This is a genomic window from Rhizobium mulingense (genome assembly GCF_029194105.1).
Classification (GTDB): domain Bacteria; phylum Pseudomonadota; class Alphaproteobacteria; order Rhizobiales; family Rhizobiaceae; genus Rhizobium; species Rhizobium mulingense.
This window is the reverse complement of the sequence record NZ_JARFVE010000009.1, coordinates 54,473-112,143: the sequence shown is the minus strand read 5'-3', so window position 1 is coordinate 112,143 and position 57,671 is coordinate 54,473. Positions and strand designations below refer to the sequence as shown.

The following is a 57,671-nucleotide window of genomic DNA, read 5'->3' as shown; positions in this document are numbered from 1 at the left end:
GATCTCCGACAAGAGCCGCTTCATCTGGGACGGCCTGAAGACCCAGCGCCTCGACCGGCCCTATGTCCGCCGCGACGGCCGCCTGCAGCCGGCCAGCTGGGCCGAGGCTTTCGGCGCCATCAAGGCTGCCGTCGGCGCCACCTCGGGCGACAAGATAGGCGCGATCGCCGGCGATCTCGCTTCCGTCGAGGAAATGTATGCGCTTTCCGAACTGGTGAAGTCGCTCGGCTCCGCCAATCTCGACTGTCGCCAGGATGGGGCGGCACTCGATCCGGCGCTCGGCCGCGCCAGCTACCTCTTCAACCCGACCATCGCAGGCATCGACCAGGCCGATGCGCTGCTGATCATCGGCGCCAATCCGCGCTTCGAGGCGGCCATCCTCAACGCCCGCATCCGCAAGCGCTGGCGCCGCGGCAAGTTCCCGATCGGCGTCATCGGCGAGCCGGGCGAGCTGCGCTACAGCTATGACTATCTCGGCGCCGGTCCCGACACGCTGAAGGATCTGGTCGATGGCGGCCATGCCTTTGCCGACGTCCTGAAGAACGCTGCCAAGGCGATGATCATCATTGGCCAAGGCGCGCTGTCGCGCAGCGACGGCGCCGGCGTTCTCGCCAGTGCCGCCAAGCTCGCCGGTTCGGTCGGCGCGGTTGTCGAAGGCTGGAACGGCTTTGCCGTCCTTCATACCGCCGCCTCGCGCGTCGGCGGCCTCGACCTCGGCTTCGTGCCGGGTGCCAAGGGCGTCAATGCCGCCGAAATGCTGACGTCGATGGACGTGCTCTTCCTGCTCGGCGCCGACGAACTTGACTTCACCGCCAAGAAGGCGGGGCTGACTGTCTATATCGGCTCGCATGGCGATAACGGCGCGCATCATGCCGACGTCATCCTGCCGGCCGCAGCCTACACTGAAAAATCCGGCACCTGGGTCAACACCGAAGGCCGCGTCCAGATGGGCAGCCGCGCAGGCTTTGCACCGGGCGATGCCCGCGAGGACTGGGCAATTATCCGTGCCCTTTCCGACGTGCTCGGCAAGAAGCTTCCCTTCGATTCGCTGAGTGAACTGCGTGGCCGGCTCTATGCCGCTTTCCCGCATTTCGCCGCCATCGACGAGATCGCCGAAACCGATAGCGCCCAAATTGCCGCAGTTGCGAAAAAAGCCGGCAAGATGAACAAGTCAGGGTTTGCGTCGCCGGTCAAAGACTTCTATTTGACGAACCCGATTGCGCGTGCCTCGGCTGTCATGGCCGAGTGCTCGGCATTGGCCCGCAACAACTTCAAAGTCGCGGCAGAGTAAGGGCAGGGGACCATGGATTCTTTCTTTTCGACCTATGTCTTGCCGGCGATCATCATGATCGGGCAATCGCTGCTGCTTCTGGTCTGCCTGCTCGTCTTCATTGCTTACGTGCTGCTTGCCGACCGTAAGATCTGGGCGGCCGTGCAGCTGCGCCGCGGCCCGAACGTCGTCGGTCCCTTCGGCCTGTTCCAGTCCTTCGCCGACCTTCTGAAATTCGTCTTCAAGGAGCCGATCATTCCAGCCGGTGCCAACAAGGCGGTCTTCCTGCTTGCCCCGCTAGTGACGGTTCTTCTGGCGCTGTCCACCTGGGCGGTGGTGCCGCTCGCCGACGGATGGGTAATCGCCAACATCAATGTCGGCATCCTCTATATCTTCGCGATCTCTTCGCTCGAGGTTTACGGCATCATCATGGGCGGCTGGGCTTCGAACTCGAAGTATCCGTTCCTCGGTGCGCTGCGCTCGGCGGCGCAGATGGTGTCCTACGAAGTCTCGATCGGCTTCGTCATCGTCACCGTGCTGCTCTGCGTCGGTTCGCTGAACCTGACCGACATCGTCAATGCACAGCATACCGGCCTCGGCACCATGCTCGGTCTGCCTGCCTCGTTCCTCGACTGGCATTGGCTGTCGCTGTTCCCGATGTTCATCGTCTTCTTCATTTCGGCGCTCGCCGAGACCAACCGTCCGCCCTTCGACCTTCCGGAAGCCGAATCGGAACTGGTTGCCGGCTTCATGGTCGAATACGGCTCTTCGCCATACATGATGTTCATGCTCGGCGAATATGCGGCCGTCTGCCTGATGTGCGCGTTGACCACGATCCTCTTCCTCGGTGGCTGGCTGCCTCCGGTCGATATCTGGATCCTCAACTGGGTTCCCGGCATCATCTGGTTCACCCTCAAGGCATGCCTGGTGTTCTTCATGTTCGCGATGGTCAAGGCCTTCGTTCCGCGCTACCGCTACGACCAGCTCATGCGCCTCGGCTGGAAAGTTTTCCTGCCGCTGTCGCTCGCCATGGTCATCATCGTTGCATTCGTGCTGAAGCTGATGGGATGGGCTTGATGACGCCCGCTCTCGTTTCCGGCAAAATTGGAGGTTGAAGATGGGAAGCTTGTCCAGCTCCATCAACTCGCTGTTCCTCAAGGAATTCTTCGGCGCGTTCTTTCTGTCGATGCGCTATTTCTTCCGCCAGAAGGCGACGATCAACTATCCCTTCGAAAAGGGTCCGGTCTCCCCGCGTTTCCGCGGCGAACATGCGCTGCGCCGTTATCCGAACGGCGAAGAGCGCTGCATCGCCTGCAAGCTCTGCGAGGCGATCTGTCCTGCCCAGGCCATCACCATCGAGGCGGGTCCGCGCCGCAACGACGGCACGCGCCGCACCGTGCGCTACGACATCGACATGGTGAAGTGCATCTATTGCGGCTTCTGCCAGGAAGCCTGCCCTGTTGACGCGATCGTCGAGGGTCCGAATTTCGAATTTGCGACGGAAACCCGCGAAGAGCTCTATTTCGACAAGGCGCGCCTTCTCGATAACGGAGACCGGTGGGAGCGCGAAATCGCCCGCAATATCGCGATCGATTCGCCGTACCGCTGATTGGGTTTTGAAATGCCGCGATGGAGCTCTGCTGCTCCTCTAGCGGTCAATATGCACAGGAGCTTTGCCGGTCAGCCGCAATGCTCTATCGGGCAGAAAAACTCCCGGCTGCCCGGGGGAAGATGAAAAAGGCACCAACATGGGTCTGCAGGCTCTATTTTTCTATCTTTTCGCCTTTGTCGCGGTGGCGTCGGCGTTCATGGTCATCTGGGCGAAGAACCCGGTTCACTCGGTTCTGTTCCTGATCCTGGTGTTCTTCAACGCGGCCGGCCTCTTCCTGCTGCTCGGCGCCGAATTCCTGGCGATGATCCTGCTTGTCGTCTATGTCGGCGCCGTCGCCGTGCTCTTCCTCTTCGTGGTGATGATGCTCGATATCGACTTCACCGAGCTCAGGGCAGGGGTTCTCGAATATGCGCCGATCGGCGGGCTGATCGGGATCATTCTCGCAGCCGAGCTGATCGTCGTCATCGGCGGCAGCGTCATCTCGCCTGAGATCGCCAAGACTGTCGCCATGCCGATCCCGGCGCTGACGGAGCGCACTAATACGGCCGCCCTCGGCGACGTGCTCTACACCAATTATGTCTACTTCTTCCAGATCGCCGGCCTGGTGCTGCTGGTCGCCATGATCGGCGCCATCGTGCTGACGCTCCGGCACCGCACCAACATCAAGCGGCAGAATATCCCCAGGCAGGTTGCCCGCACGCCCGCCACCGCCGTCGAGGTGGTTTCGGTCAAGCCCGGGCAGGGCGTCTAAAGGCAGGTCAAGGAACAAAGAACATGGTCATCGGTCTTTCCCACTACCTGACGGTCAGCGCCATCCTCTTCACGCTCGGCGTCTTCGGCATCTTCCTGAACCGGAAGAACGTCATCGTCATCCTGATGTCGGTCGAACTGATCCTGCTTTCCGTCAACATCAACATGGTCGCCTTTTCCCACTTCCTGAACGACATCGTCGGACAGGTCTTTGCGCTGTTCATCCTGACGGTGGCGGCTGCCGAGGCGGCGATCGGTCTTGCAATTCTCGTTGTCTTCTACCGCAACCGCGGCTCGATCGCGGTCGAAGACGTCAATATGATGAAGGGCTGAGTGGCTCATGTTCCTCTATAAGGCTATCGTCTTTCTTCCCTTGATCGGTGCGATCGTCGCCGGCCTGTTCGGCCGCGCCATCGGCGCCAAGGCTTCGGAATATGTCACCAGCGGCCTGATGATCATCGCCGCCATCCTCTCCTGGTACGTCTTCTTCACCGTTGGCATGGGCCACGCCGAAGGCGGCCCGATCAAGGTCGAGGTGCTGCGCTGGATTCAGTCCGGCGGCATCGATGCCTCCTGGTCGCTGCGGGTGGATACGCTGACCTCGGTCATGCTGATCGTCGTCAACACGGTCTCGATGCTGGTGCACGTCTATTCGATCGGTTACATGCATACCGATCCGCATCGCCCGCGTTTCTTCGCCTATCTCTCGCTCTTCACCTTCGCCATGCTGATGCTGGTGACGGCCGACAACCTGGCGCAGATGTTCTTCGGCTGGGAAGGCGTCGGTCTTGCCTCCTATCTGCTGATCGGCTTCTGGTTCAAGAAGCCGTCGGCGACGGCCGCGGCGATGAAGGCCTTCATCGTCAACCGCGTCGGCGACTTCGGCTTCGTGCTCGGCATTGCCGGTGTCTTCGTGCTGTTCGGCGCGATCAATCTCGACACGATCTTCGCCAATGCCTCGAATTTCGCCCCGCATGAAGGCGGCGGCGAGGCGAGCGAAGTCATCCTCAACCTCTTCGGCATGCAGCTCGACAAGGCGCATGCGCTGACCGGCATCTGCCTGCTGCTCTTCATGGGCGCCATGGGCAAGTCGGCGCAGTTCCTGCTGCACACCTGGCTACCGGACGCCATGGAAGGCCCGACCCCGGTCTCGGCCCTCATCCACGCCGCCACCATGGTCACCGCCGGCGTCTTCCTTGTCGCCCGCATGTCGCCGCTTTTCGAACTGTCGCCGGATGCACTGACCGTCGTCACCGTGATCGGCGCGATCACCGCCTTCTTCGCGGCGACTGTCGGCCTCGTGCAGAACGACATCAAGCGCGTCATCGCCTATTCCACCTGCTCGCAGCTCGGCTACATGTTCGTGGCGCTCGGGGTAGGGGCCTATGGCGCGGCGATCTTCCATCTGTTCACGCATGCCTTCTTCAAGGCACTGCTCTTCCTCTGCGCCGGCTCGGTCATCCACGCCGTCGATGGCGAGCAGGACATGCGCTACATGGGCGGCCTGCGGCCGCACATCAAGGTGACCTTCTGGCTGATGATCATCGGCACCCTGGCGATCACCGGCGTCGGCATTCCCTTCACGCCGATCGGCTTTGCCGGCTTCTTCTCCAAGGATGTGATCATCGAGGCGACCTATGCTTCGCACTCGCCGGTCGCAGGCTTTGCCTTCTCGCTGCTGGTCATCGCCGCGCTCTTCACCAGCTTCTATTCCTGGCGCCTGATCTTCATGACCTTCTTCGGCAAGCCGCGCGCTTCGCACGAGGTCATGCACCACGTTCACGAATCGCCGCAGGTCATGCTGGTGCCGCTGTATCTGCTGGCGATCGGCGCGGTGCTGGCGGGTGTGCTCTTCGAAGGCCGGTTCTACGGCGAGGAGTATGCCGAGTTCTGGAAGGGTGCGCTTTTCACCGGCGCCGAGAACGAACTCGTCGAAGAGTTCCACCACGTGCCGGCGCTCGTGGCTCTGAGCCCCTTCATCGCCATGGTGCTCGGCTTTGTCACCGCCTGGTACATGTATATCCGCTCGCCGGAGACGCCGCGCGTCCTCGCCAAGCAGCACCGGGTTCTCTACCAGTTCCTCTTGAACAAGTGGTACTTCGACGAGCTCTACGATTTCCTCTTCGTCCGCACCGCCAGAGCGCTTGGCCGCTTCCTGTGGAAGAAGGGTGACGTTGGCGTCATCGACACCTACGGCCCGAACGGCGTGGCCGCCCGCGTCGTCGCCGTCACCGACCGCGTCGTCCGCCTGCAGACCGGTTACCTCTATCACTACGCCTTCGCCATGCTGATCGGCATTGCGGCGCTCGTTACCTGGATGATGCTCGGGAGTTCCTTCTGATGACCGATTGGCCTATTCTTTCAACGGTCACCTTCCTGCCGCTCGTCGGCGTGGTGCTCCTGCTGCTGATGAACGGCGAGAGCGAGAGCGGCCGCAAGAACGTGCTGTGGATCTCGCTGATCACCACCGTCTTCACCTTCCTCGTTTCCCTCGTCATCTGGGTCGGCTTCGACAACGCCAATCCGGGCTTCCAGATGCTCGAAAAGCACGACTGGCTCGGCACCGGCATCGGTTACCATGTCGGCGTCGACGGCATCTCGATGCTGTTCGTCATCCTGTCGACCTTCCTCATGCCCTTCTGCGTGCTGGCGAGCTGGCTCTCGATCGAGAAGCGCCTGAAGGAATACATGATCGCCTTCCTCATCCTGGAAACGATGATGGTCGGCGTCTTCGTCTCGCTCGATATCGTGCTGTTCTACGTCTTCTTCGAGGCGGGCCTCATTCCGATGTTCCTGATCATCGGCGTCTGGGGCGGCAAGGATCGCGTCTATGCGAGCTACAAGTTCTTCCTCTATACGTTGCTGGGCTCGGTGCTGATGCTGCTCGCCATCATGGCGATGTACTGGCAGGCCGGAACGACGGATATCACCGCGCTGCTCGCCTACAAGTTCCCGCCGGCGCTGCAGACCTGGCTATGGCTTGCCTTCTTCGCCTCCTTCGCGGTGAAGATGCCGATGTGGCCGGTCCATACCTGGCTTCCGGATGCCCACGTTCAGGCGCCGACGGCAGGCTCGGTGATCCTGGCCGGCGTCCTGCTGAAGCTCGGCGGCTACGGTCTCATCCGCTTCTCGCTCGGCATGTTCCCGGTGGCGTCCGATTATTTCGCGCCGCTTGTCTTCGCCATGTCCGTCATCGCCATCATCTACACCTCGCTGGTGGCGATGATGCAGGACGACATCAAGAAGCTGATCGCCTATTCCTCGGTGGCGCACATGGGCTACGTGACCATGGGCATCTTCGCCGCCAACACGCAGGGCGTTCAGGGTTCGATCTTCCAGATGCTGTCGCACGGGATCGTCTCGGGCGCGCTCTTCCTCTGCGTCGGCGTCGTCTACGACCGCACCCATACGCGCGAGATCAATGCCTATGGCGGTCTCGTCAACAACATGCCGAAATATGCCGTCGCCATGATGGTCTTCACCATGGCCAATGTCGGGCTTCCCGGCACCTCGGGCTTTGTCGGTGAGTTCCTGACGCTGATCGGCGTCTTCCGGGTCAATACCTGGGTCGCGCTCTTTGCCGCCACCGGCGTCATTCTCTCTGCCGCCTATGCGCTTTGGCTCTATCGCCGCGTGATCTTCGGCGCGCTGGAGAAGGAAAAGCTGAAGGCGCTGCTCGACCTTTCGCCCCGCGAACAGCTGATCCTCTACCCGCTGGTCGCACTGACCATCTTCTTCGGCGTTTACCCGGCTCCGGTCTTCGATGCCACGGCCGCCTCGGTGGATCTGCTGGTCAATAACTACACGGCCGCCGTGCACGCAGCGCAGAATGTTGCGCTGTCTATGAATTGATGACGGGACTTATCGGACATGACCGCTGAAACAATCCTCCTCAGTCTGCATCTTTCCGCGCCGGAACTGATCCTAGCGGTCGGCGCCCTGTTCCTGTTGATGGTCGGCGTCTTCTCAGGCGAACGGTCGGGCCTCGTCGTCACCGGCCTCGCCATCGTGCTGCTGCTGGCTTCCGGCGTCTGGCTGCTCTTCGTGCCGGCCGAAGGCCTTGCCTATGGCGGCGTCTACATGGCCGACGGCTTCTCCCGCTTCATGAAACTGGTGGCGCTCATCGGCTCGCTGGTCGCCCTGTTCATGACGATGGGCCACGCTAGGGAAAATCAGCTCGACAAGTTTGAGTTCCCGGTTCTGCTGGTGCTCGCGACCCTCGGCATCCTGCTGATGATCTCGGCCAACGACCTGATTTCGCTCTATCTGGCGCTGGAGCTGCAGTCGCTGGCGCTCTATGTCGTCGCCGCGATCAACCGCGACAGCCTGAAGTCGACGGAAGCCGGCCTGAAATATTTCGTCCTCGGCGCGCTTTCCTCCGGCATGCTGCTCTACGGCATGTCGCTGGTCTATGGCTTCACCGGCCACACCCACTTCTCCGAGATCGCCCAGGCCCTGTCCGTGGAGGGCGCGCGGTCGCTCGGCCTAGTCTTTGGCCTGGTCTTCATCCTCGCCGGCATCGCCTTCAAGATCTCGGCCGTTCCCTTCCATATGTGGACGCCGGATGTTTATGAGGGCGCGCCGACGCCGGTCACCGCCTTCCTGGCCGCGGCCCCGAAGGTTGCCGCGATGGCGATGATGACCCGCATCGTCATCACCGCCTTCCAGCCGGTTCTGGCGGACTGGCAGCAGGTCGTCGTGTTCATCTCGATCGCTTCGATGCTGCTCGGCTCGTTTGCGGCGATCGGCCAGAAGAACATCAAGCGGCTGATGGCCTATTCCTCGATCGGCCATATGGGCTATGCGCTGGTCGGCCTTGCCGCCGGCAACCAGACCGGCGTTTCCGGCGTCATGCTTTACATGGTCATCTACATGGTCATGACCCTCGGCAGCTTTGCAATCATCATGTCGATGCGCCGCAAGGACGGCACCGTCGTCGAAGACGTCAATGATCTCGCCGGCCTTTCCGCGACCAACCCGTTCATGGCCGTGGTGCTGACAGCGCTGATGTTCTCGCTCGCCGGCATTCCGCCGCTCGCCGGTTTCTTCGCCAAGTACTTCGTCTTCGTTGCGGCGATCGAAGCCAAGCTTTATGCGCTTGCCATCATCGGCGTTCTCGCCTCGGTCGTCGGCGCCTATTATTATTTGCGCGTCATCAAGCTGATGTGGTTCGATGAGGCGACCGGCGAATTCGCCCGGGTCTCCGGCGCCCTGCGTCTGGTCTTCGGTCTTTCCGGTCTCTTCGTCACCGCCTATGTGCTCATCGGCGGGCCGATCGGCGGTGCGGCAGAGCTTGCCGCCGCGACACTCTTCTAATGGTTTCCGACAGACGGCGCCGGATATCGCTCGGCGATTTCAGGCACGAGGCGCTGTCGGAAACATCGTCCACCAATAGCGAATGCCTCGCCCGGGCGCGGGCGGGCGATCCCGGAAATCTCTGGGTGACGGCCGAGAGGCAGACCGGCGGCCGCGGCCGCCGCGGCCGCCTCTGGGTGTCCGAACGCGGCAATCTTTACGCTTCCCTTCTATTGATCGACCCGGCGCCGATGGAGCGCCTCGGCTCGCTGCCGCTGGCGGTTGCCGTCGCCGTGCACCAGGCGATCCGCCAGGTGCTGCCGCCGGGCGCCGAACCGCTCGAGGTCAAATGGCCGAACGATATCCTCATCGGCCGGAAAAAGACCTGCGGCATCCTCGTCGAGGGCGAGCAGTTGCCGGACGGCCGCTACGCGCTGATCGTCGGCATCGGCATCAATGTCTCGGTCATGCCTGATAATCCGCTCTATCCCGTCACCTGTCTGCGTCAGCATGCAAGCGCGGCTTCGCCGGAGGAGCTCTTCGCCCATCTCTTCGCGGCGATGGCGGATGTGCTCGATCAATGGGACCAGGGTTGCGGCATTGCCGAGATCACGGCGCGCTGGCGCACCATCGCCTGTGGCATCGGCGAAAAGATCACGGTGAATTTACCGGACCGATCGATTTCCGGCCAATTCGCCGGAATTGATGATAATGGCTTGTTGATGCTCGATACCGGCGCTGGCAGGATTATGCCCATTGCCGCCGGTGATGTGTTTTTTGGATAGCGGAAAAAACGAAAATTATGGCGAAACAGGACGAGTTGGTATTCCTGCCTCTGGGCGGCGTTGGCGAGATCGGCATGAATCTCGCTCTCTATGGCTACGGCCCGCCCGAGCATCGCCAGTGGATCATGGTCGATTGCGGCGTCACCTTTCCCGGCCCGGATCTGCCGGGCGTCGACCTGGTCCTGCCCGACATCCGCTTCCTCGCCAGCGAACGCAAAAACCTCAAGGCGATCATCATCACCCATGCCCATGAAGATCATTATGGCGCGCTCGCCGATCTCTGGCCCGGGCTCAACGTGCCGGTCTATGCCTCGGGCTTTACCGCGGGTCTGCTCGAAGCCAAACGCAATTTCGAGAAGGCGAGGATCGGCGAGGTGCCGGTGACGCCGTTCAAGGCGGGCGACACGATCAATGTCGGCCCGTTCAGCATCGAAGGTGTGGCCGTCAATCACTCGATCCCCGAGCCGATGTCGCTGATGATCCGCACGCCCGCCGGCAATGTCATCCACACCGGCGACTGGAAGATCGACCACGAGCCCTCGCTCGGGCCGCTGACCGATGAGACGCGCTTTCGCCAGTTGGGCGACGAGGGCGTGCTGGCGCTGATGTGCGATTCCACCAATGCTTTGCGTGACGGTGTTTCGCCGTCCGAGAAGGATGTGTCCGAAAGCCTGCGCAAGATCATCGAGGATGCCGAAGGCCGGGTGGCGATCACCACCTTCTCATCGAATGTCGGGCGCATTCGCACCGTTGCCGAAGCTGCCGAGGCGGCGGGCCGCGAAGTGCTGTTGCTCGGCAGCTCGCTGAAGCGGGTCGTCGACGTCGCCCAGGATATCGGCCTGATGGAAGGCGTGAAGCCCTTCATCTCCGAGGAAGAATACGGCTACACCCCCCGCGACAAGGTCGTCGTCATCCTGACCGGCAGCCAGGGCGAGGCGCGGGCAGCGCTTGCCAAGCTTTCCCGCGACGAAATGCGCAATGTGGCCTTTGCGGCAGGCGATATCGTCGTCTTTTCCTCTCGCGCCATTCCCGGTAACGAGAAGGCGATCCAGGACATCAAGAACGGCCTCGTCGAGCAGGGCGTGCACATCATCACCGATACTGAAGCCCTGGTCCACGTGTCCGGCCATCCGCGCCGCAACGAGCTGCAGCGGATGTACGAGTGGACTCGGCCGAAGGTCGTTGTGCCGGTGCATGGCGAGGCGACGCATCTGACGGCGCACAAGGAGCTTGCCGAGCAATCCGGCATCGCGATCGTCCCGCGGGTGCGCAACGGCGATATCTTGCGGCTGGCGCCAGGTCCGGTCGAGGTGATCGGCGAAGCGCCGCACGGCCGCATCTACAAGGACGGCATGCTGATCGGCGATTTCGACGAGATGGGGATCGGCGAGCGCAAGAAGCTCTCCTATGTCGGCCATGTCGCGGTCAGCGTCGTGCTCGACGCCCGTTATGATATTGTCGGCGATCCCGATCTCGTCTCGATCGGCTTGCCGGTCTATGACGACGAGGGCGATGAGATGGAGGACACGCTCTTCGACGCGGCGATCAGCGCCATCGAAAGCATTCCGCGCGCCCGCCGCAAGGATATCGACATGCTGCAAGAGGCCGTGCGCCGCGCCATCCGCGCCGCTGCGAACCAGAGCTGGGGCAAGAAACCCGTCGTTACCGCCTTCGTCACCAAGGTTTGATCATGCTCGGCCGGGTGAACCATATTGCCATCGCCGTCCCCGACCTGAAGGCGGCGGCGGCTGCGTATCGCGACACGCTGGGCGCTGCCGTGTCGCAGCCGCAGGCGCTGCCGGAACACGGCGTCACCGTCGTCTTCGTCGAATTGCCGAACACCAAGGTCGAATTGCTTGAGCCGCTGGGGGAAGTCTCACCGGTTGCAGCCTTCCTCGACAAGAACCCGTCCGGCGGTATGCACCACATCTGTTATGAAGTGGACGATATCATCCTCGCCCGCGACCGGCTGGTCGAGGCGGGGGCGCGGGTGCTGGGCGACGGCCAGCCGAAGACCGGCGCGCACGGCAAGCCGGTGCTCTTTCTGCACCCCAAGGATTTCTTCGGCACGCTGATCGAGCTTGAACAGGCCTGAACCGAATTCATGTGAAGCGCTTGCGCTGCGGCAGAGTGACCCGAAGCGGCAAAATGTTTCGTTCGCTTTGAATTGACCGCCATTCCGCCCTATAAAGGCGCGCAATTGAAAGTGAGAGGACGCCTTCGCCACATGGCGGCGCGACATCACCGGGAACCATAATGCTTCAGATCTTCCTTCAGGGATTTGCCGTCTACTTCATCGTATGGTGGATGACGCTTTTCGCCGTCCTGCCGATCGGCCTGCGCACCCAGGCAGAAGACGATGATATCGTGCTCGGCACCGTTCCCAGCGCGCCCACCCGCTTTCGCGCCGGCTTCGTCTTTTCGCTGACGACGCTGATCTCGGCTCTGATCTACGGCCTCTGGTATGTCTGCGACACCTATTTCGGCTGGGGCTTCGACGCCCTTCCACAACTAGGGCCTAGCTTCTATTGAAGTAGCTTTTGCTCAAAGTTTGAGCAGATGTAAAATTCACAAAAAATCGATTTCGTCATATCGGCGACATGCTGTTGCGGCAAAGAGCTCGCCTAACGGAATGAGGGCGCATTTCCTTACGGAAGGCGATCTCGTTTCTGGTTGGGATGGGAGGCAAAAGCCAAAAAAAAACAAGGCTGAAAGCCTTGTTTTAAGTATCGCGTGATCTGTAACCGTTGCCGGGGCTGCGACGAGCGCGCCTAAGATCTGATCCTCCCAAGACTTGACCGCGAATTCGGCAAGAATTTAGCTTCCTGCCTGTTTTGTGAGCTAAAGCTAGCTCAAACATTGGGCTTTGTCATTAGCTTTTTTTGCATTTTTGCTACACTCTAGCAAAATATTTCTGTTGACAAGATTTTCGTTCAAGTCCTTATAAACACGCGCTTTTTCACACCCTTTCATTTTGCCGGCGTGAACATGCGTATCCGGGAGGCGGCCGACGGCAGTTGCGGGTTTCCTTCCCGCCGCGAAGCGGCTATGAACGCTCCCACATTACCAATGCACCGTCGATTCCGTTTCTCCGCGGGATCTCAACTGCTCCGGAATCCGCCATGCGTCTGTCCCGCTATTTCATGCCCATCCTTAAGGAAAACCCCAAGGAGGCGGAAATCGTCTCCCACCGGTTGATGCTGCGCGCCGGCATGATCCGCCAGCAGTCGCAGGGCATCTATTCCTGGCTGCCGCTCGGCAAGCGCGTGCTCGACAAGGTTAACGCCATTATTCGCGAGGAGCAGAACCGTGCCGGCGCCATCGAGCTTTCGATGCCGACCCTGCAGTCGGCCGAACTCTGGCAGGAAAGCGGCCGTTACGACGCCTACGGCAAGGAGATGCTGCGCATCAAGGACCGTCAGGATCGGCCGATGCTCTACGGTCCGACCAACGAGGAGATGGTGACGGATATCTTCCGTTCTTCCGTCAAATCCTACAAGGACCTGCCGCTCAATCTCTATCACATCCAGCTGAAGTTCCGCGACGAGATCCGTCCGCGCTTCGGCACCATGCGCTCGCGCGAGTTCATGATGAAGGATGCCTATTCCTTCGATCTGACGCGCGAGGGGGCGGAGCATTCCTATAACAAGATGTTCGCCGCCTATCTCAGAACCTTCGATCGGCTCGGCCTGCGCGCCATTCCGATGCGTGCCGACACCGGCCCGATCGGCGGCAATCTCAGCCATGAATTCATCATCCTCGCCGATACCGGTGAATCCGAGGTCTTCTGCCACAAGGACTTCGTCGGCTTCGATATTCCTGGTGAGAGCACCGATTTCGACAGCGTCGAGGGTTTGAAGGCGATCTTCAACAAGTGGACCTCGCTCTATGCGGCGACCTCGGAAATGCACGACGAGACGGCTTTCAACGCCGTTCCGGAAGGCGAGCGTCTTTCGGCGCGCGGCATCGAGGTCGGTCACATCTTCTATTTCGGCACGAAATATTCCGAACCGATGGGCGCGAAAGTGCAGGGGCCTGATGGCAAGGAACACTTCGTTCACATGGGTTCCTACGGTATCGGCCCGACACGCCTTGTTCCCGCCATCATCGAAGCATCGCATGACGACAACGGAATCATCTGGCCGGCTTCGGTCGCGCCCTTCGATATCGTGGTGATCAACATGAAGGCGGGCGATCAGGCCTGCGACGATACTTGCGAGCTGATCTATGCCGCGCTCACCAAGGCCGGCAAGGATGTGCTCTACGACGACACCGACGACCGGGCCGGCACGAAATTCGCAACCGCCGACCTGATCGGCGTGCCCGTCCAGATCATCGCCGGCCCGCGCGCGGTCGCGAACGGCGAGGTCGAAGTGAAGGACCGCAAGACCGGCGCCCGCGAAACGATGACCATCGAAGCGGCGATCAACAGGTTCGTGGCTTAAGGAAACGGAGGCGAAATGGCAGAGGCAGCAGTGGACCGGAGTTCAACATCCGGCTTGGGTCCGGCTGGCAAGCCATTTTCCACCTTCGAACGCCTCGTGGCCTGGCGCTATCTGCGCGCCCGACGCAAGGAAGCGTTTATCTCGGTCATCGCCGGCTTCTCCTTCGTCGGCATCATGCTCGGCGTCGCGACGCTGATCATCGTCATGGCCGTCATGAACGGCTTCCGCACCGAGCTCGTCTCGCGCATCCTCGGCATCAACGGCCACATGATCGTCCAGCCGGTCGATGGCCCCTTCACCGATTATCCCGACCTTGCTAGCAGGCTTGCCGCCGTGCCCGGCGTCAAGATGGCGCTGCCTTTGGTGGAAGGTCAGGTGCTGGCTTCCGCCCAGGCCGGCGGAAGCACCGGCGCCCTGGTGCGCGGCGCCCGCGCCGAAGACCTGACCAAGCTCAAGACGATCTCCGACAACATCAAATCCGGCGACATGGTGGGCTATGCTTCCGGCGAGGGCGTGCTGATCGGCACCCGCATGGCCGACCAACTGGGTCTGCGCGTCGGCGACCTCATCACGCTGACCTCGCCGGAAGGTGACGTCACGCCGATGGGCGTCAACCCGCGCGTCAAATCCTACAAGATCTCCGGGCTGTTCGAGATCGGCATGTCGGAATATGATTCCTCGATCATCTTCATGCCGCTCGAGGAAGCGCAGCTCTATTTCAATGCGGCGGGGCTGGTGCAGTCGATCGAGCTCTTCGTCGATCATCCCGACGATATCGACGCTCTGCGGCCGAAGGTGGAAGAGGCGGCCGGCCGCCAGATCAACCTTACCGACTGGCGCCAGCGCAACCAGACCTTCTTCTCGGCGCTGCAGGTCGAGCGCAACGTCATGTTCATGATCCTGACGCTGATCGTGCTTGTCGCGGCGCTGAACATTATCTCCGGCCTCATCATGCTGGTGAAGGACAAGGGCAGCGATATCGCCATTCTGCGCACGATGGGCGCCAGCGCCGGCGCCATCATGCGCATCTTCTTCATGACCGGGGCGGCGATCGGTATCGTCGGAACCATCGCCGGCGTGCTGCTCGGCGTCCTCGTCTGCGTCAACATCGAATCCATTCGCCAGTTCTTCTCCTGGATATCAGGCACCGTGATCTTCAACCCGCAGGTCTATTTCCTCAGCCAGCTGCCGGCCGAGATGGATCTCAGCGAAACGATTTCGGTCGTGGTCATGGCGCTCAGCCTCTCCTTCATCGCCACCATCTTCCCGGCATGGCGCGCCTCCAGGCTTGATCCGGTGCAGGCCCTGCGCTACGAATAAGGAATGCCGCATTCATGAATCGCAACGTCGTCCTCAAGCTTACCGGCGTCGAGCGCCATTACGGGCAGGGCGATACGCTGCTCTCGATCCTGAAGGGAGCGGATTTCTCGCTGTCGAAAGGCGAGATCGTCGCCCTTGTTGCGCCCTCCGGCACGGGCAAGTCGACGCTGCTGCATGTCGCCGGTCTGCTCGAGCATCCCGACGGCGGCGAAGTCACCATCAACGGACATGCCTGCGACGGGCTGAGCGACGAGAAGCGCACGGCGATCCGGCGCCGCGAGATCGGCTTCGTCTATCAGTTCCATCACCTGCTGCCGGAATTTTCCGCGCTCGAAAACATCATGATGCCGCAGCTGATCGCCGGCCTGTCCTGGAAGGAAGCCGGAGAGCGGGCCGGCCAGCTACTCGACTATATGCGCATTGGCCATCGCGGCTCGCACCGCCCGGCCGAACTATCGGGTGGCGAGCAGCAGCGCGTTGCGATCGCCCGCGCCGTCGCCAATGCACCGACCCTGCTTCTCGCCGACGAGCCGACCGGTAATCTCGACCCGGAAACAGCAAGCTACGTCTTCGACGCGCTGGAGGCCCTGGTGCGCCAGTCCGGCCTCGCCGCCCTTATCGCCACGCACAACCACGAACTCGCCCGCCGCATGGATCGGCGCGTGACGATCTCCGACGGCAAGGTCGTCGATTTCTGATCGATGTCGCCCGGACGTGCGCAGCGGTTCCGGGATAAATACGAAGAGATGACGCGTCTGGCGGCAGATTCGAATCGACCGCCTCCGGCTCCGTCATGGGATGATCAGCCCGCCGCGATAGTCGAGCGCGTAAGCCTTCCGTCCGTCGACCATGATGCATTCATGACCGCTGAATCGTTCACAGCCGCCTTCGCTGCGATCGACATATCGGCCGAACGGATGGTCGAATTCCATTCCGCCGAGAAAGCGGCCCTGCCGGTACAGGGCAGACAGCGCCGCCTTGATCACTGTTCCCGCTGCGCTGGCATCGATGAGATCGGGAGCAATGACCCAGCCGAAATAATTCATCGCCCAGATCGGCTCGTCGGCAAACCACACCACCTCCTGTCCGGCGAAGTCGGTGCCGCCGAAGTAGCTGTCGAGATAGCGCCAGTCGCCGCGCTCGTAGCCGATATCGTGAGACCCCGGACGGCAGGGCGGGCGCGGCACGCCGCCGCCGACATAGCTGGCAGCTTTGGCTTCGACGACGAATTCGTTCAGCATCGCAGTCTCGGGCATAGGGTACTCCTCCTGACTCGTCAGTTGGGATATAGCAGGATGCGCAGAACATAAATAGAACAAATGCGCGGGAGCTTTTGTCATCGGCGGGGTGTGTCCACGTCCTTTGCGGCACGGCGGGCTTGCGAGGCCGCGGCTCGGCATCTCAAGCTCGTCGCCGAATCGTTGCGTCGCCGGGCGTTTTTCAAACGCAAGCAAGAAGGAAAAGATTCCTATTGACATCGGAACATAGATCGAACAAATTGAAAACATAACGAGTAAAGGAGAGCCAAATGACTGACATGATCCGTGATATCGCAGCATTCACCTCCATCGCAATGTTCGTTGCCAGCTTCTCGCTCATCGTCATCGCGATCTAAAGTTTTCAGGGGACTGCATGGTCAGCATGCGGTTCGAACGCGGGACTTCTTCTGGACATCATCGCCCTCCATACCCGACAATGCATCTGATTCATTCGGTGATTGGGAAGGCATGTCATGGCGGATACGGTAAAGGCTTCGAGGGGTGAGGCGATCGGCGACACGCCAGGCTTCATTCACCTGAGAGTCCATTCCGCCTATTCGCTTCTCGAAGGCGCGCTGCCGCTGAAGAAGATTCTCTACAAGGCGGCCGCAGACAATCAGCCGGCTATCGCGATTACCGACACCAACAATCTGTTCGTCGCCCTCGAATTCTCGCAGAAGGCAATGGACGACGGTCTGCAGCCGATCATCGGCTGCCAAGTCTCGATCGACATGGAAGACGGGCTGGAGACCGAAAAACGCGGCGGCCAGCAGGCATTGGTCAAGCTGCCGTCGATCGTTCTTCTCGCAGCGACGGAGGCCGGTTACGAAAGGCTGGTCGACCTCATCAGCCGCGCCTATCTCGGCGGTGAAGGCAATCAGGCCGTCCATGTCCGAACCTCCTGGCTGGAGGAGGCGGGCACGGAAGGGCTTATCGCCTTGACCGGCGCCCTGACAGGGCCGGTCGACGGGGCGATCAGGGATGGCCATCCCGCTCAGGCCGAAGCGCGGCTGCTCATGCTGAAGCGTCTCTTCGGCGACCGGCTCTATGTCGAACTGCAGCGTCATGGCACCTACGACAAGCGGCATGAGCAGAAGATCGTCGGGCTCGCTTATGCCCACGACCTGCCGCTGGTCGCCACTAACGAAGCCTTTTTTCCCACGCGCGACGATTACGACGCCCATGATGCGCTGATGGCGGTTGCTCATAATGCCATCGTCTCCGACGACAGCCGCTTTCGTCTGACGCCGGATCACTACCTGAAGAGCCGCGCCGAGATGGCCAAGCTCTTTGCCGACCTGCCGGAAGCGCTGGAGAACACGATCGAGATCGCCAAGCGCTGCTCCTTCGTATTGAAGACGCGCAAACCGATCCTGCCGCGCTTCACGGGTGCGACCGACGACCCCGAGGAAGCCGAACGCGCCGAGGCGGGTGAATTGCGCCGCCAGGCGGTCGAAGGGCTGGACATGCGGCTTTCGACCCTCGGCATGTCGCCGGGTTACGAGGAAAAGGATTATCGCGAGCGACTGGAATTCGAGCTCAGCGTCATCGAACGCATGCGCTTTCCCGGCTACTTCCTGATCGTTGCCGATTTCATCAAATGGGCCAAGCAGCATGACATTCCGGTTGGTCCCGGCCGCGGTTCGGGCGCCGGTTCGCTGGTCGCCTACGCACTGACGATCACCGACGTCGATCCCTTGCGGTTTTCGCTGCTGTTCGAACGCTTCCTCAATCCGGAACGCGTCTCGATGCCGGACTTCGACATCGACTTCTGCCAGGACCGCCGCGAAGAGGTGATCCGATACGTCCAGGCCAAGTACGGCCGCGAACAGGTGGCCCAGATCATCACCTTCGGTTCGCTGCAGGCGCGCGCAGCACTGCGCGACGTCGGCCGTGTGCTGGAGATGCCCTACGGCCAGGTCGACAAGATCTGCAAACTCGTGCCGAACAATCCGGCCAATCCGACGCCGCTCTCCAAGGCGATCGAGGAGGAGCCGAAGCTGCAGGAGGAGGCCGCCAAGGAGCCGGTGGTTGCGCGCCTGCTCGATATCGCTCAGAAGATCGAGGGGCTTTACCGCCATGCCTCGACCCATGCCGCCGGTATCGTCATCGGCGACCGGCCGCTGTCCAAGCTGGTGCCGATGTATCGCGATCCGCGCTCCGACATGCCGGTCACCCAGTTCAACATGAAATGGGTGGAGCAGGCGGGCCTGGTCAAATTCGACTTCCTCGGCCTGAAGACGCTGACCGTCCTGAAGGTCGCCGTCGATTTCGTCGCCAAGCGCGGCATCAGTGTCGACCTTGCGGCCATTCCTCTGGACGACAAGAAGACCTACGAGATGCTGTCACGCGGCGAGACGGTCGGCGTGTTCCAGGTGGAAAGTGCCGGCATGCGCAAGGCGCTGATCGGCATGAGGCCGGACTGCATCGAGGACATCATCGCGCTGGTGGCGCTCTATCGTCCGGGCCCGATGGAGAACATCCCGACCTACAACGCTCGCAAGCACGGTGACGAAGAGCTGGAATCGATCCATCCGATGATCGACCACCTGCTCAAGGAAACCCAAGGGGTCATCGTCTATCAGGAACAGGTAATGCAGATCGCCCAGGTCCTGTCCGGTTATTCGCTCGGAGAGGCCGATCTTTTGCGCCGCGCCATGGGTAAGAAGATCAAGGCCGAGATGGACCAGCAACGCGAACGCTTCGTCGATGGCGCCGTCAAGAACGGCGTCTCGAAGCCGCAAGCCGACAATATTTTCGAACTGCTGGCGAAGTTCGCCAATTACGGCTTCAACAAGTCGCATGCCGCCGCCTACGCCATCGTCTCCTACCAGACGGCCTATATGAAGGCGCATTATCCGGTCGAATTCCTTGCCGCCTCGATGACGCTCGACATGTCCAACACCGAAAAGGTCAACGACTTCCGCCAAGACGCCAAGCGCCTCGGCATCGAGGTGATCGCCCCGTCTGTGCAGACCTCCTTCCGCCAGTTCGAAACCGGCGACAACCGCATCTATTATGCGCTCGCCGCTCTCAAGGGCGTCGGCGAATCCGCCGTCGACCATATCGTCGAGGTGCGCGGCGACAAGCCCTTTGCCGGCATCGAGGATTTCTGCCTGCGCATCGATCCGCGCCAGGTCAACCGCCGCGTGCTGGAAAGCCTGATCTTTGCCGGTGCCTTCGATTGTTTCGGTATGGATCGCGCCCAGCTTTCGGCCGGGCTAGATCGTATCCTTGGTTACGCCCAGCGCGCCCAAGAGAACAAGTTGAGCGGTCAGTCGGATATTTTCGGCAGCACCCTGACCTCGGGGCCCGAGAAGATTGCCCTGCCGCCGTTTTCTCCCTGGCTTGCCTCGGAGCGGCTGCTCAAGGAATTCCAGGTGCTGGGTTTCTATCTGACCGCCCACCCGCTCGATTCCTACAGCAATATCCTGCAGAAGATGCGGGTGCAGACCTTTGCCGAATTTTCCGCAGCGATCAAACAGGGCGCATCCAATGCGCGACTTGCCGGCACCGTCATCTCCAAGCAGGAGCGCAAGACCCGCACCGGCAACAAGATGGGCATCATCGTTTTTTCGGATTCGTCGGGCCAGTTCGAGGCCGTGCTGTTTTCGGAAATGCTGAACCAATACCGCGACATGTTGGAGTCCGGAAAATCCTTCCTGCTGACCGCGACCGGCGAGGAGCGGCCAGAGGGCATCGGTCTGCGCATCCAGACGATCCAGTCGCTGGAGGAAAAGTCGCTGCAGATGCAGAAGGCGCTGCGGGTCTATGTCCGCGATTCCGGGCCGCTGAAAATGGTTGCCGGCCACCTGAACGCCAAGGGCGACGGCCTGGTTTCCTTCATCGTCATCAAGGAAGAGGGCAAGCGTGAGGTCGAAGTGGCGCTGCCGGAGAAATACCGCATCACCCCGGAGATCGCCGCCGCTCTTCGCGCTGCCCCCGGCGTCGTCGACGTCGAGCTTGTGTGATAGCGACGCGATCGCCCCGGGGGGCGAGGTAGATCGCCAGCGGCGAAGTGGATCGCCGGGGTAATGAACCTCACCCGGGGTGATTCACATCACCCAAGGTGATGGCCGTCAGCCGCGGGTGATGGTAATGAAATTCGTGCCTTCGCCGGTCTCCCGGCCGAGGCCGGTATCGGAGATCGTCAGCGTCGAGCCAGGCGCGATCAGCGCGTCGATCTTGCGGCGGGTCTCGTCGGGGATGGAAATCCGGCTCAGTGAACGGGCAATCGGCTTGCCGGTCACGATCGAGCTTTCCTGATTGCTGATCCCGAGCCGCTTCATCGTCTCGCGGGAGAGATTGTTTTCGAGCGTGATGCCGAGCCAGTCCGCCGTGCCGGTCTTTTCATCGACCGCCTGCAGGGTGAAGAAATGCGTGCCGAGCGCCAGCCCCGGATCGGCGATCGCCACCGGCGCCTCGAAGACCGGATTGAACGCCTTTCGAACCATGATGACGCCGTTCGGTGGCTCGCCCTTGCCAGCCGCGGCATAGACGGCTTTTAGCAGCCTGTCGGAGATCAGGCTCTTGTCGCCGGCAAATTCCGCCGGACGCAGCGTCTTGAAGGCCGTGACCGCCTGCACTGTCGCCGGGCCGAGCAAGCCGTCCGGATCGCCGGCGGAAAAACCGAGCTGATTGAGAAGGGTCTGAATGTCGATCACCGTCTCGCGCAGCGTCCGGCGCGTGATGAGCATGCTGATCGGCTCGGTTGGCGACTCGGTCTCATGCGTCGCATGCGGCTGCACCATCGGCATCGGCATGGCGGTGGTATCGTTCATCGCCACCTGCACCGGCTTTTGCGGGCTGTCGGGCATGGATGGCCGCAATTCGACATCCGAAAGCAGCGGCATCGCCGCCGGCGCATCGGGATGGAAAAGGGTCGGATGGTCGATCGGCTGCGGCGCCAGCTCGCCGTCGCTGATGATGACGGGAATGCCGGGCTCGGTCATCCCATAGAGCATTTTCGCAAAGGCGCCGGGCATGCGCACGCAGCCGTGCGAGGCCGGATAACGCGGGACGGAATTCGATTCATGCAGGGCGATGCCAGACCAGGTCAGCCTTTGCATGAAGGGCATCGGGGCGGCCGAATAGAGATTGGATTCGTGGTATTTCCGCTTTTCGAGCACCGAGAAAATGCCGCTCGGCGTCGTGTGCCCGTCCTTGCCGGTCGAGACCTTCGAGGTCGCGACGACCTCGGTGCCGTCATAGACCGCGAGCGACTGCTTGTTCTTCGAAACGAAGATCTGCAGCGTGCGCACATCCGCGGCAAAAGCAGGGTGCACGAGTGCGGTGGCCGACAACAAGCCGAGGCCGAAGACGAAACGCGAGACCATGATTACCCAACCATACGCAATACTGGTCCGGCACATTATGGGACGAAGTTTAAGGAAGATTTTATGAGCTGAGCCGGTTGCCCGCCTCACGTGTTAGAGCATGTCTCGCAAAAGTGTGCGCGGTTTTGCGATAAAGACATGCGAGAAAATAAAGACCTAAAGCGTGCAAGCGAATCTGAAAGATCGCGACACGCTTTAGTGATCGCGCTTGCTGCTGCCGAAGGTGTAGCCAGTCTCGACCGTGTTCTTGCCGAACTTTTCGCGCAGCTTGTCCATCGCCGCTTCGGCCGCCGCCCGCCGGCCCGACTGCCGGTCGATGAGATCGGGCGGATCGGCCCGGGCAGCATCGCCGAGGTCGGTGACACCGATGCCGATCAGCCGGAATTTCGTGCCGTCCATTTCCTTTTCGAGCAGCTCGAGCCCGATCCGAAAGATCCTGTCGGCCAGCTGGGTCGGGTCCTCGAGCTTACGGTTGCGGGTGCGCGTCTTGAAGTCGGCGCTCTTCAGCTTCAGCACGACGGTGTGGCCGGCGATGTCGCCTTTCTTCAGGCGCCAGGAGACCTTTTCGGAAAGATTGCGCAGAATCGGCACCAGATCGTCGTAGCGCGAGATGTCGTCGAAGAAGGTCGTCTCGGCCGACACGCTCTTGGCGGCATCGTTGAGATGCACCTCGCGGTCGTCGATGCCGCGCGACAGGCGGGCGAGCCGCTGGCCGATGCTGCCGTAGCGGCGCATCAGGTCGTTCTCCTCCATCTGCTGCAACTGGCTGATGGTGCGGATGCCATCCGCTTCCAGCGTCGCGGCAAGGGCCTTGCCGACACCCCAGATCGTGGTGACCGGCCGCGGCGCCAGGAATTCGACCGCTTCCTCGCGGCCGATGACGGAAAAGCCGCGTGGCTTCTGCAGGTCGGAAGCGACCTTGGCGAGGAATTTGCAGTAGGAAAGTCCGACCGAAACGGTAATGCCAATCTCCGTTTCGACGCGCCGGGCGAATTTGGCGAGCGTGCGTGCCGGCGGGTCGTGATGCAGCCGCTCGGTGCCGCCAAGCTCCAGAAAGGCCTCGTCGATCGACAGCGGCTGCACCAGAGGCGTCAAATCCTGCATCAGCGCCCGCACCTGGCGCCCGACCCGAACATATTTCTCCATGTCAGGACGAATGACGACGGCCTGAGGGCATGCCTCCAGCGCCTTGAACATCGGCATCGCCGAGCGCACGCCGTGGATGCGGGCGATGTAGCAGGCGGTGGAGACGACGCCGCGTTTGCCGCCGCCGATGATCACGGGCTTGTCGGCAAGCTCAGGATTGTCGCGCTTCTCGACAGCCGCGTAGAAGGCGTCGCAATCGATATGCGCCAGCGTCAGTGCATGGAGCTCGCGATGGCGCACCAGACGAGGACTGCCGCAGGATGTGCAACGGCGCGCCTCGCCCTTCTGCTCGGCAAGGCAGTCGCGACAGAAGCCGGGTGTCTTGTCAGGCGCGGGCGTCATGGTGAGAACAAAGGTTGAACGTTGCGACACTACGCCTTAAGCTGACGAGTCTCAAGAGCAGGGGGAGCTTTGCCTTTGGATAACGATCTTCGTTTCGAGCCGGTGACGGCGGAACGCTGGTGCGACTTCGAAACCCTGTTCGGGCCGCAGGGCGCTTTCTACAATTGCTGGTGCGTGGCGCTGCGTCTGCCGCATGCGGCGAGGACGAAGATGACCGGGAACGAGCGCAAGGCGCATATGCAGGAGCGGATCGATGCGGGGCCGCCGCCGGGCATCCTCGGTTATGCCGATGGCGCGCCAGTCGCCTGGGTGCAGGTCGGGCCACGCCACGACGTGCCGCAGTTCAACTCGCCGCGCACCGTTTCTCGGCCGCTGGAGGAGGGCGATGCGCATGATCCGTTGATCTGGGCCGTCAGTTGCTTCTTCCTGCTGCCCAGGCTGCGCGGCAAGGGAATGAGCCATCGGCTGCTCGCCGGCGCGATCGATCACGCAAGGCGCCAGGGCGCAAGGCTGCTGGAGGCATGTCCGATCGACCACGTGAAGCAGTCGAAATCCGTGACGCTCTGCATCGGCTCGACGGCGATCTTTGCTGCGGCCGGCTTCGAGACTGTGGCAAGGCGCAAGGACGGACGGCCGCTCATGCGGCTGGAGTTGTGCGCCTGAACGTGCCGGAACGGAAATGCGCCTCGATCAGCTCAGCGGCATGCGTCCAGTCGATGGCGCGGGTGATGTCGTCGGGGGCTGGCGGCGCGAAACGATGGACCGGTGAATCCGGCATCAGATGAATGAGCAGGCAATCGGCCACGTGTTCCCTGACGGAATCCAGATTGTGCGCCATATCATCGATGAAAACGACGGGATAGGAGCGGCTGGCATGCAGCGCGTGGACGATCGGCCCCTTGGCCTGCTCAGTGGCAAGCAGCGGAAAGGCCAGCCCGGCGCTGTCCAGCAGGCGGCGGCGCTGATCCTGGAACCGTGGCGGCATCGCCGTCAGGAAAAGGATATCGGCCGCCTGCGAAAGCCGGCCGAGCGTTTCGACGACGTGGTCGACCGGCGTCTGCCACAGTTCCTGCGTTTCGAAAAACTCTTCGATCAGCCGGCTCACCTGGTTGCCCTCGATCTCCGCACCGTCCGCGGTCGAGACGATGTTGCCGTGCAGCCGGAACGATCGCGGCAGGAACGCATGACCCAGGCTTTGAAGAAAAAGCTGGAACGGATCGATGAACTGCAGCACCACATCGTCGACGTCACAAACGATCAGCGGCCGCTCGCCGAGGCGGATATGCGAAATATCGAGGTCGGTCACGCTCAGTATTCCCCGGAATCGAGACCCGGCGAGGAGAAATGCCGCCAGGCGGCGGTCACCGTCTCCGGGCTGAGGCCGCTCGCCGCGCAGAAGGCCATTGCCGTCGGTTCGTGGTTCATCAGGAAATCCATCATGCCGGCGAGGAAGCCGGGATCGTTGACGGCGCCGCGCACCTGTTCCGGCGCCACGCCGGTGAGCGCGAGGAAGCGGCCGAACATGTCGGGATCGCCGGCAAGCCAGCCGAGCACGGCGATCGCCGTCTCGTGCGGGTCGGCCGCCAGTTGTTTCGAAGTCTTGAAGTTGCTTTGCATTTCGAGGGGTAAGTTACCTTTTCTTCAACCAAATACCGTTAGCGTGCGCTATCGGTTTCACGGAGCTCTTCATCCGCATGTGTCTTGATCATGGGACGAACCGTTTCGCGAACGGACGTAGGGACAGCTTGTCATGCCCAAACAGGTGATGATTGTAGAAGATAACGAGCTCAACATGAAGCTCTTTCGCGACCTCATCGAGGCGTCCGGCTATACTACGATCCAGACGCGAAACGGCATGGAGGCGCTCGATCTGGCGCGCAAGCATCGCCCCGACCTGATCCTCATGGATATCCAGCTTCCCGAGGTCTCCGGCCTGGAAGTCACCAAATGGCTGAAAGAAGACGATGAGCTGCACGTGATTCCCGTCATCGCCGTCACGGCTTTCGCAATGAAGGGCGACGAGGAGCGGATCCGCCAGGGCGGCTGCGAGGCCTATGTTTCCAAGCCGATCTCGGTTCCGAAATTCATCGAGACGATCAAGACCTATCTGGGCGATGCCTGACGCATCGGAAAGACGCTTATGACTGCGCGAATACTGGTGGTTGACGATATTCCGGCCAACGTGAAGCTGCTCGAAGCGCGGCTGCTCGCGGAGTATTTCGACGTGATGACCGCCGCCGACGGCCACGAGGCGCTGGCAATCTGCGAGCGCAATCAGGTCGATCTGATCCTGCTCGACATCATGATGCCCGGCATCGATGGTTTCGAGGTCTGCGAGCGGCTGAAGGCCAGCAAGAAGACCGCCCATATCCCCGTTGTCATGGTCACCGCGCTCGACCAGCCGGCCGACCGCGTGCGTGGCCTGAAGGCCGGCGCCGACGATTTCCTCACCAAACCGGTCAATGATCTGCAGCTGATCTCCCGGGTAAAGAGCCTGCTGCGGCTGAAAACGTTGAGCGATGAGCTGCGCATCCGCGCCGACACCGCCCATACGATGGGCATGGGTGATCTGATGCGAACAGGCGAGGGCCGCGCCGACGAGGCCGGCCAGGTGCTGCTGGTCGATGGCCGCGCCAATTCGCAGGAACGCATCGTCAGGGCGCTGAAGCCCGTCGCCGATGTGCTCGCCCTCTCCGATCCGCAGGCAGCTCTTTTCGAAGCAGCCGAGAACGTCTTCGACCTCGTCATCGTCAACGCCAATTTCGACGATTACGATCCGCTTCGCCTCTGCTCGCAACTGCGGTCGCTGGAGCGCACACGCTTCCTGCCGATCCTGATCATCACCGAGCAGGGGGCTGATGAGATGGTCGTGCGCGCCCTCGATCTCGGCGTCAACGATTACATCATCCGTCCGGTCGATCCGAACGAGCTGGTCGCCCGCAGCCTGACGCAGATCCGTCGCAAGCGCTATAACGACCGTTTGCGCGCCAGCGTCAAGCAGACGATCGAGCTTGCCGTGACCGACCCCCTGACCGGCCTTTACAACAGGCGCTATCTCGACAATCACCTGAGCGTGCTCTTCAATCGCTCGATGGCGCGGGGCCGTCCGCTTTCGGTGCTGATCACCGATATCGACCGTTTCAAGCAGGTGAACGACACTTATGGCCATGACGGCGGCGACGAAGTCCTGCGCGAATTCGCAAACCGCGTCCGTTCGACCATTCGCGGCGCCGATCTCGCCTGCCGCTACGGCGGGGAAGAGTTCGTTGTCGCCATGCCGGACACATCGCCGGAAGTGGCTGCCGTTGTCGCCGAGCGCTTGCGCGCTGCGGTCGAGAGTGCCCCTTTCATGCTGAAGCACTCCGGAGAAGCGCTGAAAGTCACCGCTTCCTTCGGCATCGCCTCGCGGATGGGCTCGGTGCTGACTCCGGACCAGCTGATGAAGCAGGCCGATCTTGCTCTTTACGAGGCCAAGAATACCGGCCGCAATCGTGTGGTTGCCGCGGCTGCCTGACGAATCACCCGCACGCTTTACGGCCATTTGCGGGTTTTCCACTGCCGTAAGCGAATTATTACCGATTTGTAAGCTTCGCCCACGCGACGCGGCCCTAAAAATTTGCAACTCAATGGCCCAAAAATGGACTCCAGGCGTTGCTGTGGATAACTGCGGCGTGCGACAGTTTCCGGAATGCCGGGCGGCGCTCGGAATGAAATGGGGACTATAAAAGAATGTCTGCTGACAAGAGCGTCAAATAGAGTGCGGCGGCGTCACCTCACGTAAGGGGAAGGGCGGCTTAAGTTATTAAGTTATATTGTCGAATATCTTCTAGGCGTTCGGCACTAGGCTTCTGAGGCAAGCAGAGGAGTCAAATCTTTGTGTGTGCCAAAACTGGACTTTTAACCATAGAATCAAGCTGAGAAAATTCATCATTAAGAATTTGTTGATTTTCTTTCATTTCTGCGCAAATTATCGGCTTCATAACAGAAGCGCTCCCATGGAGGAGCTGTCCGATACCCCATGATGCTCAGGTCCGCCGCATCTCCTGGGTCGTGGGGTCGGTCGGCTGGTAGGCAAGTCATAACGGTTCCTCGTGCCGTTTTGCATGCTGGCCGACCCCCTTTCAGGAAAACGCCGTCACTTCCCGAAAATGGAAGGGCGGCGTTTCTTGTTTGCGCTATCATCTCTCAAACGCAATCGTTCCGGACAATAAAAAACGCGCAACCCGAGAGCGCGCGCTTTTTGAAATCCGTTAGGCCAAGTGATTACTTGATCTTGGTTTCCTTGAACTCGACATGCTTCTTAGCAATCGGGTCATACTTCGTCTTCGTCATCTTGTCCGTCATCGTACGGCTGTTCTTCGTCGTGACGTAGAAGAAACCGGTGTCGGCTGTCGACAGCAGCTTGATCTTGATTGTTGTAGCCTTGGCCATGGTCGTCCTGCCTTTAAGAAAATGAAAGCCGTGGAAGCCGGATCGGGCTCCACGGCAAATTCTGGCGCGAAACTACGAATCCCGCCCGAAAAGTCAAGTCCGTTTTCGAATGAACATCAATCTGATGCCGGAAAGCATGGCGTAAAAGCCGAAGAAGGCGGCAATCGCCCAGGCGAAACCGTTATTTCCGGCGACATCGATCGCTGCGCCGATCGCCTGCGGCCCGGCCACGGTTCCCATCGCATAACAGAAGACGAAGGCGGCATTGGCCGCCGCTAGATCGGAACCGGTCAGACGCGAGCCGAGATGGCTGAGGCCGACCGTATAGAGGCCGGAGACACAGCCGCCCCAGAAAAGCAGGAGTCCGGCCATCAGCAGCCAGTTGTCGACCAGCAACGGCAGCATCATCGAGCCGGTGAAGCCCATCAGCGCCATGCCGGCGAGAAGCGGCCGCTTGTCGGGGATGCGGTCGGAAAGCAGGCCGAGCGGGATCTGAAAGATGACGTTGCCGACGCCCATCATGGTCAGCAGAAGTGCGGCCTGCGATTCGGTAAAATGGGCGCGCACGGCAAAGATCGGGAAAAGCGACAGCCCGCCGGCTTCCACGGCGCCGAAGATGAAAACCGCCGCGGTCGCCGTCGGAACCAGGAAAACGTAGCGCATGAAATGCAGCTCCGGCTTTTCTTCCAGGATCGGGCTCTCGTAGCGGGCGATGTAGATCGGAATGGCGGCAAGCAGGATGGCGCCAGCGCCGACCAGGAAGGGGAAGATGCCATCGCTGCCGAGTAACGAAAACAGCAGCGGCCCGGCAGCAAAGCCCAGCGAAAGCACGGTCGCATAAATGCCGAGAACGAAGCCGCGCTTGGACGGTGGCGAGGCGGCATTGATCCAGAATTCGGAGAGGATGAACAGCGTCGTCGTTGCGCCGTGGAAGGCGAAACGCAGCGGAAACCACATCCAGAAATCCTGGGCATAATAGAAACCGAGCGCACTGAGCGCCGAAATCAGCACAGCCCACAGCATTGTCGGTGCAACACCGTATGTATGGGCGAGCTTGGTGGTAACAGGCGCGGCGGCCATCGCCGCGATGCCTGCCATCGCGGTATTGAGCCCGATCAGGGTCGATGAGATGCCGCGTTTTTCGAGGATGATGCTGAGCAGCGGAAGTCCGAGACCGATTGCGATGCCGACGGCTGATATGGACGAGATGGCTGCCACCAGAGAAGGCCAATGGATTTCTTCGACGTCGCCCGGTGTGCCGTTTCTCGGCTGAGACATTTATCCATCCTTAGAAAGCTTCGCGAGCGAATCGGCCGGTCGCTTCGCATAGAAAGACACGGACGTGCCAAATCCTGGTGACGAGCAGCGTTTCGCAGTATTTCCGATGTGAGTGACCGCCTGCAGAATGTAAAGCCTGTTCAGACAAGAAAAGCTTACCATGTCAAGTCGTTGAGGATCGACGACGCCCGCGTGTCGGTAGTGGTCGGTGGAGGGCAGCCACTACACGTTAAATATGTCTGGAAGGTGAAGGTATTCAATCCGGCCGCCGGGAAAGGTCGTAATCATCGGGGCCATCGCTCTCCCCACCGAAACCGTGCATGCGCAGCGCCCATTGCAGGCCGATGACGCCGCCTTTGATCGGCTGGATCGAGGCAAGCGCGGTGACGATGGTGATCGGCGCCCAGATGGCGAGATGAACCCAAACCGGCAGAACGAAAGCCATGTCGGTCAACATGTAACCACCGACGAGGACATGGCCGAGGACGAGGATGACGATATAGGGCGGCAGATCGTCGGCGCGATGATGATGCATCGCCTCGCCGCAGGCAGCGCAGTGATCGACCGGTTTCAGGAAAGCGCGAAAGAGCTTGCCTTCGCCGCAGGCCGGACAGCGGTTCATCAGCCCGCGCAGAATCGAGCGCCGGAGCGGACGTTCGTTCTCGGGCGTGCCCCCGTAGCGGACCGTCGGATCGGTCTGTGTGCCCATCGCATGTTCCTTTTCAGCCCGAAAGCGTAGGGCTCCCGAATCAGGCTCGATGCTGGAGATGCATTAACGCCGTCCGCGCGGCGGCCTCGTGCCGGGCTTTTTGCGGACCTCGCCTCTGTCGCGGCGGCCGGCCTTGTGGAAGGAGCGCACCGCGGTCGGCATCTCGCGCCCCTCGCTCAGCATTTCGAAACGCAACGCGCCGGCAAGCGGGATCGCCTCGGCAAGCTTCACGGTAACGCTGTCGCCGAGCCGATAGCCGAGCCCCGTGCGTTCACCCGAGAGCGCTTGATGCGCCTCGTCATAGATGAAATAGTCGCTGCCGAGCGTCGATATGGGGACGAAACCATCGGCGCCATAGTCCGGCAGAACGATGAAAAGCCCGGATTTCGTCACCCCCGAGACACGGCCGGCAAATTCCTCGCCGACCCGGGTGCTCAAGTGATGGGCGATCAGCCGGTCGATGGTCTCGCGCTCGGCCGCCATCGCCCGGCGCTCGAAGGTCGAAATTTCGGCGGCGATATCGTCGAGAGCGGCTTCTTCGTCCGGCGTGATGCCGCCCTCGCCGAAGCCGAGCGAGCCGACGAGAGCGCGATGCACGATGAGATCGGCGTAGCGGCGAATCGGTGAGGTGAAGTGGGCGTACTTCATCAGGTTGAGGCCGAAATGTCCGATATTCTCAGGGCTGTAGATCGCCTGGCTCTGCGAGCGCAGCACCATCTCGTTGACCATGGTCTGGTGCGCCGTGCCCTCGGCCTTTGCCAGAATGCCGTTGAAGCTATTGGCGCGCACGTTGCCGCCTTTGGCGAGCGAGATGCCGAGGGTCGCCAGGAACTCGCGCAGGACTTCCTGCTTGGCCAGCGTCGGGCCGTCATGGATGCGGTAGACCAGGGCCTGGCGCTTCTTTTCCAGCGTCTCGGCGGCGGCGACGTTCGCCTGGATCATCATCTCCTCGATCAGCTTGTGCGCGTCGAGCCGCGGCGGCACGAAGACACGATCGACCGTGCCGTCGGGCTTCAGCAGGATCTTGCGCTCCGGCATGTCGAGTTCCAGCGGCTGACGCCGGTCGCGTCCGCGTTTCATCACCTCATAGGCGTGCCAGAGCGGCTTCAGGATCGGCTCGAGCATCGGTCCGGTCTTGTCATCGGGCTTGCCGTCAATCGCCGCTTGCGCCTGCTGGTAGGAAAGCTTGGCGGCGCTCTTCATCATGATGCGATGAAATGTATGGCCGATCTTGCGGCCTTCGCCGGAGAAGCTCATGCGCACCGCAAGCGCCGGGCGGTCGACGCCTTCCTTCAGCGAGCAGAGATCGTTGGAGATTCGCTCCGGCAGCATAGGCACGACCCGATCCGGGAAATAGACCGAGTTGCCGCGCTTCAGCGCCTCGCGGTCGAGCGGCGAATTGGGCCTGACATACCAGGAGACGTCGGCGATCGCGACGGTGACGATGACGCCGCCGGGATTGTCGGGGGAGGGGTCGCGCTCGGCATAGACGGCGTCGTCATGATCCTTGGCGTCGGCCGGATCGATGGTGATCAGCGGCACGTCGCGCCAGTCCTCACGATGCGACATCGTCGCCGGTTTTGCCGCTTCCGCCTCGGCCATGACGGCGGGGGGAAAGACATGCGGGATGCCATGGGCATGGATGGCGATCATCGAGATCGCCTTTTCCGAGCCGACGGAGCCGACGACGGACAGAACCTTTGCGCGCGGCAGGCCGAAGCGGCCGAGCCGGGCGATTTCGACCTCGACCAGGTCGCCATCCGCGGCACCGCCGGTGAAATCGGGATCGATCACCATCTCCTCGCCGCGCCGCTCGATCGGCAGCAGCCGCCCGCCGCCGCCGGGCGCGGTGCGGAAAACCCCCATCGAGGCGCCGCGGCGCCTGTCGATCACCTTGATGATGCGCGCCGTATAGGCCGGCCCGCCGCGATCGACGGCCGGGAAGATCTTTGCCAGGATACGGTCGCCGAGGCCGGCGACGGGCGCCTTGCCCTTGCCCTGGCGGCCTGCCGGCGATTGCTGGCGGATAGCGACGGCAGGGGCGACACCCTGCTCCTCCGGCCATTCCGCCGGCCGGCCGATGAGATCGCCGTCCTTGTCGCGCGTGGTGATATCGAGAACGGTGACGGGCGGAAGGGCGCCGGGACGGATGAGCGACTTGCGGCTCTTCTGCAGCATGCCCTCCTGTTCGAGCTCCTGCAGCAGATGCTTGAGCTCGACGCGGCTGTCGCCCTTCAGCCCGAAAGCCTTGGCGAGTTCACGCTTCGAGGCCTTCTGCGGATGATCGGCGATGAAGCGCAGGATTACCTCGCGCGAGGGCAGCGCGCCGTGGACGATGTTCAGCGGCTCGACGGCGGGAGCATCCTTGCCGGCGCGGCCGATCTTGCCCGGGCGTTTGCCCGCGAGGTTCGTTCTTTCGCGCGGTGTCCTGCTCACTTCAGCCCTTTTTCGATTTCGCCGGCGCTTTCGCCTTCGTTGCCTTCGGCTTGGCGGCCGTCTTGGTGGTCTTGGCTTCGGCCGCAGTTGCCTTCGGCTTGGCTTTTGCCCTTGCCGGCTTTACGGCGGGGGCCTTGCCGGCCTTTTCAGTGATCAGCGCCAGCGCTTCCTCGACGGTGATAGCCTGCGGATCCTTGCCCTTCGGCAGGGTCGCGTTGACCTTGCCCCAGTTGACATAGGGGCCGTATTTGCCGTCACGAACGGTGATGGCGCCGCCGTCTGGATGATCACCGAGCGTCTTCAGCGCCGCCGGCGTGCCACGGGCACCTCGGCCTGGCGCCTTGTTCGCCTTTTCGGCGATGACGGTCACGGCGCGGTTGAGGCCGACCGAGAACACGTCCTCGACGGTTTCCAGATTGGCGTAGGAACCATCATGCAGGAGGAATGGCCCGTAACGGCCGATGCCTGATGAAATCATCTTGCCGGTTTCGGGATGTTTGCCGATATCGCGCGGCAGCGAAATCAGCGCCATCGCCTTTTCATAATCGATATCCTCGGGCTTCCAGCCTTTCGGTAGCGAAGCGCGTTTGGCCTCCTTGCCGTCGCCGCGCTGGATATAGGGGCCGAAGCGGCCCGAACGCAGCGTCAGTTCTTCGCCGGTCGTCGGATCGGTGCCGAGGTTCTTAGGCTCGTTGAGGGCGGCCCCTTCCGCTTCTCCGCCGTTTTCGGAGGAGAGTTGGCGGGTATAGTTGCATTCCGGATAGTTCGAGCAGCCGACGAAGGCGCCGTATTTGCCAAGCTTCAGCGACAGGTTGCCTGTGCCGCAAACCTGGCAGATCCTGGGGTCGCTGCCATCCTCGCGCTTCGGGAAGACCAGAGGCGCCAGCGCCTCGTTCAGCGAATCGAGCACGTTGGTGACGCGCAATTCCTTGGTGTCCTCGATCTGCGCGAAGAAATCCTTCCAGAAATCGCGCAGCACCTGCTTCCAGTTCAACTCGCCGGCCGAAATCCGGTCGAGCTTTTCCTCGAGGTCGGCGGTGAAGTCGTATTCGACATATTTGGTGAAGAAGCTCTCGAGGAAGGCGGTCACCAGCCGGCCCTTGGCCTGCGGGATCAGCTTGCGCTTGTCGATCGTCACATAGTCGCGGTCGCGCAGCGTCGCCAGCGTCGCCGCATAGGTGGAGGGCCGACCGATGCCGAGCTCTTCCATCTTCTTGATCAGCGAGGCTTCCGAATAACGCGGCGGCGGTTCCGTGAAATGCTGCGTCGAATTGATCTTCTGCTTGGTGAGCGTCTCGCGCGCATTGATCTCCGGCAGACGGCCATCCTCGTCGCCGTCGTCGCTCTGCTCCCCGTCCTCCTTCTGGTCGGTATAGGCGGCGATGAAGCCGTCGAAGCGGATGACCGAGCCGACGGCGCGCAGGCCGGCCTTCTCACCCTTGTTGTCGGCGGTGATTTCAGCCGTCGTGCGCTCGATCTCGGCGGATGCCATCTGGCTGGCGATGCCGCGCTTCCAGATCAGCTCGTAGAGCCGGATCTGATCGGCGTCGAGGAATTTGCGCAGACGATCGGGCGAGCGGTAGAAATCGGTCGGACGGATCGCCTCGTGCGCCTCCTGGGCGTTTTTCGCCTTGGTCGAATAGAAGCGCGCCTTCTCAGGCAGATAGCGTTCGCCGAACTGGTCGAGGATGGCGCGCCGCGCAGCGTCGATCGCCTCGGGCGCCATCTGCACGCCGTCGGTTCGCATATAGGTGATGAGACCGGCCGTCTCGCCGCCGATATCGACGCCTTCATAGAGCTTCTGGGCGATCTGCATGGTGCGCGAGGCGGAGAAGCCGAGATTGGAGGAGGCGGCCTGCTGCAGTGTCGAGGTCGTAAACGGCGGTCCCGGGTTGCGCTTGACCGGCTTCGCCTCGACCGTGTCGACGATATAGCTCGCGCCTTCGAGCAATGCCTTCAGGCGGCCGGCATCTTCGCCGTTGCTGATGGCGCGCGGCGGCAGCCGTTTGCCGTTCGCCGAAACCAGCCTTGCCTCGAACTCGTCGCCGCGCGGCGTCTTCAGAAGTGCGGAGAGATTCCAATATTCTTCCGAAATGAAGCGCTCGATCTCGGATTCACGGTCGCAGACCAGACGAAGCGCCACCGACTGGACGCGTCCGGCCGAACGCGCGCCGGGCAGCTTGCGCCATAGGACAGGCGAAAGATTGAAGCCAACGAGATAGTCGAGCGCGCGGCGCGCCAGATAGGCGTCGACCAGGGGCACGTCGATGTCGCGCGGGTCGGCCATCGCGTCGAGCACCGCCTTCTTGGTGATCGCGTTGAAGACGACGCGCTTGACCGACTTGCCGTTCAGCACCCGCTTCTTGTTCAGCATGTCGAGCACGTGCCAGGAAATCGCTTCGCCTTCGCGATCCGGGTCGGTCGCCAGAAACAGACCGTCGGAGGATTTCACTGCGTCGGCAATGTCCTTCATCCGCTTGGCCGAGGCCCCATCGACCTCCCAGAGCATTTCGAAATCCTGATCGGGGAGGACCGAGCCATCCTTGGCAGGCAGATCGCGCACATGGCCGAAGGAGGCGAGCACTTTGTATCCCGAACCCAGATACTTGTTGATCGTCTTGGCCTTGGCAGGCGATTCCACCACTACAACATTCATGATGATTCTCTAAAAAAGACTCCGCGCCGGCGTGGAAGCCAGCGCAACACGCAACGCAACTTGGATACTGGCCCTCCGACATGGACAGGGAAATCGCTGTGGTCAAGGGGTTTGCTACAATTTTACTTCTTGCGTACGGTGCAAGCGAGGGAAGATCGTGCGTTGAATACAATTTCAGATGGCGCGCCTGTTGAATTCGACACGCGGCTCCTGCAACTCCCGAGGCGGCTCTCTTATATCGCGCGAAGCTCAATCGGAAAGCGAAACGAGGCCGCCCTGATGCCGATGCAGCCTGCCTGATATGTCGAATTCCAGAAGAATGAGATAGACGGCGGATGCCGGAAGGCCGGTGTGGCGGATGACGTCGTCGATCTCGACCGGCGTCGGTCCGAGCGCATCGATGATGCGCATCCGGTCTGAATCGCCGGGCGGCATCGTTATTGGCTTGCTCTCGCCTGCCGGCTCCTCCGCCCTCGACGAGGGGAACAGCTCGAGCTGCGCCAGCGGCGCCAGGGCCCCGATAACATCGGCAGGTTCGGTAACGATCGAAGCGCCGTCCTTCAGCAGGCCGTTGGTGCCGTGACAGCGCGGATCGAGCGGTGAGCCGGGCACGGCAAACACCAGGCGGCCGAACTCGCCGGCAAGGCGTGCGGTGATCAGTGAGCCCGAGCGCGTCGCCGCTTCGACGACCACGAGACCGAGCGCGATGCCGGCTATCAGCCGGTTCCGGCGCGGAAAATCGCGGGCGCGGGGCTCCCAGCCGAACGGCATTTCGCTGATCGCCAAGCCGTTGCCGCCGGCGATCTCCTCGATGAGGCCGAGATTCTCCGGCGGGTAGGGCTTGTCGAGGCCGCCGGCAAGGGCCGCGATCGTGCCGGTCTCGAGGCTTGCCCGGTGCGCTGCCGTGTCGATGCCGCGCGCCAGGCCGGAAACCACGGTGTAACCCGCCCGGCCGCAGTCGCGCGCCACCATCGCCGCGAATTTAGCGCCGGCAATGGAGGCGTTGCGCGAACCGACGATGCCGACGGCCGGCCGCTTGGCGGCCGCAAGCGCGCCCTTGACGGCAAGCAGCGGCGGCGCGCCGTCGATCTGTTTGAGCGCCTGCGGATAGTCCGGCTCGCCGATGCCGACAAAGCGGGCGCCGAAACGATGCGCCGCCTCCAGTTCCCGATGCGCCTCGGCCTCGCTGGCGATGCGGATTGCCCGCGTTGCGCCGCCGCGCGCCGAAAGCTCCGGCAGCGCCGCGAGTGCCACCTCGGCCGAACCGAAATGATTGATGAGGTCGCGAAAGGTCGCAGGGCCGACATTGTCGGAACGGATCAGGCGCAGCCAGGCAATCCTCTGCCTTTCGCTCAGCACCGTGCCTTTTGATCCCGCGCTCGGCGCGTCCATTATCCCTTCGCCCCGATCTTGCTTTCCGTCCCGCCCATCAGCCGGGAGATATTGGCCCTATGTTTCCAGTAGGAGATGATAGTCATGAGGGCCATGACCGCCGCCACCTTTTCATTGCCGAGGATCAACAGGGCAACCGGAATGACGAGCATGGCGACGAGCGCCGATAGCGAGGAGTAGCGGGTGGTCACGGCAACCGCCAGCCAGACGGCGGCGAAGAGCACGACCATGATCGGTGCGACGCCGAGAAGGGTGCCGATATAGGTGGCGACGCCCTTGCCGCCCTTGAAGCCGATCCAGACCGGGAAAAGATGGCCGACGAAGGCGAAGAAGCCGGCGATGATCGCGGCCTGTTCACCAAGGAAATAGCCGACGATCCAGGCTGCCGCCGATGCCTTCAGCGCATCGAGCAACAGCGTCGCCGCGGCGAGCTTCCGGTTTCCGGTTCTCAGCACATTGGTTGCGCCGATATTGCCGGAGCCGATGCTGCGCACATCGCCGAGGCCGGCCGCGCGCGTGAGGATCAGACCGAAAGGAATGGAGCCGAGGAGATAGCCGATGACGGCGGCGGCAAGTGCGATCGGCAGCGTGATCTGCCATGACATGAGATTGGATAACATATGCCCCCTCGGCCCTCCGATGGCCTGTCCTCAGTCCAGCCGGTCCCTAAAGTGCATGGACAAGCTTTCCCGAGACGTATGTCGCGACCGCCCGCCCGCTGAAGCGCGCATCCTCGAACGGCGTGTTCTTAGAGCGGGAGAGAAGCATGTCTTTAGCGACAAGCCAAGGCTCATCGAGATCGATCAGCGTGATATCGGCGGCAGCACCCGGCTTCAGCGTGCCGGCATCCAGGCCGAAAATCTCAGCCGGGCGAGTGGACATGGCGTCGATCAGACGCATCAGGCTGACCTGGCCGCTATGGTGAAGCCTGAGGGCCGCCGCCAGCATGGTTTCAAGGCCGACTGCGCCGTCCGCCGCCTCGCCGAAGGGCAGGCGCTTCGTATCGACGTCCTGCGGGTCGTGCGAGGAGACGATGATGTCGATGGCGCCGCGCGCCAGCGCGTCGACCATGGCGACCCGGTCGTCCTCCGGGCGCAGCGGCGGATAGAGCTTGAAGAAGGTGCGGTATTCGCCGATGTCGTTCTCGTTGAGCGCCAGATTGTTGATCGAGATGCCCGAGGTCACCTTGGCGCCGCGGTTGCGGGCAAGCTCAATCGCCTCGACCGATTGCGGCACCGAGATCATCGCGGCGTGATAACGCCCCCGTGTCAGTTCTGCGATCCTGAGATCGCGTTCGAGCGGGATGAGCTCGGCTTCTCTCGGAATGCCGGAGAGCCCGAGCCAGCTGGCGAAAAGCCCTTCATGCATGACGCCGTTGGCGCCAAGATATTTGTCGCGCGTTTCACAGCAGACGACGGCGCCGAATTCACGTGCATAGGTCATGATCCGGCGCAGCACCTGCGTATCGTGAACGCTGGAATGGGCATCGGTGAAGGCGACGGCGCCCGCCTGCATCAACAGGCCGATCTCGGTCATCTCCTCGCCGGCAAGACCCTTGGTAATGGCAGCGGCCGGAAAGACCCTGACGGCGGCGGTATCGCGGGCCGTCTTCTTGACGAATTCGACGAGTGCGATGTCGTCGATGACGGGATCGGTGTCCGGCATCATGATGATCGACGTGACGCCGCCGGCCGCCGCCGCCCGGCTTGCCGAGGCGATCGTCTCGCGGTGTTCGCCGCCGGGTTCGCCGATATGGACGCGCGCGTCGACGAGGCCGGGTGTGGCCACGAGACCGGCGCAGTCGCGCACGACGGCGCCGTCCGGCGCGCCCTGGTTCTGCGCAGCGCTGCCGGCGGCAATGATGACGCCATTTTTCGCGATGATCGTGCCGACCTCGTCGAGATTGCGCGAGGGGTCGACGATGCGGACGTTCTTGAGGACGATCGGGTTGCTCATGCCTTCATTCCGTCGGTTCGGGGACCCTGGTTCTGCGAGACGAGCAGCGTCTCCATGACGGCCATGCGCACCGCGACCCCCATTTCCACCTGTTCGGCGATCACGCTCTGCGGGCCGTCTGCGACCTCGGAGGCGATCTCGACGCCGCGGTTCATCGGCCCCGGATGCATAACCAGCGCATCCTCCTTCGCCGCCTTCAGCGTTTCGGCGTCGAGCCCGTAGAAGTGATAATATTCGCGCACCGACGGCACGAAGGCGCCCGACATGCGCTCGCGCTGCAGCCGCAGCATCATCACCACGTCGGCATCCTTCAGCCCTTCCTGCATCGAGTGGAACACCTCGACGCCCATCTCGGCAATGCCGGAGGGCAGGAGCGTCGCAGGCGCAACGACGCGCACTCGCGCCCCCATCGCATTGAGCAGCAGGATATTGGAGCGCGCCACCCGCGAATGCAGCACGTCGCCGCAGATCGCCACAATGATGCGCGAGAGCTTGCCCTTGGCGCGGCGGATCGTCAGCGCGTCGAGCAGCGCCTGGGTCGGATGTTCGTGCTGGCCGTCGCCGGCATTGACGACCGAGCAGGAGACCTTCTGGGCGAGCAGGGCGGCCGCACCGGCGCTCGAATGGCGGATGACAAGAACGTCGGGGCGCATCGCATTCAGCGTCATCGCCGTGTCGATCAGCGTTTCGCCCTTCTTCACCGAGGAGTTGCCGACCGACATGTTCATGACGTCGGCGCCGAGCCGTTTGCCGGCAAGCTCGAAGGAGGCCTGCGTGCGGGTCGACGCCTCGAAGAAGAGGTTGATCTGCGTCAGCCCGCGCAGCGTCGACGTCTTCTTCTCTCGCTGGCGGCTGATCTTGACGGCTTCGTCGGCCTTGTCGAGAAGATAGGTGATATCCTGCTCGGTGAGGCCCTTGATGCCGATGAGGTGGCGGTGGGGGAAAAAGACCATGACCCTGCCTCTTGCTGTCTCTGGCGGGTCTATAAAGAGTGCTGTCCGCCGGGGCAAGCATGCGCTGTGGGCAAAGGCTTATGTCCCCATGCATTTTCGCCCGAATTCCGATAGAGCAGGATGAAGCGAATCATAACTTCCGGTTTCCCTTGCCGGGTTCTTGCACTAGAAGCGAATAATGACCTCCGCCAACCGGACTGACGACAAACTCGCAGAACTCAACCAGCCGAGCCTGTGGTCCGGCATCAATGCCTATCGATCCGATCCGTTGATCGTCGATCTGACGGCGGCGCTGCCGCGCGGCATCCGCGAGGACCTGGAAAACATGGGCCGCTACGTCACCTCGCCGGAGGCGCAGGAACTGGCGCGCATGGCCAATCAGGGCGTCCCGCAGCTGCGCACCCACGGCCCGCGCGGCGAGCGCCTCGACGTCGTCGAATTCCATCCGGCCTGGCACGCGCTGATGCGCCGCTCCATGTCGGTCGGCCTGCATTCCTCCGTCTGGGATCCGCAGGCCGATACCGACGCCAAGGACGAGGCCCACAAGGTTCGCGCCGCGCGCTTCTATCTGACGGCGCAGCTGGAATCCGGCCATCTCTGCCCGCTGACGATGACGAGCGCCTCCGTTGCCGCGCTCTCGGCCTCGCCCGCAGTGCAGAAGGACTGGGCGCCGAAGATCCTCTCGCGCAAATACGATTCGTCCAACCGCCCCGCCATGCAGAAGTCCGCGGTGACTATCGGCATGGGCATGACGGAAAAGCAGGGCGGCACCGATGTCAGGGCTAATCGAAGCGCCGCCGAAAAGGTCAGCGAAGGCATCTACCGGCTCTCCGGCCACAAATGGTTCATGTCCGCGCCGATGAGCGATGCTTTCATTATGCTGGCGCAGACCAAGGAGGGGATGGGCTGCTTCCTCGTGCCGCGCCTTCTTGAGGACGGTTCGGCCAACGGCCTGCAGTTCCAGCGGCTGAAGGACAAGGTCGGCAATCGCTCCAATGCCTCTTGCGAGGTGGAGTTCTCAGACACGTTCGGATTCCTGCTCGGCGCCTCCGATGCCGGCATCCGTACCATCCTCGACATGGTGACGCTGACCCGTCTTGATTGCGCACTGGCCTCGTCGGGCATCATGCGCGCTTCGCTCGCCGAGGCCGTGCACCACACGCGCGGCCGCAGCGTTTTTGGCAAGATGCTCGTCAATCAGCCGATCATGACGCGCGTGCTTGCCGACATGGCGCTCGACGTTGCCGCCGCCACCGCGCTGTCCTTCCGTCTTGCCGATGCCTTCGACAAGGCGCGCGGCAATGCCGAGGAAGCGGCCTATGCCCGCGTCATGACGCCGGTCGCCAAATACTGGTGCTGCAAGATCGCGCCCGCCTTGATCTATGAAGCGATGGAATGCATCGGCGGGAATGGCTACATCGAGGAACGTCCCATCGCCCGGCACTATCGCGAGGCTCCCGTCAATGCGATCTGGGAAGGCTCCGGCAACGTCATGGCGCTCGACGTTCTGCGCGTGCTCAACCGCGGCAAGGACCTGTTCGAGACGGTCTTTGCCGGCTTGGCTCGCGATCTCGGTCCTGCTGGCAAGAAGACGATCGACGTGCTGCGTGCCGCCATCGCGCTCTGCGAACAGGATGAGGGCGCGGCGCGCCTGCTCGTCGAGCAGCTGGCGCTCGCCGCCGGTGCTGCCGAACTTTATCGGCTTGGGGCAGGGCGCATTGCCGATGCCTTCATCGAGACGCGGCTTGCCGGCGGCTGGCGCTCCACTTACGGCATGCTCGATTCCCGCTTCGACGCCAGCTACATCGTCGATCTTCTCTATCCGCCGGCGGCTTGATCGCGCGGCGGAGGTGGTTCTATCGGGAGCCCCTCGTCCGCCTGCCGGCACCTTCTCCCCACTTGCGGGGCGAAGGGGACAAGCCGTGAGCTCTCCGTCCCCCATCGACCTCTCATGGGGCACGTCCCCTCTCCCTGTGAGAACAGGGAGAGGGTTAGGGTGAGGGGCAGCCGTCGACGCATCGCTGTCGCTCGGCTCGAGTGGGGAGGGCGACCACCTGGGACGATCGCTACCTATCGTCGGCTGGTCGCAACCAATCTCGTCCAGGTCGCTCCCAGCCCATTCCAGCGAGATCTGCGAGCCCTGTGGGTTCAACTTTGCTAGTGAGGCACCGCTTTAAACAAAATCCGGCCGCGTCGCCGCGGCCGGATTTTCTCATTTACGTCCAAAAATCAGCGTTCAGAAGAAGCCACGGCGCTGCCACCAGCCGGCCTTCTTCGGCTTGCCATCGTCGCTTTCGCTATTTTCGCTGCGGGTGGATTTCACCGTCGGCTCGGAGGAGGCGATGTTGGATTCGCGGTTGGCGCGAACCGGCTTTGCCTCTTCCTGGGCGGGCGTTTGAAGGTCGGCGGAGGCTTCGGCCACCTCCAGCTCGGCTTCGGCGGCGGGTGCTGCTTCTGATTCTGCTTCCACTACCGGTTCCTCGACCGGCGATGCGGCGGGCTTGCGACGGCCGCGGCCACGGGCGGGCTTCACTTCCTCCGTGACGACGGCCGCACCCTCGACGGCGGCCGCTGCGGCCTGGTCTTCGCCGGGCTGTTCGGCAGCCGTCTCGACGACTGCAGCTTCGGCAGCAGCGACGTCATTCGAGACATCGTCGCCTTCGTCCTCATCGCCGCCGCTGCCTTCGCCGGCATCACCGGCCGCCAATTCGGAACCGTCTTCGGCGCGGTTGCGGCGACCACCACGCTTGCCGCGACGACGGCGCTTGCGGCGCTGCGAGTCGTCGCTCTCGGCACGGGCCTCGGGCGCAACTGCGGTTGTTTCATCGCCTTCGGCGCCTTCGTCGTCGCCGTCCTCGTCCTCATCGCCGGCTTCGCCCGTGGCCGATACGGGCTGTTCGGCATTGCCGTTGCGGCCGCGGCGGCGCCTGCGGCGCTTGCGCTTGCGGTTGCCGTCTCCGTCACCTTCCGAGCGCGCCGCGGCGGCGCGTTCGGCCGCTGCCGGCTTTTCCTCAAGTTCCTCGTCTTCGTCCTCATCCGCCTCGATGACGATGTCTTCGTCGTCATCCTCGGGAATGGCTGCGAAGTTGAACAGCGTTTCGATCTTGACCGGATTTTCCACGGCCTCGCCGCGATCGATGGCGAAATGCTGCGCGCCGACCGAGCCGTCCGCATCGATGACGATCGCCACGCCGAAGCGGCTCTCGTAATCGACGATCGTCTGGCGCTTGTGGTTGAGCAGGTAGAGCGCGATGTCGGGGGTGGTCCGCACGGTAATGTTATGCGTCGTATTCTTGAGCAGATATTCCTCGATGCCGCGCAGAACATGGAGCGCGACGGAGGACTGCGAACGGACGTGGCCGGTGCCGGCGCAATGCGAGCAGACCTGGGTGGTCGATTCGAGCACCGAGGCGCGGATGCGCTGGCGCGACATTTCGAGCAGGCCGAAATGCGAGATCCGGCCGACCTGAATGCGTGCGCGGTCGTTCTTCAGGCATTCCTTCAGCTTCTTCTCGACGGCGCGGTTGTTGCGCTTTTCTTCCATGTCGATGAAGTCGATGACGATCAGGCCGGCGAGGTCGCGCAGGCGAAGCTGACGGGCGATTTCTTCCGCCGCTTCGAGGTTCGTCTGCAGCGCGGTGTCCTCGATCGAGTGTTCGCGCGTCGAGCGGCCGGAGTTGACGTCGATCGAAACCAGCGCTTCCGTCTGGTTCATGATCAGATAGCCGCCAGAGCGCAGCGTCACCTGCGGCTGCAGCATGCGGTCGAGCTGGGCTTCGATGCCCGAACGCGAGAAGATCGGGTGGATGTCGCGATAGGGCTGGACCACCTTGGCATGGCTCGGCATCAGCATCTTCATGAAGTCTTTGGCTTCACGATAGCCATCTTCGCCGGCAACGATGATCTCGCTGATATCCTTGTTGTAGAGGTCGCGGATCGAACGCTTGATCAGCGAGCCTTCCTCGTAGACGAGGCAGGGCGCGGTGGAGGCGAGCGTCAGCGTGCGCACGTTCTCCCACAGGCGCATCAGATATTCGAAGTCGCGCTTGACCTCGACCTTGGTGCGGTTGGCGCCGGCCGTGCGCAGGATGACGCCCATGCCCTGCGGCACTTCGAGCATGCGCGCGATTTCCTTCAAGCGCTTGCGGTCGGCCGGATTGGTGATCTTGCGGGAAATGCCGCCGCCGCGCGCCGTATTCGGCATCAGCACGGAATAGCGGCCGGCGAGCGAGAGATAGGTGGTCAGCGCCGCGCCCTTGTTGCCGCGCTCTTCCTTGGCGACCTGCACCAGCAGGATCTGCCGGCGCTTGATGACTTCCTGGATGCGGTACTGCTTGCGCGGCTTGCGCTGCACGCGGTCCGGCACTTCTTCCATCGCGTCTTCGGCGCCAACGGATTCGATGACTTCCTCTTCGCCGTGATCGTCATCGTCATCGTCGTCATCGTGACGACGCTTGCTGGTGTCGACGTCTTCGGAGATCGAGTCGGTTTCCACCATGGCGGCCATTGCGCCGCCGGTCGAGCCGTCATCGTCGTTGTCGATGCTCGCAGCACCTTCGGCTTCGACGTCCGTGGGAACGGCGTCCTCGGTCGCGGTCGTTTCGGCAGCCGCTTCGGTGACCTTCTTGCGGCTGCGGCGCGGCCGTGCCTTCTTGGCCGGCGCTTCCTCGGCGGCTTCTGCCGCTACGGCTACATCTTCTGCCGTTGCCTCTTCCGTTACGGCAGCCGGTTCCGGCGCCTCTGCCGGCACGATGCCGACATCCGGCTGGTCCTGAGTCGAAAGGTCGACCATCGGCGCGGTTTCGACATGCTCGACGTCTTCGTCGCGGCGATGCTCCTCGGCCTCGGCGCGAAGCAGCGCCTGACGGTCGGCGAGCGGTATCTGGTAATAATCGGGGTGGATTTCGGCGAAGGCCAGGAAGCCGTGCCGGTTGCCGCCGTAATCGACGAAGGCGGCCTGCAGCGAGGGCTCGACCCTCGTTACCTTTGCGAGATAGATATTGCCGCGGATCTGCTTCTTGTGCTGCGACTCGAAGTCAAATTCTTCTATGCGGTTTCCGCGAACGACAACGACGCGCGTCTCTTCCTCGTGAGACGCATCGATAAGCATTTTGTCTGCCATGTAAGCTGTGCTCCTCGGCGTGGCCGCGAGAGCGCATTCCCGACTGCTGTAGAAACAGAAAGAATGCGGTCCAAAGTGGCCGCGCCGGATAATGAAAGTCGCACCTGGCGCGAAGACGAGAGCAGCAGCCAGACCGCAGCCGGAACCATTTCGGTCCGGGGCCTGTACACTTCAGATAAAACCTGCTGCGAAACCATCAACAACCAAGCGTGATCGACAAATACGAAGACCCTTTTCGGGTCCGATGAGGTTGCTCCCTGAGAGCGTGGTGGCTGATCCACCAATGAAGTTCCGACCAGAAGCCGGAAAATCAGGATCCAGTTCTCGGGTTGAAGCCCATGAGACGGCGGACGATGACCGATGTGGCGCCAGGTCCAGATCTGGCTGGCAGCCCTTGCGGCGACTCTATCCCGTCAACACTTCTACCCTAAAATGCGTTGTATGTTTTCTCTGTCACAATAGCAAGGGAAAAGCCAAATGTGCCATAATATTGATGGATTTCGGAACACATAGAAGCTGGGGGCCAGCGATTGCGATTCGGCAGGCGGCAAAGGCGTTTCGCTCTCGGGCGTCCGCCGGCCATGCCGAGTCCATCGCGCTATAAATAGGATGTGGCGGTTTATTGTTTAAGAGGGCTCGGATCGCGGCGCAGTCCGCAACGCGGCGATCGACAGTGGTAAGGCGGCTGATGACGGCGGTGCTTGTCGCCGGTTGTATTCTGCCTGATGTGGCGGGTTCGGCCGAGACGAGGGATCCGCTGCTCGCCTATGGCGCGCGCATCATCGGCGACGACGCCAGAACACGTATTGTCATCGATTTCGACCGCGAACCGCGGTTCTCCGTTCACTATATCGCCAATCCTGAGCGCATCGTCATCGACCTGCCGGCGACCGCCTTCGGCTTTCCGGGCAAGGATCTGGCCGCCCGCGGCCTCTTCAGGGACATCCGCTACGGCAAGATGGACGAGGAGAGCGCCCGCATCGTGCTGACAGCGGCACAGCCGGCGAAGCTTTCCCTCGCCAAGGTGCAAGCCGACGAGGCCGGCAAGGGCCATCGGCTGGTGCTCGAGGCCGAGATGATCGACAAGCAGGCCTTTGCCGAACTGGTCAAGACGCAATCATGGAGCGACCGGCCCTGGAACGCTCGGGAAGCCGCGACCCAGGCGACGAGCGCCATTCCCGCGCCTGCAAAGACCGCCCCCGGGGATTTCGTCATCGCTGTGGACGCCGGCCATGGCGGCATTGATACCGGCGCGATCGGCGTCGATACCAAAACCGAGGAAAAGCAGGTGACGCTCGCCTTCGCCAAGGCTCTGGCCGACCGGCTGAACAAGGAACCGGGCATCAAAGCCTTCCTGACGCGCAATGACGATGAGTTCCTGTCGCTTTCCCAGCGCGTGCTGATTGCCCGCCAGAACCATGCCGGCCTGTTTATCTCGCTGCATGCCGACACGCTGAAGCAGAAGGATATCCGCGGCGCGACCGTCTATACGATCTCGGACAAGGCCTCCGACAAGCTCGCCGCCGACCTTGCCGAACGCGAGAACCTTTCTGACCAGATCGCCGGCAAGGAGACGGTCGCCGAGCCTCCCGAGGTCGCCGACATCCTGCTCGACCTGACGCGGCGCGAGACGCAGGCCTTCTCGATCTCGCTGGCCGAGAGCGTGCTGAATTCCTTCAAGGATCAGGTCGGTACCATCAACAATCCGCACCGCCATGCCGGCTTCCGCGTGCTGCAGGCCCCCGACGTGCCGTCGATCCTGCTCGAGCTTGGATTTCTCTCGAATGCCGAGGATGAGAAACTGCTGCTCGATGAGAGCTGGCGCGGCAAGATGGCCGATCTGCTGACCGACGCCGTCAAGCGGTATCGCAGCGGCGTGGTTGCGAATGGCGGTTGAGCGTGCAGAAGTGTTACGGTGTCGCTTGCATCTCTGAAGAGGCGCGCGGCCCGGGGCGCCGGCCGGTTGATTAAGGTCGATACCTATAAAAACAAAAAGTTGAGTGTCCCGCTTGAATCAATTTCGCAGCCGCGCGCTGCGGATCGGCGGCGGGTAGGGGCGTTGCTTGGATGTGACAGTTCCGATGAAACGCGGCCGCAGCGATGAATGCGGCGGGCAGGGCCCTATTTTGCTCACATTCACGCCGTTACTCCGGCCTATGTTTCACAGCCTGAAGCGCGGAATCGGCTTGTAGCGGTAGCGCTCATGGAGTAAGCCGCGCGCAACGTGCAAATTGCCTTGATCTGTGCAATCGTTGCGTCTGTGCCGATTGAAGATCGAAGAGACCGGTAGCTGAAAATATGGTTAGACTTCTTGGATATTTCTTCGGAATGGCCTGCGTCCTGTTTCTGGTCGCGGCGGCGGGTATTGCCATCTATCTCGCCAATGTCGCGAAGGACCTCCCGGACTATGCCGTTCTGAACAGCTACGCGCCGCCGGTGACGACGCGCGTGCATGCCGGCAACGGCGCTCTTATGGCTGAATATGCCAAGGAAAAGCGTCTCTTCCTGCCGATCCAGGCCATCCCCGACCGCGTCAAGGCTGCTTTTCTGTCGGCTGAAGACAAGAATTTCTACAACCATCCGGGAGTCGACCTGACCGGCCTCGGCCGGGCGATCCTCGTCAATCTGCAGAATTTCGGTTCCGGCCGCCGCCCGGTCGGCGCGTCCACGATCACCCAGCAGGTGGCCAAGAACTTTCTTTTGAGCTCGGACCAGACGATCGACCGCAAGATCAAGGAAGCAATTCTCTCCTTCCGCATCGAGCAGGCCTACAGCAAGGACAAGATTCTCGAGCTCTACCTTAACGAGATTTTTTTCGGCCTGAATTCCTATGGTATCGCCGGCGCGGCACTCACCTATTTCAACAAATCCGTTACCGAACTGACAGTTGCCGAAGCCGCCTATCTGGCATCGCTGCCGAAAGGTCCGGCCAACTATCATCCTTTCCGCCATCCCGAAGCTGCCCTCGAGCGCCGCAACTGGGTAATCGACCGCATGGTCGAGAACGGCTATGTCAGCCAGAGCGACGGCGCGGACGCCAAGAAGCAGCCGCTCGGCGTTACCGCCCGCAGCACTGGTCCCTCGCTCTTCGCGTCCGATTATTTTGCCGAAGCCGTGCGCCGTCAGTTGATCGATCAATATGGCGAGAAGGTCCTCTACGAGGGCGGCCTTTCGGTGCGCACCTCGCTCGATCCGCAGATGCAGCTCGCTGCCCGCAAGGCCCTGCAGGATGGCCTCGTGACCTATGACGAGCGCCGCGGGTTCCATGGGCCCATCAAACAGATCGATGCAAGCGGTGACTGGGGCAAGGCGCTTGCCGATGTTCCCGCTCTGTCCGACGTGCCGGAATGGCGCCTCGCCGTCGTGCTCGCCGTATCGGATAGCAATGTCGACATCGGCCTGCAGCCGCCCAAGGACGGCAGCGGCAAGGTCGCGGCTGACCGGCAGCGCGGCACGATAGACGCCAAGAACATGCAATGGGCCTACCGTTCGGCGGACGGCTCCCGCAAGACCGCAAAAACGCCGGCCGGCGTCTTGAACCCGGGCGACGTCGTCTATGTCGAGAAGCTCGGTGACGAGGCGTCGACCTCCTATCGCCTGCGCCAGCCGCCGAAGGTGCAGGGTGGCCTGGTCGCCATGGATCCGAAGACCGGCCGGGTGCTCGCCATGGTCGGCGGATTCTCGTATGCCCAGTCCGAATTCAACCGCGCCACCCAGGCGATGCGTCAGCCGGGCTCCTCCTTCAAGCCCTTCGTCTATGCGGCGGCGATGGACAATGGTTATACGCCGGCATCCGTCATCATGGACGCGCCGATCGAAATCGTCTCGGGCGGCCAGGTCTGGAGGCCGGAAAACTACGGCGGCGAATCCGGTGGTCCGTCGACGCTGCGTTCGGGCATCGAGCATTCGCGCAACCTGATGACGGTGCGCCTCGCCAACGATCTCGGCATGAACATCGTCGCCGAATATGCCGAGCGCTTCGGCATCTACGATCACATGCTGCCGGTTCTCTCCATGTCGCTCGGCGCCGGCGACACGACGGTGCTGCGCATGGTCTCAGCCTATTCGGTCATCGCCAATGGCGGCAAGCAGATCAAGCCGACATTGATTGATCGAATCCAGGACCGCTACGGCAAGACGATCTTCAAGCATGAGGAGCGTCTGTGCGAGGGCTGCAATGCCGGCGACTGGCAGAACCAGGAAGAGCCGAATGTCGTCGACAACCGCGAAACCGTTCTCGACCCGATGACCGCCTATCAGATCACCTCGATGATGCAGGGCGTCATTCAGCGCGGCACCGCCGCCGGCAAGATCGATCTCGGCGGCCGCGACGTCGCCGGCAAGACCGGCACCACTAACGACGAGAAAGATGCCTGGTTCGTCGGCTTCACGCCGGATCTGGTCGCCGGCTTATATATGGGCTTCGATACGCCGGGCCCGCTCGGCCGCGGCGGCACCGGCGGCGGTCTCTCCGCGCCGATCTTCAACGAATTCATGCAGGCCGCCGTCAAGGACACGCCGGAATCGAAGTTCGTCATTCCGCCGGGCATGAACCTGATCCCGATCGACCGCAAGACCGGTATGGCCGCCGTTGACGGCGATCCGAACACCATCATCGAGGCCTTCAAGCCCGGCACCGGCCCGGCCGACAGCTTCTCCGTCATCGGCATGGACAGCACCATGGCGCCGGAGGAGATCCTGAAGACCTCGCCGCAGGCTAACCAGGCCGTCCAGACCGGCACACCCGGCCTGTTCTGACCGTCGTCGTAATCTTTGAACGCCTGCCGCGGGCCTTTACATCGGCGGCTGGCGTCTCTATGTCACCAGCACTTGAAAGACCGAGACAGAGAAGCAGGAAAATGCGAGCCGAAATCGAAAACGTGGTCGATGAAACCAAGCAGGCTATCACCCTGCTGAGGAGGCATCTTTGACTGGGACCAGGCAGTAAGACGACTGGACTGGTTGAACAACAAGGCAGAGGATCCGAACCTCTGGAATGACGCCATCGAAGCGCAGAAGCTGATGCGGGAGCGCCAGCAGCTCGATGACGGCATCAACGGCGTCCGGCAGCTCGAACAGCAGCTGAAAGACAATGTCGAACTGATCGAACTCGGCGAGGAAGAAGGCGACGGAGGCGTCGTCAAAGAGGCCGAGGACGCCTTGAAGGCCTTGAAGGCCGAGGCTGCGCGCCGCCAGGTGGAAGCGATGCTCTCCGGCGAGGCCGACGGCAACGATACTTATCTCGAAGTTCATTCCGGCGCCGGCGGCACCGAAAGCCAGGACTGGGCGAACATGCTGTTGCGCATGTACACCCGCTGGGCCGAACGCCAGCGCTTCAAGGTCGAGCTTCTTGAAGTTCACGACGGCGAAGAGGCGGGCATCAAGTCCGCCACCCTGCTCGTCAAGGGACACAACGCCTATGGCTGGCTGAAGACGGAATCGGGCGTGCATCGCCTGGTACGCATCTCGCCTTACGACAGCAATGCGCGTCGCCATACGTCCTTTTCGTCGATCTGGGTCTATCCTGTTGTCGACGACTCGATCAATATCGACATCAATGAAAGCGATTGCCGCATCGACACCTATCGTTCGTCGGGCGCCGGCGGCCAGCACGTCAACACGACCGACTCGGCCGTGCGCATCACCCATATCCCAACCGGGATCGTCGTTGCCTGCCAGCAGGAACGTTCGCAGCACAAGAACCGCGCCAAGGCCTGGGAAATGCTGCGTGCCCGCATGTACGAAGCCGAGCTGAAGAAGCGGGAAGAGGCTGCCAACGCCGAAGCCGCCTCCAAGACGGACATCGGCTGGGGCCATCAGATCCGCTCCTACGTGCTGCAGCCCTACCAACTGGTCAAGGACCTGCGCACCGGCGTCGCCAGCACCGCTCCTGATGACGTACTCGACGGCGATCTGAACGAATTCATGGAAGCGGCCCTTGCCCACCGCATCAGCGGCGCCGCCGACGCGGTCGTCGAGGATGTCGACTGACAGGCAGCAGCGAGATCGAATGACGAGAAGGCTCCGGAGACGGGGCCTTCTTCGTTCAGACGATGGCGCGGATGTCGCCGCCCTGAAACAGCGCTGCCGACAGATCGGCGGTTTCGTCATGAATGGCTGCGCGCGCGATATCAGGGGGATCGGTGAAGAGCTCGGCCGCAAAGGCAAAGCCTATTCCCGTACCCTCCGGTACGAAGACATAATGCCCGAGGCCGCCGTCGAAAATCTTCAGCGCGCTGCGCGCCAGCCGAGCATGCAGCCATGCAGAACATTCTTCGGCCGGTGCCGCCCTGTCGGCATCGCCTACCAGGATAAGAGCAGGGGCCTCGATCGTTTTCAGACTTTCCTCGCTGAAAGCGAAAATGGAGCGCCCCGGCGCACAGAGGAGCGCCGCCTTGATCCTGTTGTCCCGATAGGATCGCGACATGCGGGACCATGACCGGCGAAACACATCGCTCTCGCGCAGCAACGAGGGAATATGATCGGCAAGGTCGGGAAATTCCCTTGGGCCGCGCGGACCACCCGGTTTCAGCCTCGACGGTTCGAACTGCGAGAACTGGGCGATGGCGCCGAGAAGGAGCATGACGCTATAGGCTCCGGCCGAAAATCCGGCCGCGAACGCACGGGCTGTATCAATCCGACCGGCGAGATCGCCAAGCCATTCGCGACTGCGATCCAGCATCAGGCTTAGGTCAGGCGCGCGTTCCCAGAGACAGGCAAAACCTTCGGCCCGATAGGGCTCGATGCCGGTATTGCCGTGATGGTTGACGCCGAGCGCAACAAACCCGCGTTCGACCAGGCGCCGCGCCAGCCATTCCAGCCCTGCCGCAGATCCGCCGGTGCCGTGCGACAGCAGGACGAGCGGATAAGGCCTGTTTGCCGGCCGAATCGGCGCGTCGCGGGCGACCACCGCCTTGCGAAACCAGCTTCGTTCCCGAACATCGCTTTCCCGCGCATCATCGGCAGGCGGATACCACAGAGACCAGCTGACGGGCCTCGGACCGAATGCGTCCCAGTCCGGTCTTTGGTCATCGTAAAGTACCCCGTCGCGAAAGCCGAGTTTCATCTTCAAAGCCTGTGCAAACAGCGTCTCGCTGTTCAATTGGTCGCCTTCTCGATGGTGATGTCACCGAATTCGTCGATCAGCACCGTCCAGCCGTCCGGCTCGGCCGCCGGGTCGGTCTTCAGATAGATGGTGGCGAAGAGGCCGGGTTGCTTGCTGATGCCGCTCGAATTCTCCGGGCGTATGTCGGTCACGTAGGGCTTCAGGTCGCTGATCTCCTGCAGCTCGATGTTTGAGGCGATCGCCGGGCCGGTCTCCGTCTGGGCAATTTGCTGCAGATAAACCTTCGAGGTCCGATCCGGCTGGCGCACGGCAAAGAGCTTGTAGTAGCCATGGCGCTTTCCCTGAGGGGCGGAAACATTCTCGGTGGCGGAAGGCGCCCGCTCGATTTCAGGTGCGTTGCCGTCGTCCTCCCAGTAGCCGGTGCTGGTGGCAAAGATCACCGTAGCCGGCAGAATGGGGTCCTGAGCGGGAGCGGCGGTGGCGGCCGAGCATCCGACGAGGAAAATCGTGGTCATCAATATCCGTCGCATTGCCATCGTCTCAATCTTTGAACTGCTCGGCGAGGATACGGTCGGACCAGGAGCGGTCGGGATCGGAGAGGATGCGCGCCGTCATATGCTCCGACTGGGCGATGCGGACATGCAGCACCGACTTAACCTCGGTATTGTCGGCTACCGCATTCACCGGCCGCTTCACCGGCTCGAGCACGTCGATATCGACGGTCACCTTGTTGGGAAGCAGCGCCCCCCTCCAGCGCCGCGGCCTGAAAGCGCTGACCGGTGTCATGGCGAGCAGCGGCGCCTCGAGGGGCAGGATCGGGCCATGGGCGGAAAGATTGTAGGCTGTCGATCCGGCTGGGGTGGCCACCATCAGCCCGTCGCAAATCAGCTCCTCCAGGCGCACGTGCCCATCGACCACGACCCTGAGATTGGCGGCCTGATATGACTGGCGGAACAGATAGACCTCGTTGATGGCAAGGGCCGTTGAATTGGTGCCGTCGGCATTGGCCGTCGTCATCTTCAGCGGCCGGAAGGCGTTTTCGACAGCGACGCAGATGCGCTCCTGAAGCCGCTCCGTGCTGTAATCATTCATCAGGAAACCGACCGAGCCGCGATTCATCCCGTAAACCAACTTGCCGGAATTCATGGTGCTGTGCAGCGTCTGCAGCATGAACCCATCACCGCCGAGCGCGACGATAACGTCCGCCTTGTCCTGCGGCACGTCGCCATAGATGCGAATCAGCTCTTCGCGTGCGGAGAGCGCCTCCATCGTCGGCGAGGCGATAAACGAAAGCGTCTGAAATGAACGGCCCATGCAATGCCCTTTGTGAAGCTGCTCTAGCTAAAGGATAAAAGGCCGTTGCGACAAGGCCGTTTTGCACGGCCCGGCGTTTTGCCGCCAAGCCGAACCGTCCGCAGGGATCGGATTTTCCTTTACAGGAGCGCAGAATCTGTTAGTTGGGCAGCTATTGCCCTTGTAGCTCAGTTGGTAGAGCACCTGATTTGTAATCAGGGGGTCCCGGGTTCGAACCCTGGCGGGGGCACCATCCCTATTCTCCGATACGCAGTCCCTTGATGAACCCTGCCTGAAGGGCTGCTTCAGCGGCAGTTCAGCTGCTTCGGGGCATTGTCTCCTCATCATCAATGAGGACGCAGCCATGAAGCTCGCACACATCATTCTTACCGCAACCATTGCCGCCGCTGCGGCTTTCGTCGCCGTCGCCCCTGCATCCGCCATGCCGGCCGGACGGCCGGCGATGACGGCGCAAGGAGATATTGTCCAGATTCGCGACAGCTGGCGAGATAATCGTTGGCGTGATGACGGTGACTGGCGCGCCGACCGTGACTGGCGTGGCGACCGTGGCTGGCGCGATGGGCGCGATTGGCGCCGCTCCGACTGGCGCGATGATGACCGCCGCTGGCGGCGGTGGCGTGCCGAGCGGTGGCAGGAACGCCGCGAGTGGCGCCATCGCGATCGCGATATCCCCTTCTGGCTTTATCGCGGCTGAGCGCAGCTGCGAACGCTCAGGACCGTCAGTTCAATGAGCGACCGGTTCGTTGACGCTGGCCTCGATCCTGTCGCCCTTGCCGGGCTGGCCGGCGCCGGAAGGCGAGATCATCGCGATGCTGAGCACGGAGGCGACCATGAAGGCGACGACGGCGATCATTATGCGCATGAGCGTTCAATCCTCGTTCGGTTGGGGATTAACGCACAATCGCCGTCCGCGTTCCTCTCGGCCTATTGCACCGGTCCCGGCGTCGCGGGGCCGGGCGCCGTCGGCGACAGAGGATCGGGCTGGTGGACGGGATGCGAGGTGTCCACCCAGATGATGCTGAGGATGATTCCCACAAAGGCCGCGATGAACAGGATACCGAAAATCAGCGGTCGAATGGCCATGATGGGGATTGCTCCTTCTTGCTTGTGACCGGTCGCTACGATCGATCGCCGCCCGATCATAGTGCTCCAGAAGGTCATTCCAAGGCAAAAGTGGATTTCTGCTGCCTAATGCATGTTGCCCGGAAGTGTACACCGGTTCCGGGATAACGACATGCAAAAGACAAAGAGCTAACGCGCGTCGCGGCGCACGAGTGAAAGCGGCTTGCCGCCTTCTTCCCGGGACTTGCCGAAATTGCCGTTGGCGCGCATGTGGAAGTCAAGCGACGCACCGTCATGACTCATCAGCGTCAGACTGAAACCGTCGATATGCCAGATGGCGAGTTTCAATCGGGCGACATTGGCGGCGCAGTCTCCGGAGAGTGACAACGGCGCATTGCCGTCCGTATTTGCAGTGCCCTCGAGTGTCACGCTGCAGAGTTTTTCGCCGTCCGGTCTTTGCACTACCCATTTCCCGGCAAGGCTGCTGAAGGTCGGCAGGCGATCGACCCCGTCGGGAGCCGAGACCAGCAGGAGAGGCGTTTCGCCTTTCGTCTTCATCGGCGAGCCTTCATTCTCGACGAAACGGGCGACAATCTTGCGCGTCGGATCGATCAGGATGAGGCCGCCATTGCCGCTGAAATTCCAGGAAGCGGCTTCAGCAAGCGCCGGCAATGGCTTGGAACAGCTGTCTTGGCCCGAGAGCGAATAGCCGCCGATCGCAAGGTCGGTTTCGAGCGTCAGCCGGCACCCGGCGCCTCCGTCTTCCGGCGCGACCAGATAGGTTCCCGCTTGCGCTCTGAGAATATCGGGATCGATATCCTGCGCGCCAGCCGGACCGTAGGCCAGCAGCGCGGTTGCTGGAATTGTCAGCCGAAGCATAAAACGATTCATGGCAATCCCTTTGCCGCGGCCCGTAAGCCCGCCTTTAAGTCCAGCCTATGCCTTTAAGTAAAGCCGCGCCGCATAAAGCGCGATCGCCGCTGCGTTCGAAACGTTGAGCGATTTGATCGCGCCCGGCATGTCGAGGCGGGCAAGCGCGGTCACGGTCTCGCGTGTTTTCTGCCTGAGCCCCTTACCCTCCGAGCCGAGCACCAGCGCCACCTTGTCGCCCGAAAACGTGCCTTCGAGCGGCGCCGGCCCTTCCGAATCGAGCCCGATGGTGGCGAAACCCAGCTTGTGCAATTCGCCGAGCGCATCGGCGAGATTGGTGATCTGTATATAAGGGATCAGTTCCAGTGCGCCGGAGGCGGATTTGGCGAGCACGCCCGACTCGGTCGGGCTGTGCCTCTGGGTGGTGATCACCGCCCCGGCATTGAAGGCGACTGCCGAGCGCATGATCGCGCCGACATTGTGCGGATCGGTCACCTGGTCGAGCACCAGCAGGAGAGGGCTGTCCTTCAGCGCCTCGAGCCGGCGCACCGGCAGCGGCCGTGTCTCCAGCATGACCCCCTGATGGATCGCCTCGGGGCCGAGCACTTTGTCGATCTCGTGCGGCGGGACGATCTCGAAGGCAATGCCGAGCGTTTCGATGTTGATTTCAAGCCGCGCGAGCGCGTTCTGCGTCACGGAGAGTTTGATCTTCTTGCGCTCGGGATTGTCGAGCGCCGCGCGTACCGTATGCAGGCCGTAGAGATAGACCTGGTCGGGCGCCAGCGCCGGCGGCTTCCAATCTTCGGCCCCACGCTTGCGCTTCTGCGGCTGAGGTGTCGGGATCTCGCCGCGTTCGCGCTTGGCGTCGCGGTGCGCACGCCTGAGATTGGCGTAATGCGTATCCTTGGCGGATGGGTCTGCTGCGGCCTTGCCGCTGGATTTCTTGTCTTTGCTCATGCGGCTTTATAGCTATGGCGTTGGCTGCCGCATAGGCTTTCTTTCATATGCCGGCTTTCGGCGGCGAATGAAAATTTTCGTGTTTTTTCCGTTGTCATCGTGTTGACAGACGGAAATGCTCCGGTCATATACGCGGCGCAGACGACGGGCGGCAACGCTTCGAAGTCTGACGAACTTGGTCGAACGATCCGGACGAAAACTGGAGAGATGCCCGAGTGGTTAAAGGGGACGGACTGTAAATCCGTTGGCTCAGCCTACGTTGGTTCAAATCCAACTCTCTCCACCATTCGTCATCGGATCGGACCATCCCGCGGGTATAGCTCAATGGTAGAGCAGCAGCCTTCCAAGCTGAATACGCGGGTTCGATTCCCGCTACCCGCTCCAGTTTTCCCGAAGTCCGTTGATGCGACCGCTGCCGCGGCGATGCCGATGATGTTTCGGACGCCGACAATGGCGGCGATAGTCTGGCAGGTGAGGGCGCTCGACGCCTGGCGTCCAGCGCTGTTCTCCTGTTAGGCAGGCAGTTTTCTCTGGAATTTCAGCGATTTTTGAAGGGGCTTGGGCGAATCGCCTTGCAGGCGGCGAATTGTCTCCCATATGCGCTGTCACGCCAAGAATGGCGTCTGTAATTAAGTCTTGCGCAATTTCGCCGAAAGCCTTAAACGGCGGCACTAAACCGGTTCGCCGGGGCCACCATTTCGTTCACAGGAAGCATTCAAATGGCAAAGAGTAAGTTTGAGCGCAATAAGCCGCACGTCAACATTGGCACGATCGGCCACGTTGACCACGGCAAGACGTCTCTGACGGCAGCGATCACGAAGTACTTCGGTGAGTTCAAGGCGTACGACCAGATCGACGCGGCTCCGGAAGAGAAGGCGCGCGGCATCACCATCTCGACGGCGCACGTCGAATATGAGACGCCGAACCGCCACTACGCGCACGTCGACTGCCCCGGCCATGCCGACTACGTGAAGAACATGATCACCGGTGCTGCCCAGATGGACGGCGCGATCCTGGTGTGCTCGGCTGCTGACGGCCCGATGCCGCAGACGCGCGAACACATCCTGCTGGCCCGCCAGGTCGGCGTTCCGGCGATCGTCGTGTTCCTGAACAAGGTCGACCAGGTTGATGACGCCGAGCTGCTCGAACTGGTTGAGCTCGAAGTTCGCGAACTGCTGTCGTCCTACGACTTCCCGGGCGACGACATTCCTGTTGTCAAGGGTTCGGCGCTTGCCGCTCTTGAAGATAGCGACAAGAAGATCGGCGAAGACGCGATCCGCGAGCTGATGGCAGCGGTCGACTCCTATATCCCGACGCCCGAGCGTCCGATCGACCAGCCGTTCCTGATGCCGATCGAAGACGTGTTCTCGATCTCGGGCCGCGGCACGGTCGTGACCGGCCGCGTCGAGCGTGGCATTGTCAAGGTTGGCGAAGAAGTCGAGATCGTCGGCATCCGCCCGACCTCGAAGACGACGGTGACCGGCGTTGAAATGTTCCGCAAGCTGCTCGACCAGGGCCAGGCCGGCGACAACATCGGCGCACTGGTTCGCGGTGTGAACCGTGACGGCGTCGAGCGTGGCCAGATCCTGTGCAAGCCGGGTTCGGTCAAGCCGCACAAGAAGTTCATGGCTGAAGCCTACATCCTGACGAAGGAAGAGGGCGGCCGTCATACGCCGTTCTTCACCAACTACCGTCCGCAGTTCTACTTCCGCACGACCGACGTGACCGGCATCGTCACGCTGCCGGAAGGCACGGAAATGGTCATGCCGGGCGACAATGTCACGGTTGCCGTCGAGCTGATCGTTCCGATCGCGATGGAAGAAAAGCTGCGCTTCGCCATCCGCGAAGGCGGCCGCACCGTCGGCGCCGGTATCGTCGCCTCGATCGTCGAGTAATCCTGGGATTACCT

Annotated in this window: 47 protein-coding genes and 3 tRNA genes (1 of these 50 cut by a window edge); 28 read left to right on the top strand and 22 right to left on the bottom strand. The window is 62.0% G+C overall.

The features are described 5' to 3' along the window. The 15 genes from nuoG to PYR71_RS21085 form a co-directional block, all read left to right on the top strand. Positions 1-1,291, top strand: partial view of an NADH-quinone oxidoreductase subunit NuoG gene (gene nuoG, locus PYR71_RS21155; protein ID WP_275620717.1) — the 3' portion only. Its footprint begins 791 nt before the window's first position; the window shows 1,291 of its 2,082 coding nt (coding positions 792-2,082); its start codon lies off the left edge, out of view; it ends in the stop codon at positions 1,289-1,291. 12 nt (positions 1,292-1,303) lie between these two features. After that, the gene (gene nuoH / locus PYR71_RS21150) at positions 1,304-2,347 is read left to right on the top strand and encodes an NADH-quinone oxidoreductase subunit NuoH (protein ID WP_020921009.1); all 1,044 of its coding nucleotides are present in this window, start codon (positions 1,304-1,306) and stop codon (positions 2,345-2,347) included. 40 nt (positions 2,348-2,387) lie between these two features. Beyond that, positions 2,388-2,879, top strand: a complete 492-nt coding sequence (nuoI, locus tag PYR71_RS21145) for an NADH-quinone oxidoreductase subunit NuoI (RefSeq protein WP_003573902.1) — start codon at positions 2,388-2,390, stop codon at positions 2,877-2,879. 139 nt (positions 2,880-3,018) lie between these two features. Further along, entirely contained in the window at positions 3,019-3,633 is a 615-nt protein-coding gene (locus tag PYR71_RS21140; protein WP_037118533.1) for an NADH-quinone oxidoreductase subunit J, read from the top strand. A gap of 23 nt (positions 3,634-3,656) precedes the next feature. After that, positions 3,657-3,965 carry an NADH-quinone oxidoreductase subunit NuoK gene (gene nuoK / locus PYR71_RS21135; RefSeq protein ID WP_012483438.1) on the top strand — a complete coding sequence of 103 codons (309 nt, stop codon included), beginning with the start codon at positions 3,657-3,659 and terminating at the stop codon, positions 3,963-3,965. Positions 3,966-3,972: 7 nt separating this feature from the next. Beyond that, complete coding sequence (nuoL, locus tag PYR71_RS21130; protein WP_183914832.1) at positions 3,973-5,973, top strand: NADH-quinone oxidoreductase subunit L; 2,001 nt, start codon at positions 3,973-3,975, stop codon at positions 5,971-5,973. After that, the gene (locus tag PYR71_RS21125) at positions 5,973-7,484 is read left to right on the top strand and encodes an NADH-quinone oxidoreductase subunit M (RefSeq protein WP_275620716.1); all 1,512 of its coding nucleotides are present in this window, start codon (positions 5,973-5,975) and stop codon (positions 7,482-7,484) included. The genes nuoL and PYR71_RS21125 overlap by 1 nt, the downstream gene beginning before the upstream one ends. A gap of 18 nt (positions 7,485-7,502) precedes the next feature. After that, entirely contained in the window at positions 7,503-8,948 is a 1,446-nt protein-coding gene (gene nuoN, locus PYR71_RS21120) for an NADH-quinone oxidoreductase subunit NuoN (protein WP_183914827.1), read from the top strand. Continuing rightward, complete coding sequence (locus PYR71_RS21115; RefSeq protein ID WP_183914825.1) at positions 8,948-9,712, top strand: biotin--[acetyl-CoA-carboxylase] ligase; 765 nt, start codon at positions 8,948-8,950, stop codon at positions 9,710-9,712. The genes nuoN and PYR71_RS21115 overlap by 1 nt, the downstream gene beginning before the upstream one ends. A gap of 17 nt (positions 9,713-9,729) precedes the next feature. Next, positions 9,730-11,400, top strand: a complete 1,671-nt coding sequence (locus PYR71_RS21110; protein ID WP_275620715.1) for a ribonuclease J — start codon at positions 9,730-9,732, stop codon at positions 11,398-11,400. A gap of 2 nt (positions 11,401-11,402) precedes the next feature. Further along, positions 11,403-11,807 carry a methylmalonyl-CoA epimerase gene (gene mce / locus PYR71_RS21105; protein WP_275620714.1) on the top strand — a complete coding sequence of 135 codons (405 nt, stop codon included), beginning with the start codon at positions 11,403-11,405 and terminating at the stop codon, positions 11,805-11,807. A 161-nt stretch (positions 11,808-11,968) separates the two neighbouring features. After that, positions 11,969-12,244 (top strand): DUF1467 family protein, encoded by a 276-nt coding sequence (locus PYR71_RS21100; RefSeq protein ID WP_183914819.1) that lies wholly within the window; start codon positions 11,969-11,971, stop codon positions 12,242-12,244. Positions 12,245-12,834: 590 nt separating this feature from the next. Continuing rightward, positions 12,835-14,157, top strand: coding sequence for a proline--tRNA ligase (proS, locus tag PYR71_RS21095; protein WP_275620713.1), 1,323 nt, complete (start codon positions 12,835-12,837; stop codon positions 14,155-14,157). Positions 14,158-14,172: 15 nt separating this feature from the next. After that, positions 14,173-15,477, top strand: coding sequence for a lipoprotein-releasing ABC transporter permease subunit (locus PYR71_RS21090; RefSeq protein WP_097581583.1), 1,305 nt, complete (start codon positions 14,173-14,175; stop codon positions 15,475-15,477). Positions 15,478-15,491: 14 nt separating this feature from the next. Continuing rightward, positions 15,492-16,175, top strand: coding sequence for an ABC transporter ATP-binding protein (locus PYR71_RS21085; protein WP_097581582.1), 684 nt, complete (start codon positions 15,492-15,494; stop codon positions 16,173-16,175). Between the two features lie 93 nt (positions 16,176-16,268). Here the strand turns inward: PYR71_RS21085 and PYR71_RS21080 are convergent, their stop codons facing one another. After that, positions 16,269-16,733, bottom strand: a complete 465-nt coding sequence (locus tag PYR71_RS21080; RefSeq protein ID WP_275620712.1) for a DUF5680 domain-containing protein — start codon at positions 16,731-16,733, stop codon at positions 16,269-16,271. A gap of 476 nt (positions 16,734-17,209) precedes the next feature. Between PYR71_RS21080 and dnaE the strand changes: the two genes are divergently transcribed. Continuing rightward, the gene (gene dnaE, locus PYR71_RS21075; protein WP_275620711.1) at positions 17,210-20,707 is read left to right on the top strand and encodes a DNA polymerase III subunit alpha; all 3,498 of its coding nucleotides are present in this window, start codon (positions 17,210-17,212) and stop codon (positions 20,705-20,707) included. Positions 20,708-20,815: 108 nt separating this feature from the next. On the opposite strand, the gene PYR71_RS21070 is transcribed toward dnaE, so the two are convergent. Further along, positions 20,816-22,072, bottom strand: a complete 1,257-nt coding sequence (locus PYR71_RS21070; RefSeq protein WP_275620710.1) for a L,D-transpeptidase family protein — start codon at positions 22,070-22,072, stop codon at positions 20,816-20,818. 195 nt (positions 22,073-22,267) lie between these two features. After that, positions 22,268-23,560: a DNA polymerase IV gene (locus tag PYR71_RS21065; RefSeq protein ID WP_275620726.1), complete on the bottom strand. Its 1,293-nt coding sequence runs from the start codon at positions 23,558-23,560 to the stop codon at positions 22,268-22,270. 75 nt (positions 23,561-23,635) lie between these two features. Here PYR71_RS21065 and PYR71_RS21060 point away from each other — a divergent pair, with 75 nt between their 5' ends. Next, positions 23,636-24,223: a GNAT family N-acetyltransferase gene (locus PYR71_RS21060; RefSeq protein WP_183914807.1), complete on the top strand. Its 588-nt coding sequence runs from the start codon at positions 23,636-23,638 to the stop codon at positions 24,221-24,223. On the opposite strand, the gene PYR71_RS21055 is transcribed toward PYR71_RS21060, so the two are convergent. Then, positions 24,198-24,866: a hypothetical protein gene (locus PYR71_RS21055; RefSeq protein WP_416340301.1), complete on the bottom strand. Its 669-nt coding sequence runs from the start codon at positions 24,864-24,866 to the stop codon at positions 24,198-24,200. The two genes, PYR71_RS21060 and PYR71_RS21055, sit on opposite strands and share 26 nt — an antisense overlap. A gap of 2 nt (positions 24,867-24,868) precedes the next feature. After that, a complete protein-coding gene (locus tag PYR71_RS21050; protein WP_183914805.1) occupies positions 24,869-25,177 on the bottom strand; it encodes a DUF3572 domain-containing protein in 309 nt (102 codons plus the stop codon). Positions 25,178-25,310: 133 nt separating this feature from the next. On the opposite strand from PYR71_RS21050, the gene PYR71_RS21045 reads away from it, so the two are divergent. Both PYR71_RS21045 and PYR71_RS21040 read left to right on the top strand, forming a co-directional pair. Next, complete coding sequence (locus PYR71_RS21045) at positions 25,311-25,682, top strand: response regulator (RefSeq protein ID WP_003547430.1); 372 nt, start codon at positions 25,311-25,313, stop codon at positions 25,680-25,682. Between the two features lie 18 nt (positions 25,683-25,700). Then, positions 25,701-27,074, top strand: a complete 1,374-nt coding sequence (locus tag PYR71_RS21040) for a PleD family two-component system response regulator (protein WP_275620709.1) — start codon at positions 25,701-25,703, stop codon at positions 27,072-27,074. 749 nt (positions 27,075-27,823) lie between these two features. Here the strand turns inward: PYR71_RS21040 and rpmG are convergent. From rpmG to PYR71_RS20995, 9 genes are all read right to left on the bottom strand, one after another. Beyond that, positions 27,824-27,991, bottom strand: coding sequence for a 50S ribosomal protein L33 (gene rpmG / locus PYR71_RS21035; RefSeq protein ID WP_003587245.1), 168 nt, complete (start codon positions 27,989-27,991; stop codon positions 27,824-27,826). A 93-nt stretch (positions 27,992-28,084) separates the two neighbouring features. Further along, on the bottom strand, positions 28,085-29,269 hold the full coding sequence (locus PYR71_RS21030; protein ID WP_183914801.1) for an MFS transporter: 1,185 nt from the start codon (positions 29,267-29,269) through the stop codon (positions 28,085-28,087). 256 nt (positions 29,270-29,525) lie between these two features. Further along, positions 29,526-29,978: a DUF983 domain-containing protein gene (locus PYR71_RS21025; RefSeq protein ID WP_183914799.1), complete on the bottom strand. Its 453-nt coding sequence runs from the start codon at positions 29,976-29,978 to the stop codon at positions 29,526-29,528. Positions 29,979-30,041: 63 nt separating this feature from the next. Next, positions 30,042-32,414, bottom strand: a complete 2,373-nt coding sequence (rnr, locus tag PYR71_RS21020) for a ribonuclease R (RefSeq protein WP_275620708.1) — start codon at positions 32,412-32,414, stop codon at positions 30,042-30,044. A gap of 1 nt (position 32,415) precedes the next feature. After that, positions 32,416-35,070 carry a type I DNA topoisomerase gene (gene topA, locus PYR71_RS21015; RefSeq protein WP_275620707.1) on the bottom strand — a complete coding sequence of 885 codons (2,655 nt, stop codon included), beginning with the start codon at positions 35,068-35,070 and terminating at the stop codon, positions 32,416-32,418. 249 nt (positions 35,071-35,319) lie between these two features. Beyond that, the gene (gene dprA / locus PYR71_RS21010) at positions 35,320-36,462 is read right to left on the bottom strand and encodes a DNA-processing protein DprA (RefSeq protein WP_275620706.1); all 1,143 of its coding nucleotides are present in this window, start codon (positions 36,460-36,462) and stop codon (positions 35,320-35,322) included. Next, positions 36,462-37,082 (bottom strand): glycerol-3-phosphate 1-O-acyltransferase PlsY, encoded by a 621-nt coding sequence (gene plsY / locus PYR71_RS21005; protein WP_275620705.1) that lies wholly within the window; start codon positions 37,080-37,082, stop codon positions 36,462-36,464. Before plsY ends, dprA begins: the two co-directional genes overlap by 1 nt. Before the next feature lie 46 nt (positions 37,083-37,128). Next, entirely contained in the window at positions 37,129-38,418 is a 1,290-nt protein-coding gene (locus tag PYR71_RS21000) for a dihydroorotase (RefSeq protein ID WP_275620704.1), read from the bottom strand. Continuing rightward, positions 38,415-39,371, bottom strand: a complete 957-nt coding sequence (locus PYR71_RS20995) for an aspartate carbamoyltransferase catalytic subunit (protein WP_010032928.1) — start codon at positions 39,369-39,371, stop codon at positions 38,415-38,417. Before PYR71_RS20995 ends, PYR71_RS21000 begins: the two co-directional genes overlap by 4 nt. A gap of 178 nt (positions 39,372-39,549) precedes the next feature. Between PYR71_RS20995 and PYR71_RS20990 the strand changes: the two genes are divergently transcribed. Continuing rightward, the gene (locus PYR71_RS20990) at positions 39,550-41,208 is read left to right on the top strand and encodes an acyl-CoA dehydrogenase family protein (RefSeq protein ID WP_183914784.1); all 1,659 of its coding nucleotides are present in this window, start codon (positions 39,550-39,552) and stop codon (positions 41,206-41,208) included. Positions 41,209-41,607: 399 nt separating this feature from the next. On the opposite strand, the gene PYR71_RS20985 is transcribed toward PYR71_RS20990, so the two are convergent. Beyond that, the gene (locus PYR71_RS20985; protein ID WP_275620703.1) at positions 41,608-44,493 is read right to left on the bottom strand and encodes an Rne/Rng family ribonuclease; all 2,886 of its coding nucleotides are present in this window, start codon (positions 44,491-44,493) and stop codon (positions 41,608-41,610) included. A gap of 622 nt (positions 44,494-45,115) precedes the next feature. Here PYR71_RS20985 and PYR71_RS20980 point away from each other — a divergent pair. From PYR71_RS20980 to prfB, 3 genes are all read left to right on the top strand, one after another. After that, complete coding sequence (locus PYR71_RS20980) at positions 45,116-46,390, top strand: N-acetylmuramoyl-L-alanine amidase (protein ID WP_275620702.1); 1,275 nt, start codon at positions 45,116-45,118, stop codon at positions 46,388-46,390. A gap of 401 nt (positions 46,391-46,791) precedes the next feature. Beyond that, entirely contained in the window at positions 46,792-49,251 is a 2,460-nt protein-coding gene (locus PYR71_RS20975) for a penicillin-binding protein 1A (protein WP_275620701.1), read from the top strand. Between the two features lie 101 nt (positions 49,252-49,352). Beyond that, a protein-coding gene (prfB, locus tag PYR71_RS20970) for a peptide chain release factor 2 (protein ID WP_275620700.1) occupies positions 49,353-50,484 on the top strand; the annotation gives its coding sequence in 2 pieces (ribosomal slippage) (positions 49,353-49,421 and positions 49,423-50,484; 1,131 coding nt in all). 55 nt (positions 50,485-50,539) lie between these two features. Here prfB and PYR71_RS20965 read toward each other — a convergent pair. Genes PYR71_RS20965 through PYR71_RS20955 form a run of 3 tightly spaced genes read right to left on the bottom strand, consistent with a single transcriptional unit; the run spans position 50,540 to position 52,873 of the window. Further along, on the bottom strand, positions 50,540-51,559 hold the full coding sequence (locus tag PYR71_RS20965; protein ID WP_275620724.1) for an alpha/beta hydrolase family protein: 1,020 nt from the start codon (positions 51,557-51,559) through the stop codon (positions 50,540-50,542). Between the two features lie 32 nt (positions 51,560-51,591). After that, positions 51,592-52,095: a hypothetical protein gene (locus PYR71_RS20960; RefSeq protein WP_183914774.1), complete on the bottom strand. Its 504-nt coding sequence runs from the start codon at positions 52,093-52,095 to the stop codon at positions 51,592-51,594. 4 nt (positions 52,096-52,099) lie between these two features. Further along, positions 52,100-52,873 (bottom strand): NAD kinase, encoded by a 774-nt coding sequence (locus PYR71_RS20955; protein WP_275620699.1) that lies wholly within the window; start codon positions 52,871-52,873, stop codon positions 52,100-52,102. 156 nt (positions 52,874-53,029) lie between these two features. Between PYR71_RS20955 and PYR71_RS20950 the strand changes: the two genes are divergently transcribed. Further along, a tRNA-Thr gene (locus PYR71_RS20950) sits at positions 53,030-53,105 on the top strand. 111 nt (positions 53,106-53,216) lie between these two features. Then, on the top strand, positions 53,217-53,567 hold the full coding sequence (locus PYR71_RS20945) for a hypothetical protein (protein WP_183914773.1): 351 nt from the start codon (positions 53,217-53,219) through the stop codon (positions 53,565-53,567). Positions 53,568-53,597: 30 nt separating this feature from the next. On the opposite strand, the gene PYR71_RS20940 is transcribed toward PYR71_RS20945, so the two are convergent. The 4 genes from PYR71_RS20940 to rlmB form a co-directional block, all read right to left on the bottom strand. Then, on the bottom strand, positions 53,598-53,735 hold the full coding sequence (locus PYR71_RS20940) for a hypothetical protein (protein WP_183914771.1): 138 nt from the start codon (positions 53,733-53,735) through the stop codon (positions 53,598-53,600). 62 nt (positions 53,736-53,797) lie between these two features. Continuing rightward, entirely contained in the window at positions 53,798-53,956 is a 159-nt protein-coding gene (locus tag PYR71_RS20935; protein WP_164517777.1) for a hypothetical protein, read from the bottom strand. Between the two features lie 168 nt (positions 53,957-54,124). After that, entirely contained in the window at positions 54,125-54,826 is a 702-nt protein-coding gene (locus PYR71_RS20930; protein WP_275620698.1) for an AprI/Inh family metalloprotease inhibitor, read from the bottom strand. A gap of 45 nt (positions 54,827-54,871) precedes the next feature. Then, positions 54,872-55,762, bottom strand: coding sequence for a 23S rRNA (guanosine(2251)-2'-O)-methyltransferase RlmB (gene rlmB / locus PYR71_RS20925; protein ID WP_183914767.1), 891 nt, complete (start codon positions 55,760-55,762; stop codon positions 54,872-54,874). A 201-nt stretch (positions 55,763-55,963) separates the two neighbouring features. Here rlmB and PYR71_RS20920 point away from each other — a divergent pair. The 3 genes from PYR71_RS20920 to tuf all read left to right on the top strand — a co-directional run bounded on the left by PYR71_RS20920 (position 55,964) and on the right by tuf (position 57,657). Continuing rightward, positions 55,964-56,048, top strand: a tRNA-Tyr gene (locus tag PYR71_RS20920). Between the two features lie 24 nt (positions 56,049-56,072). Then, positions 56,073-56,146 (top strand) — tRNA-Gly (locus PYR71_RS20915). Positions 56,147-56,481: 335 nt separating this feature from the next. Then, positions 56,482-57,657, top strand: a complete 1,176-nt coding sequence (tuf, locus tag PYR71_RS20910) for an elongation factor Tu (RefSeq protein WP_004669088.1) — start codon at positions 56,482-56,484, stop codon at positions 57,655-57,657. The last annotated feature ends 14 nt before the right edge of the window (positions 57,658-57,671 follow it).

Bases quoted from the DNA above. Each gene is read 5' to 3' on its own strand.
- nuoH (WP_020921009.1), top strand. From the start codon at position 1,304: ATGGATTCTTTCTTTTCGACCTATGTCTTGCCGGCGATCATCATGATC.
- nuoI (WP_003573902.1), top strand. From the start codon at position 2,388: ATGGGAAGCTTGTCCAGCTCCATCAACTCGCTGTTCCTCAAGGAATTC.
- PYR71_RS21140 (WP_037118533.1), top strand. From the start codon at position 3,019: ATGGGTCTGCAGGCTCTATTTTTCTATCTTTTCGCCTTTGTCGCGGTG.
- nuoK (WP_012483438.1), top strand. From the start codon at position 3,657: ATGGTCATCGGTCTTTCCCACTACCTGACGGTCAGCGCCATCCTCTTC.
- nuoL (WP_183914832.1), top strand. From the start codon at position 3,973: ATGTTCCTCTATAAGGCTATCGTCTTTCTTCCCTTGATCGGTGCGATC.
- PYR71_RS21125 (WP_275620716.1), top strand. From the start codon at position 5,973: ATGACCGATTGGCCTATTCTTTCAACGGTCACCTTCCTGCCGCTCGTC.
- nuoN (WP_183914827.1), top strand. From the start codon at position 7,503: ATGACCGCTGAAACAATCCTCCTCAGTCTGCATCTTTCCGCGCCGGAA.
- PYR71_RS21115 (WP_183914825.1), top strand. From the start codon at position 8,948: ATGGTTTCCGACAGACGGCGCCGGATATCGCTCGGCGATTTCAGGCAC.
- PYR71_RS21110 (WP_275620715.1), top strand. From the start codon at position 9,730: ATGGCGAAACAGGACGAGTTGGTATTCCTGCCTCTGGGCGGCGTTGGC.
- mce (WP_275620714.1), top strand. From the start codon at position 11,403: ATGCTCGGCCGGGTGAACCATATTGCCATCGCCGTCCCCGACCTGAAG.
- PYR71_RS21100 (WP_183914819.1), top strand. From the start codon at position 11,969: ATGCTTCAGATCTTCCTTCAGGGATTTGCCGTCTACTTCATCGTATGG.
- proS (WP_275620713.1), top strand. From the start codon at position 12,835: ATGCGTCTGTCCCGCTATTTCATGCCCATCCTTAAGGAAAACCCCAAG.
- PYR71_RS21090 (WP_097581583.1), top strand. From the start codon at position 14,173: ATGGCAGAGGCAGCAGTGGACCGGAGTTCAACATCCGGCTTGGGTCCG.
- PYR71_RS21085 (WP_097581582.1), top strand. From the start codon at position 15,492: ATGAATCGCAACGTCGTCCTCAAGCTTACCGGCGTCGAGCGCCATTAC.
- PYR71_RS21080 (WP_275620712.1), bottom strand. From the start codon at position 16,733: ATGCCCGAGACTGCGATGCTGAACGAATTCGTCGTCGAAGCCAAAGCT.
- dnaE (WP_275620711.1), top strand. From the start codon at position 17,210: ATGGCGGATACGGTAAAGGCTTCGAGGGGTGAGGCGATCGGCGACACG.
- PYR71_RS21070 (WP_275620710.1), bottom strand. From the start codon at position 22,072: ATGGTCTCGCGTTTCGTCTTCGGCCTCGGCTTGTTGTCGGCCACCGCA.
- PYR71_RS21065 (WP_275620726.1), bottom strand. From the start codon at position 23,560: ATGACGCCCGCGCCTGACAAGACACCCGGCTTCTGTCGCGACTGCCTT.
- PYR71_RS21050 (WP_183914805.1), bottom strand. From the start codon at position 25,177: ATGCAAAGCAACTTCAAGACTTCGAAACAACTGGCGGCCGACCCGCAC.
- PYR71_RS21045 (WP_003547430.1), top strand. From the start codon at position 25,311: ATGCCCAAACAGGTGATGATTGTAGAAGATAACGAGCTCAACATGAAG.
- PYR71_RS21040 (WP_275620709.1), top strand. From the start codon at position 25,701: ATGACTGCGCGAATACTGGTGGTTGACGATATTCCGGCCAACGTGAAG.
- rpmG (WP_003587245.1), bottom strand. From the start codon at position 27,991: ATGGCCAAGGCTACAACAATCAAGATCAAGCTGCTGTCGACAGCCGAC.
- PYR71_RS21030 (WP_183914801.1), bottom strand. From the start codon at position 29,269: ATGTCTCAGCCGAGAAACGGCACACCGGGCGACGTCGAAGAAATCCAT.
- PYR71_RS21025 (WP_183914799.1), bottom strand. From the start codon at position 29,978: ATGGGCACACAGACCGATCCGACGGTCCGCTACGGGGGCACGCCCGAG.
- topA (WP_275620707.1), bottom strand. From the start codon at position 35,070: ATGAATGTTGTAGTGGTGGAATCGCCTGCCAAGGCCAAGACGATCAAC.
- dprA (WP_275620706.1), bottom strand. From the start codon at position 36,462: ATGGACGCGCCGAGCGCGGGATCAAAAGGCACGGTGCTGAGCGAAAGG.
- plsY (WP_275620705.1), bottom strand. From the start codon at position 37,082: ATGTTATCCAATCTCATGTCATGGCAGATCACGCTGCCGATCGCACTT.
- PYR71_RS21000 (WP_275620704.1), bottom strand. From the start codon at position 38,418: ATGAGCAACCCGATCGTCCTCAAGAACGTCCGCATCGTCGACCCCTCG.
- PYR71_RS20995 (WP_010032928.1), bottom strand. From the start codon at position 39,371: ATGGTCTTTTTCCCCCACCGCCACCTCATCGGCATCAAGGGCCTCACC.
- PYR71_RS20990 (WP_183914784.1), top strand. From the start codon at position 39,550: ATGACCTCCGCCAACCGGACTGACGACAAACTCGCAGAACTCAACCAG.
- PYR71_RS20985 (WP_275620703.1), bottom strand. From the start codon at position 44,493: ATGGCAGACAAAATGCTTATCGATGCGTCTCACGAGGAAGAGACGCGC.
- PYR71_RS20975 (WP_275620701.1), top strand. From the start codon at position 46,792: ATGGTTAGACTTCTTGGATATTTCTTCGGAATGGCCTGCGTCCTGTTT.
- PYR71_RS20965 (WP_275620724.1), bottom strand. From the start codon at position 51,559: ATGAAACTCGGCTTTCGCGACGGGGTACTTTACGATGACCAAAGACCG.
- PYR71_RS20960 (WP_183914774.1), bottom strand. From the start codon at position 52,095: ATGGCAATGCGACGGATATTGATGACCACGATTTTCCTCGTCGGATGC.
- PYR71_RS20955 (WP_275620699.1), bottom strand. From the start codon at position 52,873: ATGGGCCGTTCATTTCAGACGCTTTCGTTTATCGCCTCGCCGACGATG.
- PYR71_RS20945 (WP_183914773.1), top strand. From the start codon at position 53,217: ATGAAGCTCGCACACATCATTCTTACCGCAACCATTGCCGCCGCTGCG.
- PYR71_RS20940 (WP_183914771.1), bottom strand. From the start codon at position 53,735: ATGCGCATAATGATCGCCGTCGTCGCCTTCATGGTCGCCTCCGTGCTC.
- PYR71_RS20935 (WP_164517777.1), bottom strand. From the start codon at position 53,956: ATGGCCATTCGACCGCTGATTTTCGGTATCCTGTTCATCGCGGCCTTT.
- PYR71_RS20930 (WP_275620698.1), bottom strand. From the start codon at position 54,826: ATGAATCGTTTTATGCTTCGGCTGACAATTCCAGCAACCGCGCTGCTG.
- rlmB (WP_183914767.1), bottom strand. From the start codon at position 55,762: ATGAGCAAAGACAAGAAATCCAGCGGCAAGGCCGCAGCAGACCCATCC.
- tuf (WP_004669088.1), top strand. From the start codon at position 56,482: ATGGCAAAGAGTAAGTTTGAGCGCAATAAGCCGCACGTCAACATTGGC.